Here is a 50,542-nt window from a genome sequence, read left to right as displayed (position 1 = left end):
TTAATAAAACAGCTTTACGATATTCAAAAGAGAAATCAGTTATAGCAGTTTTTAAGGAACAAGTAATTAAAACTCCTAATAATATAGCTTTAGCTTTTGAGGGAGAAACAATGACATATGAAGATTTAGATAAAAAATCTAATAAGGTAGCAAGTTATATGCAAGCTACTAATATTACTGAGGGTTCTCATATAGGAATCTTATTTAATAGAGGATTTGAAATGATTATAAGTATCATTGGAATCTTAAAATCTGGAGCTACTTATGTACCATTAGATCCATCTTTACCTTTAAACAGGCTCTCTTTTATTATCGAAGATGCTGCTATTAATACGATTCTTTATAAAGAAGAAGCATTAAAAGCAATACTATCAATAAACGAAGATCAATTCATTCAAATAGATGAGCTATTAGCATCAAATTTTTCTTATAGACCAGTAACTAGAAATATTACGAGTACTGCATATATAATGTATACATCGGGTACTACAGGAACGCCTAAAGGAATCTTAATTACGGATGAAAATATTTTAACCTTAGTATATGATAAAGATGCCATTCAAATTCAATCTGATGATCGAGTTTTACAATGGTCTAATTATGCCTTTGATGGAGCTACTTATGAAATATTTGGAAGTTTATTATCTGGAGCTAGCCTATTTTTAATTCCTAATTCTTATGCTGCAAACATTGCTGATTTAGCAACTATTGTAAAAGGGGAAAAATTAACAGTAGCCTTTTTAACTACTGCATTATTCAACTCTTTTGTAGATTACGATTTATCTAGTTTAAATACTATTAGAATATTATTATTTGGAGGAGAACAGGTTTCTGTAAATCATGTAGAAAGAGCCTTTGAAGCTTTAGGAGCAGATGTACTAATTCATGTTTATGGACCTACAGAAACTACTACTTATGCAACGTATCATCCTATAAAAAATATACCTAAACAAGCACATACTATTCCTATCGGAAAACCCCTTTCTAATACACAATTATATGTATTAGATACAGAACAGCAACTTGTACCTATTGGTGTTGCTGGAGAACTTTATATTGGAGGATCTGGAGTTGCTAAAGGATATTTAAATAGAGCAGATTTAACAACAGAACATTTTATAAAAAGTCCTTTTAAGGTTGAAGACAGACTTTACAGAACTGGAGATTTAGTTCGTTGGTCAGAAGAAGGAAACATTGAATTTATAGGTAGAACAGACAATCAAGTTAAAATTAACGGATACCGTATTGAATTAGGCGAAATAGAAACTGTACTCTTTGAAGATGCTTCTGTTTTGACTTGTTGCATTTTAGTAAAACAAGATGCTAACGCAAACAAACGATTAGTATGTTATATTGTAGGGGACCTTAATTTTGAAAAAGAAAAAACACAAAATTTTTTACAAGAAAAATTACCAAACTATATGGTGCCTAGCATTTGGGTAGTGCTAGATCAAATGCCTTTAAACAGTAATGGTAAAATAGATAGAAAAGCTTTACCTGAACCAGATATGAGTCTTTTATCAAGTTCTGAATATGTTGAGCCAACCAATGCTGTTGAAGAGAAATTAGTTAGTATATGGCAAGAACTATTAAGTATTGATAAAATAGGAATACATGATAACTTTTTTGAAATTGGAGGACACTCTATTTTAGCTACCCGTGTTATTTCGATGATTAGAAAAGAATTAGCAATAGAAGTACCTGTTAAATTAATGTTTACCCAACCTACTATTGCTAGATTTGCATCTCAACTAAGCAATTTTTCTAAAAACACGTTACTTCCTGAAATAGTTCCACAAGATAAACCAGAGTTTATACCACTTTCATACAGTCAACAAGGATTATGGTTTATTGATAAGCTACAAGGTAGTTCTGAATATCATATATCTGTTGCAATAAAGTTATCAAGTGATATCAACATTGATATACTTGAACGATCTTTATACACTATTGTAGATCGTCATGAAATTTTAAGAACTGTTATTAAGGAAAATAACGGAGTTGGTTACCAAAAATTAATGACTACAAATAACTGGTTTTTATCTCAAGCTACTATTATAGATTCTTCGGAAGAAAAAAAGTTAGTTACAGAGTTTATTAACCAGCCTTTTGATTTATCAAAAGATTATATGCTTAGAGTTTGTTTATTTAAGTTACCAGGTAATAACTATGCCTTAGTATGCGTATTCCATCATATTGCATGTGATGGTTGGTCTTTATCCATTTTTACTGATGAATTTACTAATATATACAATACTTTATATGCTGGTAATGAATTTAGTTCACCAAAACTATCCATTCAATATGCAGATTATGCTATTTGGCAAAGAAAGTATATTTCTAAAGCCTTTTTAGAAGTTCAATTATCATACTGGAAACATAAATTACAGGGAACTATACCTATTCCTTTAGCTACAGACTTTGTAAGACCAGCTATACAAAGTACAGCCGGAGCAACAGTATACCTAGAATTAGACAATGCTTTAAAACAAAAACTAAATCAACTATGCCTACAAGAAGATGCTACCTTATTTATGGTTTTACTAGCAGGATTAAAAATTTTGTTAAGTAAATACAGTGGTCAAAAAGATATTTGTATAGGGACTCCTATGGCTAACAGGACTACTAAAAATATGGAAAATATGATGGGGTGTTTTGTTAATACAATTGCACTAAGAAGCAATATAGATGAATCTTTAAGTTTCCAAACCTTTTTAAAATCTATAAAAGAAACAACATTAGAAGGTTATGCTAATGGACAAGCTCCTTTTGATAATGTAGTAGATCGTGTTATTGGTGAAAGAGATATGAGTATTACCCCTATATTTCAAACGATGTTTAGTGTAGAAAATATTCCAGAATTAAATAACACGAAACCTAATACATTAAAGGTAGACAGCTATGAGTTTGAAGAAAATACTGCTCAGTTTGATTTAAATATTTCTGCTAGCGAACATGAAACGGGTATTTCTTTAGGTATTGAATATTGTACTGATTTGTTTAAAGAAGAAACAGTTCAAAAGATGTTTGACCATTATATTGAGTTGTTGAATAATATTACTGTTGATCAAACACAGGCCTTATCTTCATTATCAATACTTAGTACTACAGAGAAAGAGAAACTATTACATGTTTTTAATGATACAAATGTTAATTATGATTTAAATCTTACAGTCGTAGACTTGTTTCAAACACAAGTAAAGAATACACCTAATAAGATTGCTTTATCATTTGAAGGAGTTACGCAAACCTATGTAGAATTAGACAAACTTTCAAATAAACTAGCACAGTACTTAGTTGAACAAGGGGTTACCACTGATGATTTTGTGGGAATTTGTTTGGAACGTTCTTTTAATATGATTGTAGGGATTTTGGGGATTTTAAAAGCTGGAGGAGCTTATGTTCCAATAAAACCAGATTATCCAACATCAAGAATTCATCATATTTTAGAAGACACAAACTGTTTTATTTTAATTACAGATATTGCTAGCAAAAATGTAATAGAAAAAATATTAATTAATGATCTTGAAATAATAGAATTAGATTCAGAATATGCAACCTATCATAATCAACCAACAACATCATTAACGCATAATATTGATCCTAATTCACTAAGTTATGTGATATACACTTCTGGAAGTACTGGTACTCCTAAAGGAGCTTTAATAGAACATAAAGGATTATTGAATCATTTATTGGTAATGAATGACACCTTGGAGCTTAATGAAAATACAACTATTGCCTTTACGGCTCCATTTACATTTGATATTTCAGTTTGGCAAATCTTAAGTAGTTTATTGGTAGGTGGTAAAACAGCTATTTATAAAGAAAATGATTTATTAGACACCACAAAATTCGTAGAAAACCTAAATAATGATGCGGTTACTATTTTGCAATTAGTGCCTTCGTATACCGCAAGTTTACTTGAAACTACAAAATCAGGTCAACTTAATACATTAAATTACTTTTTAGTTACTGGTGAAGCAGTAACTAAAGATGTTTTAGATAAATGGTTTCAAGCTTACCCAAAAGTTCCTGTCATAAATGCTTACGGTCCAGCTGAAGCTTCAGATGATGTAACCTTACATGTCATGACCAAATCACCTAAAGATGGTTTAGTTTCTATTGGGAAACCAGTAGCTAACATGCAAATTTATATTGTAAACAGTGATGAAAACCTAACTCCTATTGGAGTTATCGGAGAACTTTGGGTAGGCGGTATTGGAGTTGGTCGCGGTTACTTAAACCTGGACCAACTAACAAAGAAAAAATTTATTACGAATCCTTTTACAGGAAAAGGAAGAGTTTATAAAACAGGTGATTTAGGGAAATGGTTGTCAGACGGAACAATAGAATTTGTAGGAAGAATAGATGATCAAGTAAAAATTCGTGGCCACCGTATAGAATTAGGCGAAATAGAAAACACTTTATCAAGTATTCCAGAAGTAATAAGTTGCTGTGTCTTAGCAAAAGAAGATGAAAATGGTATTAAAAATTTAGTAAGTTATATAGTAATTGATGGAGTATTAGATAATAATGATCTTCAAGAGAAATTACAATCAAAATTACCAGATTATATGGTACCTAGACTTTGGGTATCTTTAGATGAAATGCCATTGACTGCAAATGGTAAGGTAAATAAGAAAGCATTAACAAAAATAGATGTAATAGATGTGTCTTCTGATAAATATATAGAACCTCAAACAGATACAGAAATACAGCTAGCTGAAATTTGGCAAGAATTATTAGGGGTAGATAGAATAGGAATTCACGATAATTTCTTTGTTTTTGGTGGTCATTCGCTAATTGGGATAAAGCTTTTAGGTAGAATTGAGCAAAAATTTCATAAAAAATTACTTTTAAAAGAGCTTTTTATGTACCCATCTCTTCAAGAATTAGCCTTAAAATTAGAAGAAAAACAAGAAACAGCATACCAAGGAATTAAAGCTACAGAATTAAGAGAGTTTTATCCAGTTTCACATGCTCAAAAAAGACTTTGGTTATTACACGAATTTTCAAATAATAAAGTAGCATATAACGTACCAAGTATATATTGGTTAAAAGGTAATTTAAATACAAATGCATTATCAAAAGCTTTAATAACAGTTATTGAAAAGCATGAAATTTTACGAACTGTATTTAGAGAAGTAAAAGGAGAACCAAAACAATTTATTATTCCAATAAATAATTTTAAAGCACCTATTACTATTGAAAAATTTGATATTCAAGATAAGAAAATTGAAAACTTTATATCAACGATAGTAAATCAACCCTTTAATTTAGCTGAAGGCCCTTTAATAGATGTAAGGGTTTATGAAAAAAACACAAAAACAAATCTATTAGTTTTAAACCTTCATCATATTATATCTGATGGTTGGTCTTCTACAATTTTTCTAAATGAATTATGTGAATACTACAATACACTAATTCAAGAAATTCCTTTAAAGGTAGCTAAATTACCTATTCAATACAAGGATTATGCCGTATGGGAAAATCAACAACTAACCAATGGCATATTTGAGAAAAGTAAAGCGTACTGGAAGAAAAACTTAGCAGGTGAATTAACAAGGTTTTCATTATCTCAAACTTATAAAGGAACTAAAACAGCAACTAACATTGGAAAAACGTTAAGGCACCTTATTAATTATGATTTGTTACAGAAATTAGAAAAATTAGCATTAAAATTAAATGTTAGTTTATATATGCTCCTTTTAGGTACATTTAAAACATTAGCATACAGATATACAGGTATTAATGATATTATTATTGGTACGATAATAGCTGGTAGAGAAAAAGAAGAATTATCAGAACAAATAGGGTTTTATGTAAATACTATTGCACAAAGAACCTTTATTAATGGAGGTATATCCTTTAAAGAATTATTATTCAAACTTAAAAATACTTTATTAGATATTGAAGAACACCAGTATTATCCTTTTGACAAAGTAGTAAATGACTTAAATTTAGCTAATTCCGAAAATGAATCTCCTTTATTTGACATTTTATTTGTGCATCAAAATAATGATGACCTAGATGAATCTGTAAATATGGGAAATTTACAAATAGAAGACATTGATGGTGATTTAACTGAAAGTAAATTTGATGCTTCGTTTGTTACCAAGAAAATGAAAGATGGACTTGAGGTTTTTATTGAATATAATGCGTCAATTTATAGTGAAGAGTTTTTAAGTCAATACTTACATCATTTTGAAGGACTCTTGCGTACAATTGAACAAAATGTTGATAATTCAATTGATCAATTAAAATATTTAACACCAGAAGATCAATTCACCTTAGCTTCTTTTAATCAAACGGAAACTCTAAAAACAGATGCCACAATGCATCAAATAGTTGAACAAAGGGCTATTGAAAACCCTAATAAGAAAGCTATTATATTTAACGATGTTGTGTTAACATATGAAGCATTAAATACTAAAGCGAATTCATTAGCGTACTTTATTAAAAGTAAATACAATCCACAGAAAGATACTTTTATTGCTTTTTCAATGGAACGCTCAGAATGGCAAATTATAACCATGTTAGCTATTTTAAAAGTTGGAGCAGCTTTTTTACCTATTGATACCAAACAACCTAATCAAAGAAAAAAAATAATACTACAAGATGCAGATCCAGTATTGATAATTGCAGATGATACCTTGGATATAACAGATGTGGATTTAAATTTAGAACGATTAAATAACCTAAAAGAAGTATTATCTAAATACGACACAAAAAACTTAAACGAAGTTGTTAACTCAAACGATATAGCTTATGTGATTTATACTTCTGGATCAACAGGTGTTCCTAAAGGTGTAATGATACCGCACAAAGGAAATATCAATATGGTTTCTGATCAGATCAAACAATTAGCAATTACAGCAAATGATAACTGTTTACAATTTGCTAGCATATCTTTTGATGCTTCTATTTATGAAATTTTCATAGGTTTACATTCAGGTAGCACATTAGTATTAGTTTCAGAAGAAACTATTTCTAGTCCATTACAATTCACCGATTATATTAATAAATACGAAGTATCTTTTGCAACATTACCTCCTGCATATCTTTCTAATTTAGAAAAGGAAAAGCTAAAAACATTAAAAACAATTGTAACAGCTGGGGAATCCCCAAATTATGCAGATGCAATGTATTTCAGTAAAAAGCTTAATTACTTTAATGCTTACGGACCTACAGAATATAGTGTTTGTGCTACATTATATAAAGTAAAAGGTAATGAAAACGTTATTCCAATAGGTAAGCCTATCAGCAATACTAAAATTCACATTTTAGATAAATTTATGAATCCACTACCAATTGGTTGTTGGGGTGAATTATATTTAGCAGGAGATGGTATTGCTAGAGGTTATATTAACAAACCTGAAAAAAATAAAGAAGTATTTATAGAGCATCCTCTTATCCCAGATATTGAACTATATAAAACAGGAGATATAGGAAAATGGTTACCAGATGGAAATATTGAATTTAGTACACGTTCTGGTGATATAATTAAGATTAGAGGTTATAGAGTAGAAAAAGGAGAGATCATTTCTACGATTCTAAAGCACAAAATTATTAAAGAAGCTGTAATCTCTTTTGATGCTACCAATCAAGTTTTAACAGCATTTGTAATTGCTAATAAATCATTAGATATTCAAAATTTAAAAGAATACTTAAAAAGTTTACTTCCAGACTATATGGTTCCTAGTTTTATTGTGGAAATCAATAAAATACCACTTACAAATAATGGAAAAGTAGATTATAAAAAACTAAAAAGTATTTCAGTTGATAGAAAGAAAATAGTTTCAAGTATAGAAATTACGTTACCAGAAAATAACTTAGAAGAAAAAGTATTAACTATTTGGAAAGCTATTATAGGTAATGAAATTAATATTAGTACTACAGATAATTTCTTTGAAATAGGTGGGCAATCCATCACTGCCATGAAATTGATTAACGATTTATGGAATACATTTAAAAAAGAAATAAAGTTAAAAGATCTATTACTTTCACCTACTATTAAAGGCTTAGCAAATTTATTACAAGATGAAGGGAAGAAAGAAGCTTCTTTAATTATATCTCTTAATGAAGTAAATAATCATAAATCTAAATTTTTTATGATACCTCCGGTTATAGGAACTCCATTACTTTACAGACCATTAGCTCAAAAATTAGCAGACAATCAAATAACTTGTTTAGGGGTACAATATAGTGGTTTTGAAGCAGAAGAAATATTAGATACTAGTATAGAAGAAATGGTAGAAAACATGTATTTAAATATGCAAGCACATTTAGATAGAACATGTGAAAACATTGTTTTAGGTTATTCTATGGGAGCTTTATTAGCCGTTGAGATTGTTGCACGTATTGAAGCTAAAGGATACCGAACAAAATTGATTTTAGTTGATAAAGAACGTGAAAATGATACTTCAATTACTGGTAACGATACTTTTAATGAAATTATAAACGAGCAATTAGACGGTTTTGGAATACCAGAATTTAGTAGAGCTAGAGTATATGATTTAATTCATAATAATATATCAATTTTAAAAACTTATAAAGGTTATAAAGAAGTATTGAAATCAGATATACTTGCTATAGAGGCTAAAAATAGTTTTGGTAAAAACAAAATGAAATCTTGGAAAAAAGTTACAAATTCAAACTTTAAACATGCTTCAGTAAAAGGAGATCACTTTAACATTTTAGAACACGAAAACCTAAATGAGGTTTTTAAAATCATAACTAAATTTATTAATAACAATTAATCATTCTAAAAATTAAATTTTACAAAAATGGGATTATTTAAATTACTGCAGAAAAAATCAAAGTTTTTCTACTTAAACCTAGGGGTTTTAGGACTTATAAACGCCTTATGGGCTTCTGCCTTGCTATTGTTTATTAACAATAAAATTACTGGGGAAAAATTACCTTTTGTACCAGAACAATATGATTGGATTGTCTATTGTGGTTTAATTGTATTTTCATTCATAGTAGCCCGTTATTTTCAGGCGTATATGATTAAACTTACTTATGAATTAGGTAATGAATTAAACTTATCTATTTTCAATAAATTAAGATTTACCAGTTATAAAGAATTTCTTGACCTTGGTGAAGAGAAAGTAAGAACAGCTATGGAAGATGTTTCTACATTACAAAGTTTTCCTCAAAACTTTATAGAAACGTTTAATGCAGCTATTATGGTCACCATTGGTATTATTTATTTATTTGTAACACATCCTCTTGGCGCTGCAGTTGTTTTAGCAACATTAGTAACTTTGGCTGTTATTTACCTTTTAAGAAATGATAGTATAGAAAAAGATATTATCAAGTCTAGAAACTTAGCAGAAATATATCAAAATAATGTAAATGATTTCTTAAGAGGCTTTAGAGAAATTAAAATGAGCACCAAAAGAAGTGATACCATTTATATAGATTACATGACTAAGAATAGAAATAACGTTAAAAACCTTACTGTTAAAACCGTAACTAAATTTTTAGTAAACAACTTAATGGGAAGTTATGCAGGTCATTTAATGATTGGTGTTATATTATTTGCCTTACCAGCAATGTTATTAATTACGGCTGATGTTAGAACTAATTTTGTTATCACTATTTTATACATATTAGGTTCTGTTAGTTCGGTAGTTGAAGCTATTGAAGAATTTACAAAAATGAAAGTTGCCGTAACCAGATTAAATGAATTTAATGAAACCCTAGGAATTAAACAAGGTGATGCATTAAACCACGGAGACATGACTAACTTTAATACTGAATTTAAGTCAATTCGTTTTGAAAATGTTGAATATGAATATTACAATGATAAAAAAGAAGTAGCGTTTAAATTAAAACCATTGAACTTAACTATTACCAAAGGTGAAAGTATATTTATTACAGGAGGGAATGGTAGCGGAAAAAGTACATTTATTATGCTATTAGTTGGCTTATACAAGCCTATTTCTGGTAAAATATTTTTAAATGATACGTTAATTACTGCTAATAATTATAGCTATTACAGAGATCAAATCTCCTGTATCTTTACAGATAACTATCTTTTTACAGAAAATTATAACAACTTTGATTACGAAAAGAAAGACAATGAATTAACGAAGTTAGTTAAAGAAATGCAAATAGAAAGGGTATTTGAAATTAACAAAGAAGAAGGTAAGGTAAAGGTAAGTTTATCTAAAGGACAACAAAAAAGAGTTGCTTTGATATATAGTTTATTAGAAGAAAAAGAAGTGCTAGTTTTAGACGAATGGGCAGCAGAACAAGATCCTGAATTTAGAGCATATTTTTACAATGTTATTATTCCTAGATTAAAAGAACAAGGAAAAACAGTTGTTTCTGTAACTCATGACGATGCTTATTTTAAGCAAGCAAAAAGATTGATTAAGTTCAATTTTGGAAACATTGAATCTGATAGCATTAACACAAAAGAAAAGGTGAAAAATATGGAGTTACAATCAATGTAAATGTTAAGTATATTCCTTTAAAGAAAAGAAATAATGAGAAAAAAAATCAACCTACTATTAATTTTATCAATACTAAATATATCCTTATTAATGTCTCAACAGATAAAAGAATCTTTGCAAGTTGTTTTAAATTCAAAAGAGTTTAAAAGTGTTTTAAGAGAAGAATCAAATGGTAAAACATTTATACCTGTAATTTTGAAAGTTGATGATAGTGATTTAACAAAATTACATTTGTCTTCGTTTAATAAAAAAGTTAACATAATTGTTAATGAAGAGCATACAGAATCAATGGTTCCAAAAAAACAGATACCACTTATTCTGGAGTTTTATGCCGTTAATGATTTCTTCGGGAAAGCAAAATACATTTTTTTCTTTAACGAAAAAGAAATGGTTGTAAGATTAAAAAAGAAAAAAGATAGCTGGTATATAAAATCCTTTAAAACGAAAAATAAGTCAACGAATTCCTTGAGGTGGGAATTTTAATACGATATATAGATAATTATTTTGTATTAAAAATATAACAAGTTTTTTTTAAAAAAAAAACTCAAAAAACAAGTTGTGATTGAAACAATTTTTTTATAAGTCAATAAGATTATTAGTTTATTAAATTACTCACGTTATATTTTTTATTTAAAAACTCATTGTGTTAAGGGGGCTAATCTTTATAACGTATATAGTCTTGAGCCTATTCTATTGCTTTCAATTGTCTAATGTGATTTTTACTTAATGATTTATTATCTGTATATCATAATATCTATCTATTAAAATAATACAACAGAAAAAATGAAACTTATCTGTCTTACCTACGCTGGAGGTAATAAATATTCCTACCGGAATATTTCACAGTACATCGATGAAAAAATAGAAACAATTACCTTGGAGTTACCAGGTAGAGGAACCAGAATTATGGAACCATTATTGGAAAGTATGGATGAAGTTGTTGATGATGTTTATAATCAAATTCAACAACATTTACATAATCCTTATATGCTTTTTGGCCACTCTATGGGAGCTTTATTAGGAAATTTAATCTTACATAAATTAAATAAAAATAATAAATCTTTACCTGTTTGTTTTTTAGCAACAGGTTGCTCATCTCCTTTGATAAGAGGAACAAAAAACAGAATTCATGATTTAGATGAAGTGTCATTTAAACGAAAAATCATACAATTGGGAGGTTTACCAAAAGAATTGATTGAAAATCAAGAGCTTTTAGATTTTGTATTTCCTATTTTAAGATCTGATATAAAAGCTATTGAAACAAACATGTATGTAGAGGATACAAAATACAATGTACCTGTGAAAATACTTTGCGGCTTAAATGAAAATATAACGGTTGGAGACATAAAAGATTGGCAAAAGGAAACTTCATCTACTTTTAGTTATGAGTTTTTAAAAGGGAATCACTTTTTCATACTCGATCATATAGAGTTTATTGCTAATACCATAAATAAAATTCTGCTAAAAGAATCAAAACCTGTTTTTTAAAACAAATATTTACATAAACTAAACTCTTTCAAAAGAGAAAACTAAAGAAAATGAAAAATAATAGTATCACTAAAATACTTCTAGCACTCCTTTTTTGTTGTCCTTTACTATTTGTAAACGCGCAATCTTCAGGCTCAATAACTACAAAAATTTTTGATGAATCATCAGAACCATTAGAGTTTTCAACCAATGTATTATATCGTGCGCAAGATTCTTCTATGGTAAAAATAGCGATATCTGAACCTAACGGAAGTATTGTTTTTAACGACATTCCATTTCAAAGATATTATATGCACACCAGTTTTGTTGGTTTTAAAGATGTATACACCAATTTTGTACACAAAACTAACGCTACAGAAATTCCTGCTATTCAGCTAAAAAGCGGAAATATTCTTGAAGAAGTTGAAATCAAAAGCAGACGAAGATTTATCAAAAGAGAAATAGATAGAGTTGTTTTAAACGTAAATGCTACTATGAATGCGGATGGTGGAAGTTTAGCAGAAGTTTTACAAGTTGCTCCAGGCGTAAATTTAGGAGCAAACGGAAATATTTCATTACGTGGAAAATCTGGAGTTATTGTTTTAATTGACGGAAGACGTTCTTATTTGCAAGGTAGTGATTTAGAAAATTTTATAAGCGGAATTCCTGCAAATCAATTTTCAAATATAGAAATAATGACCAATCCTCCTGCCAAATATGAAGCTGAAGGTAATGCAGGGATTATTAATATCATTACTAAAAAGAACTACCAAAAAGGATGGGAATTAAATTTAAACTCATCATATAGACAAGGTAAATATGCGACAATAGCAAATAGTATTGGTTTAAATATAAATTCTAAAAAAATAAGTTTCTTTAGTAATGTAAGTTACACTAACAGAAATGATTTTGAAGATTATTATATCGTTAGAAAGTTTTATGATACGAACGATAATCTCCTTTCTGTATTTGACCAAAATACGTTTATGAAAAGAAGAAATAATCTCTTAACTGCCAGATTAGGGTTGGATTATTTTATAAATGAACAAACGACTATAGGTTTTTCTATTACTCCACAAGTAACTATTGGAGATACAAATATTAGTAACCTTACTTCACTTTTAGATGCTACTAATACAGTAAATACTACATTAATTGGGCCAGCAGTATATGATGCAGATTATAGAAATTTTAAATCCAATATTCATCTATCTCATAAACTAGATGAAAACGGGCAAAATATTTCTGCGGATTTAGATTATTTAAAATTCAAATCAGAAGTAGAACAATCTTTTCAAAATAGTTATTTTGATACTTCAGATAATTTAACAGAAAATGAAAAGTTATTAAATATCTTACCACAAGATATTAGCATATTTACAGCAAAAGTTGATTATACATTGCCATTAAGTGAAGTGTCTAAATTAGAATTAGGTGCAAAAATAGGTTTTGTAAAATCAGATAATGATGCTAAATTTTACGAACAAGTAGGTAATGAGCTGGTTTTGAATACGTCTTTAAGCAATTATTTTAAATACGATGAAAATGTAAATGCCGGATACGTAAACTATACACAATTATTTGGTAATATATCTTTCCAAGCAGGAGTTAGAGTTGAAAAGACAGACATTACAGGAAATCAAGTAAAAGAAAATGTTATTTTCACAAATAACTATATCAATATTTTACCATCGGCCTTTTTTAAATATGATTTAGGTGAAGGAGAACATGTAGGGTTATCTTATGGTAGAAGATTAGAGAGACCTGAGTATAAAGATTTAAACCCTTTTAGATATTTCTATGATGCCTATACTTTTGAAGAAGGAAACCCAGAATTAACGCCTCAATTTAGTGATAATTTTGAGTTAAGCTATTCTCTTTTTGATGGAGCTATTTCTACATCATTATATTATAATAAAACAAAAGATATTATTACGGAAGTTATTTTTCAAGATGATGTAACTAACGAAACATTTATAAGAAAAGAAAACCTAAATAATTTAACAACTTATGGAGCCAATTTGAGTATAGAAATGCCAGTTACAGAAGATTTAGCTATTTCTTTAAACTTAGATTATAGCCAAAATAAACTAAAGGGTATAGTTGGTAATGATAAGTTTTCTATTGAAGCAAATACATTCTCAGCTTCTTTATTAAATCAATATAGTATTAATAACAATTGGAAATTAGAATTAGCAGGTTGGTACACCTCTGAAAGTTTATCAGATACCTTTGTTAGAGAACCTTTTGGAAGAGTTTCATTTGGTATCTCTAGAAAAATTTGTGATGGTAGAGGGAAAATTAGATTAAGTGGAAATGATATTTTTGGTTGGACAAATTTTAATGCTAAAAGTGGTTTCCCTAATACAGACTTAACAGTAAAAAACACATGGCAAACAAAAACATTAATGTTAGCTTTTACGTATAGATTAGGTAGTGGTTATAACAAAAAGACGAAAGATAGAGAAACAGGTAGTGAGCAAGAAAACAATCGTTTAGAACAATATCAAGAATAATATTAATGGTAAACAAACAATTTGATAACAAGTGTTTTGTAATTTTAAAATGTATTTATTCATAATAAAGCACTAGGTTTTAGTAGAAGTCTTGATTCATAATTATTTAGCGAAAAAATTATCAATCCTAATATAGCCTTGACCTGTAAAAGAATATTTTTAAGTCAAATACTCATTAAAAATCACTTTTTAAAAGAATAAGATGTAGTAGCATATTTAAAAAAATATGACACATCTGCGATAACCAAATTCTTTTATCAATATACTTTATTAGTTAAATAAAATAGACATATTCCATCTATACTATGGGAAATGTCCAGGTATAATATTGTTTAAATATTAGGAGTATGCTGAAAATCCTTTAAAGAGTAGGCACTAACTATTAAATTTTATAAAATGAAAAATTTCAATCAAACAAACGAGTTTCAAGTAGAAAAATTAGAAGAACGTTTAGAAATGGCTTCTTGGAATGACTCATGTGTCCCTACTCCTGGTCAGGTTACATGTGATTTCTAAAAACTAGAAATTAAGCCTTAGTAGTAATTTAACTACAAACAAAAAAATGGAGCTTGCCGAAAATCCTTTAAAAGAGTAAGCATTAATTATTAAATTTTATAAAATGAAAAATTTTAATCAAACAAACGAATTTCAAGTAGAAAAATTAGAAGAACGTTTAGAAATGGCTTCTTGGAATGACTCATGTGTCCCTACTCCTGGTCAGGTTACATGTGATTTCTAAAAACTAGAAATTAAGCTTTAGTAGTATTTAACTACGAACAAAAAATTGGAGTATGCTGAAAATCCTTTAAAGAGTAGGCAATGAATTAATAAATTTTATAAAAATGAAAAATTTTAATCAAACAAACGAATTTCAAGTAGAAAAATTAGAAGAACGTTTAGAAATGGCTTCTTGGGATGATACATGTGTCCCTACACCTGGTAATGTTACATGTGATTTCTAAAAATTAGAAATTAAGTTACTGTTGTAGTTAGCTACAACAGTAACTCTTTATATCATCAATACAAAAACTATAATTTTTTTAGGAAAAATGATTCAATTATCTGAAAAACAAATACAAGAGCAAAGCTTTAAAACAACTTTTACAGTTGCTTTAAATAATTACCTGAATACACTAGAGTTGCCTGAAAATATAGTAAAAGCAATTGCTGATAAACAGTTTATAGAGAATAACCCAGTATATTATACATACTATCCATATTTATTTAATACTGTATTTAAAATAGAAAATAAAAAGATTTTAGATGTACTTACTATTGCTGGGTTTTTATATTATAAAGCTATAATTTTAGTAGATGAAATGTTTGATAATCAGTCGCCAAAGGATAGTTTCTTTTCGTACTTGATTTCTGATATTTGTAAAGAAGAATCAATAAAATTACTTTCGAGTTTATTTCCTAATAACCATCAATTTTGGAAATCATGGAATTCTAGAAAATTTCAATACGTAAAAGCCTTTGAAATAGATCAAAAATCACATGCTATTAATTCTTACGAAGGCTTTGAAAAATTAGCAGATTATAAATCAGCTTTTGGTAAAGTAGCAATAGACGCGTTATATCATATCTCTAAACTAAACGATATAGTATTATATACAGATTTACTAAACGCTCATAAATTTTTTTACACCGCTTTTCAAATAACCGACGACGTTTCAGACCTTCAAGAAGATATTGAGAATGGGCAATTTAATATTGCTTACTTTGAACTTACACAAGAAATTGGTGAACAGGAAATTAAAGGAAAAACAATTAAGAATTTAAAAAAAGCTATGTACTTAAATGGTACAGCCGTAAAACTGTATGATAAAGCATTAGGATATTTAGAAAAGGCTAAAAAAACAATAGCACCTTACGACTTACCAGCATGGAAAATTGAAATTCAAAAACTATACAACGAAATAGTTAAAAATCAATTAAACATGTCAGGATTTGTAGCTGTTTTTCATAGCCGACAAAAACTATCAAATCAAAAAATAAATAATTATAAGTCCCCGGAAATAGCATTTGATAACGCTAAAAAATTTATACAAAACTCACAAAATAAAGAAAAAGGAAATTGGATAGATTATTTTAATGATGCAGGAATAAGTGATATTTGGACTACAGGATTTCTTCTATCTCAAGAAGAAAACAATATAAATTATAAAATAGATACTACAAAAGCAGTTGCTTTTTTACAACAACACACTGCTGAAAATAATATTTGGGGGTATAATAGTAAATGGATTTCAGATGCAGATTCTACCACTTTTGTTCTAAGAGCCTTATTAAAAAACAATATAAAAATATCAGAAGAACAATTAAATAATTGGTATTCTTTTCAAAATGAAGATGGTGGTTTTAGTACTTACAAATCTAAAGAAGAAGTAATTGTTTCATTAAACTTCTCAACTGATGCAAATGTAAAAGGATGGTTAAATTCTCATTTTTGTGTGAGTGCTGCAGCTTATTTATTCTTATGTGAAGCAAACATTAAAAATAGGGCATTCTTTAATGTGAAAAAATACTTAGAGTTTATAATTCAACAAGAAGATGCTGTAAAATCATACTGGTGGACCCATGATGTTTATGCTTTTAATCTTATTTTAAAAGGAGCCTTTTTAATAGAGGATATAAATATGATTAAACTAGCATCAAGTTCATTAGAGAACTTTGTAAAGAGTACTTCGTATACAAAATTGAAAGAAGATAAAAATTGCTTTTATTTAGGTTTATTATTAGAGTCACTAATTGTAAACAATCTTTTTTTAGAAAAGTACAAACAAGATATAAATGAAATTGTAAGTATTGTTTTAAATGAACAATTAAAAGATGGGTCATGGTTAGAAAATGCATCAATGCGAATTCCTCAACCATCAATTATAAATGCAAATTCATCAAATGTTACTTGGAAAGTAAGTGATTCTGGAACTAATATTATTGTAAAAGATTTTCATAGATTATTTACAACCTCTGCTTGTATATCGGGGTTGTCTAGTTATATAAATAGTAATTTATAAAAAAATAAAAACTAAGTAACCAATGAATGTTTTACAATTAATTCCAATAAAATCCCTAGACGCAGAAATTCTACCATACGATGGAAATGGAAATTTAGTTGTGCATAATAAATTGAATCATTATGTAAAGATTACAGAACTTGTTACTGTGCTTCTTGAATTGGTAGATGGAAAAAAAACAGTAACAGAACTTTCAGAAAAATTTAGCGAGGCTATAAATAAAGATGTAAGCGCAGAAAAAGTTTATGAAATTTTATATAAAGACCTAGGAAAATATCAGATTATAGAAAATGATCTTTATTCAAATGAAATTGCTTCAAAACCAGACTATTTAAAACTTAGTTTTGATGTTATTCCAGAAAAAATAGTAGCACCTATTGCTAAGTTAATTGCTCCATTATTTTCAAAAACTATATTTTACCCAATACAAGTAAGTTGTTTGATATTTATAGCTTTTATTGGAGTTAATTATTGGGGGGAGGTAACTTTTGAATCTTTTACTAATTTACCCTTTTCAAAAGCTCTTTTTATTGGAGTTGTAATCGTTGTTACGCTGTTTTTACATGAATTTGGTCACGCAGCAGCTTGTAATCATTTTGGGGGAAAACATGGTAATATTGGTTTTGGCTTTTATTTACTATCACCAGTGATGTTTGCAGATGTTTCTGATATTTGGAAGTTAACTAAAAAACAACGAATTGTTGTAAATCTCGCTGGTCTTCATATACAAGTATTAATTGCTACATTATTTGGGGTTTTATTTTTATTTACACATAAAATTGAGTTTCTAGTTCTTGTTTATTTATTAGGTATTTTAAGTGTTTTGGTGAATCTAAATCCTTTTTTTAGAACCGATGGATATTGGGTCTTATCAGATATTACTGGAGTAAATAATCTTAGAGCTAATTCTAATCAAAAAATAAAACAATTTTTTGGTCAATTTATACAAAAGAATGTTTTTATCTATTCTAAAAAGAATATCCTTTTATTCCTATATGCCCTTATAAGTAATTCTTTCATTGTTGTTTTTTTAGGTTGGATTTTAATCACAGATTATAATGCTATTTTTAGTTATCCAATAACTATTTACAATCTTATAGAAGATTTTCTTAAAGGTGGTTTTAAATTCGATTATAACTCACTTAAAAAGCTTACAATTCCGCTATTATTCTATTACATCTTATTTAGGTTTTTAAAAAAAATGTATCAAAGAATGAAAGTTATTAAAACAATAAATACAAAAGAAGTACTATGGATTGGTGTACATATTGTCTTATCTGTAATTTATTTACTTTCAGCAGTTGGTAAAACATTAGATTTTTCACCTTTTAAACAAAAGGTGCTAGAATATGCACCAAATATTGGCTTTTTAGCCTATTTTATTATTGCTCTTGAGTATTTCTTAGCATTAAGCTTTGCTACTTGGATATTTAAAAAAGTAGTTCCAAAAGTATCAATTGCTTTTTTATTGATGTTAAGTTTGGTATACAGCTACGGGTATTTTCAATTAGGGATAAAAGAATGCGATTGTTTTGGCAGCTTTGATGTATTAAACTCAAGTAAAATTGAAGTTGTATTATTAAAAAATACTTTTTTACTTTTATTATCCTTTTTTCTTCTGAAACAACTTAAAACTACTATTTCTAAACGAACAGTTAAAATACTCATTTCTATAGTTATCGTGTTTTTAACTACGTTTCAGGTTTTTAAATTTAACGCTTCAAAGTCATCTGGTTTTGTATTCAAGAATATTGGTAATTCTATTTATGATTCAGGGGTTACAATTTCTAATGAAATGAAAAAGGCTGAATATTGGTTTTTGTTTTCACCAAATTGTATCCACTGTAAAAATGCAATTCCGCATATGAACGATATAGCAAATGGAGGTGAAAAAGTAATTGGAATTAGTATTCTAGAAAAAAAGGAGGATTTTAATACGCTTAAAAACAGTATGAAAGTTGATTTTCCTGTTGAGTTTATTACAAGAAACGCGTTAAGAAAACTTACTAAAAATGTGCCTGTTTTATTAACTATAAAAAACGACACGGTTATAAAAGTAAACAACAAAATAGGAGAAAATCTACCTGATTAATTTGTCTTTAACTCTTTTTCAATGAAAACCATAACAGTTATTTCTGTAAGAAATCATACATTAATGCCGCAAAAATTGTGGGATTGTTGTTTGAATTTAATTCCAAAACATCAACATTCAAAAATAACTAAATTTTATCATTGGAAAGATCGTCAAGCTTCTTTAATTGGTAAATTATTACTAAAAAAAATAGCAGAAAATTTCTTTGGTAAAGATGCTTTTTTAAAAATAAAATATACCAAATATCAAAAACCATACTTGGATGAAGAGTTTTCATTTAACATTTCTCATTCTGGAGAATATGTTGTTTTTGCATATACACTTTCTAAAGAACCTTTAGGTATTGATATAGAAAAAATAGATTCGAAAATAAAAATAAAAGATTTTCATTCCGTTTTAACTGCCGTTGAAAAAAACAAAATTTATAAATCACAAACACCAATATGTACTTTTTATGATTTATGGACAATTAAAGAAGCGGTATCAAAAGCAGACGGAAGAGGTTTACATATTCCTTTAACAGAAATAAAAATTAATACAGATCATATTATCACTAACACAGATAAATGGTTTTATAAAAACATATTGATTACAGAAAATTACAAATGTCATATTAGTACATCTATCAAAAAAAATGTTGTCAATTTAACACATATGACTATAGATAATCTGTATGAAAAACTAGTCAAAACTACTAACCAAAATTAATTTTAAAATGAAAGAAATAAGAAGAGTTGAAAAAATTTCTAAAGAAGAATTTTTGCAAAATAACATTACAGGGAATTTTCCAATAATTATTACAGATGCAATGAGTGATTGGGATTTATCAAGGTTTCAACCTGCATCCTTAAAAAAAGAATTTGGCTCTGAGTTTACCCAAATTTATGATGATTTGTTTGATTTACAGAATGTTGCTTCGTTAGAAAGTTATCTGGATGCTAATTTTAATAAACCAAATATTGATTGTAAGAATTATGTAAGATGGTATACAAAATTAAAAGATGTAGATTTTTTATGGTCAGATGATGTATTTGATAGTTTAAAAGAATCTTGGACTCATCCTTATTTTTTGCCACAAGATTCATTATTAGTTCCATTGGTAAGAGAAGGAGAAAATAAAAGTATTACTGAATTTAGATTTCCATATAAAGGATTATTTATTTCTGGAAAAGGTTCAAGAACAAGATTGCATAAAGATCCGTTTAATAGTAATGCTGTTTTATGTCAGTTATATGGAAAAAAGGACATTACATTATATGCTCCAGATCAAGAAGAATATGTAATGAATGGTGATGAGTTTGTAAACATTATTGATCCAGATTTAAATAAATTTTCGGAATTTACATCAGCAAAAATTCATACTAAAGTAACTTTATCTGCTGGTGAAATAATTCTTTTCCCTGCAGGATGGTTTCATGATGTTACTTGTGCTACCGATAGTATTTCTATTACCTGGAATTTTGTTCATGCTTCTGGTTTAGAAAAATTAATAAATCATTTACGAAAAAATCCAAACGACAGTCAAATAGAAATTTTAAGATTTTTTTTAGGAGATCAAGTTTCTTCAACAACAACGGTAGATGAAATTATAGCCGTATTAGAAAAAAGTATAGTTAAAGAAAGAGTATAAATATTTAATTTTATGGAAGTTTTAAAATTTGGAGGGAGTTCAGTTAGTTCTAAAACTTCTTTAGAAAATATGTTACAAATAATTAAGGAATATAACTCGAATGAAACTCCTTTAATTATTGTAGTTTCTGCACTAAAAGGAATAACTAATAATTTAGTGCGGGTTACCGATTTATTAAAAGTTCAAGATGAAGAATACAGAAAAGTCCTTAAATTAATTTCTGATGAACATATTGAGTTTATAAACTATATATTTCAAGAAGTACCTAAAGGATTATTAAAAATTATTAAAAGACTTGAAAAAGATTTAATACAAATTTCAAGTCTTATTATTAAAAAAGGTAATTTAATAGGGAAGGATTATGATAAAATTGTGAGTTTTGGTGAGTTATTTTCTGCCCATATTATAGCTACATACTTAAAAGGTAATCAAATGAGTTTTTCATTTAAAGATGCCCGAGAATTGATAATTACCAATAATAACTTTACGAATGCTAAAATAGATTGGGATTTAACAAAATCTATAATGCATTCTTTTTTTTATGAAAATAAGAAAAGCTATGTAGTTACGGGGTTTATTGCTCGCTCTATTTATGGAGATACTACAACTTTAGGCAGGGGGGGGTCTGATTATACAGCTACAGTTTTAGGAACTATTTTAAATGCAAAAAAAGTTACTAAATGGACTGACGTAAATGGTATTATGACAGCAGATCCTAATACTGTAATGAAGGCTAGTTCCTTAGATAATATTACTTATGATGAACTTAAAAACTTAACGAAATTTGGGTCGAATGTATTAGTTCATCCAAATTCTATTAATGAACTGTCAAAACATAATATTCCTTTTTTAATACGAAATACTTTTAACTTTAATTTTAAAGGAACCCAGGTTATAAATCACGAAAATACATTACAACGTGTTTTGTCAGTACATCAATCATGTAGTATTGTGGCTTTTGAAAAAAAGACAGACCTAAGTAAAAATTTAATTAAAGAGGTAATTGATAAAGATTATTTATTTTTTAGAATAAAAAAAACTAATAATCAAAACAAATCATTTTATATTGTAGCTAATGACTGTATTAATTTTTTTAGCTTAAACCTTAAAGGTTCTCAAGAAAGTATTATATTATTTTCTGATTTAAAAAATATTGAAATAGTTGATAGAAATATTGATTTGATTACAATTACTAGTAAAAAAATGGATAAAAAATTAGAGCTAGAAAATATTAAAAACTTATTAGTTGAGCATAATATTAATATTCTTGGGTTTCGATTTTTTAATAATTCGATTTCTTTAATTTTTAATAAAACTGATTTTAAAAAAGCATTAGTCTTACTTCATGAAGAACTAACAAGTTCTTTTTTAAAGGTTGAAAATAATTTCATATAGTAATTTTTTTTATTTGGTTAAATCAGTTTTGTAATTTTCCTTTAGACAAAGAAGGTATTTTTTGAAGTTTATAAAATACATTTAAAAATGATATGTAAAATTTGAATATATGAGATATTTAAGTTTTCTTTCAGAAAGAATAAAAGTAGTTGTTAGTAGAAGGTTTCATCAATAAAACTTAAAATAGAGTATAAAACAAAACCCGCAATTTAAAATTGCGGGTTTTTTATAATATAGTAAGTCAGCTTATTTTAAACCACCAGTCATGTCTTCAGGTTTTACCCATTCGTCATATTCAGCTTCGGTAACATAACCTAAACGAACAGCTTCTACTTTTAAGGTAGTTCCGTTTGCATGCGCTGTATTTGCTATTTCAGCAGCTTTATAATATCCTATTTTTGTATTTAATGCAGTAACTAGCATTAATGAGTTGTTTACTAACTCAGTAATTCTACCGTGATTTGGCTCAATACCAGCAGCACAATTAACATCAAAAGATACACAAGCATCTCCAATTAATTGAGCAGATTGTAATACGTTAGCCGCCATCATTGGTTTAAATACGTTTAATTCGTAATGCCCTTGCGTACCACCAACAGTAACAGCAACATCGTTACCCATAACTTGTGCACAAACCATAGTAATTGCTTCTGCCTGCGTAGGGTTTACTTTTCCTGGCATAATAGAAGAACCTGGTTCGTTAGCAGGAATAATTAATTCACCAATACCAGAACGTGGACCTGAAGCCATCATACGAATATCATTTGCTATTTTATTAATAGAAACCGCTAATTGTTTTAAAGAACCATGTGTTTCAACAAAAGCATCGTGTGCAGCTAAGGCTTCAAATTTATTTTCGGCAGTTATAAATGGTAAACCTGTAAATTCTGCAATGTACTTAGCAACTAAAACATCGTAACCAGCAGGTGTGTTTAATCCTGTACCAACAGCAGTACCACCTAAAGCTAATTGCGATAAGTGTTCTAAAGAATTTTTTAATGCTTTTAAACCGAAGTTTAATTGTGCTACATAACCAGAAAATTCTTGACCTAAGGTTAGGGGAGTAGCATCCATTAAATGCGTACGACCTATTTTTACAACATCTTTAAAAGCTTCTGATTTTGCCTGTAAAGTATCGCGTAATTGTTCTACTCCAGGTATTGTTACTTCTACAATTTTCTTGTAAGCAGCAATATGCATACCTGTAGGAAATGTATCGTTAGATGATTGCGATTTGTTTACATCATCATTTGGCTGAATGGTTTTTTCTCCTTCACCGATTACTTTACCAGCAATTTCATGCGCTCTGTTAGCAATAACTTCGTTACAGTTCATGTTAGATTGCGTACCAGAACCTGTTTGCCATATAACTAACGGAAATTGATCGTTGTGTTTACCAGCTAAAATTTCATCACAAACTTGTGCAATTAAATCTCTTTTTTCATTAGCTAATACACCTAATTCGGCATTTGTATAAGCAGCAGCTTTTTTAAGATAAGCAAAACCATAAACTATTTCTAAAGGCATAGAACCTGAAGGACCTATTTTAAAGTTGTTACGAGAGCGTTCTGTTTGGGCTCCCCAATATTTATCAGCAGGAACTTCAACATTCCCCATTGTGTCTTTTTCGATTCTGAACTTTGTCATTATAAAATGATTTAAAAGAATATATATTAACTAAGTTTCAAAATTACAAATTCTTATAGTTTTTGTGGATGATTTTTATCAGATTTTATTGCTTGGAAAGAAAAATAGTTTTAATTTTGCTGCTCAACAAATTTATTAAGCAAAAAACAAAATGTTAGATTTTTCAGAATTTTCAGGATTGGTACTATTCATGTTTATTTTTACAACAGGTTTTTGGTTGTTAATTTTCTTATTAACATTTGTTGTTCCTTATTGGATTGGTGGAACAATCTTAGAAAACATTAAATTAAAAAGAGAAGCTAAAAAGGCAGCTCAAGAATTAGAGTAGTCTTTTTAAAAAATATATACTAAAAGCTCGTTCATTTATTTGAACGAGCTTTTTATTTTAAAAAGAGTTTCTTCTTCTTCTATTCTTGTTACCTTTTCTTGAGGGGCGATTTTTTCGAAACTCTTTTTTGTGTTCTTTCATAATTTTTTTAAGTTCATCTAATTGTTTGCTGTTTATAAACTTATGTAATTCTTTTTGTTGTTTTAAATTTATCTCTTGAATGCGAACCTTTTTTTCCTGATCAGGTATTTCCTGAATTTTGATTTCTTTTTTTTCTTTGCCGTATTTTACAAGAATTTCTTTAACCATTAATAACTGAATATTATCTAACTTTAGTTTTTCTTGAATTTTTTCTAGTTGTTTATCAGTAATTTGCTCGGTGTTTTGTTTTTTTTGAGCGAAAATATTTAAAGATAAAAACAGTAATAAGATATTTGTGAAAATAAATTTATTCATAAATAATGTTTTAGGTAGTATTTATTGCGTTAGGGATTGAATGGTTTGTTTGAGCTCTTTTACTAACTGTGTGTTTTTATACACAGTTAGTAAAAAGCGAGTAATGAAAGCCCGCTCGAACGCCCAAAATATTATCCTTCAAAACCTCCACCACCATCATTTTGACGAGAGGGGCTCTCTCTTTTTTTCTTTTGATTAAAACGATAGGTAAAACTTAAAGATATTTGTCGTTCGCGCCATTGAAACTCTCCATTAGAAATTGTTGATGGATTTTCTCTTCCGCCATAATACGTAGTACTTTCTCGTTTACGAGAATTAAATAGGTCGCTTACATTTAATACCAACGAAGCTTTGTCTTTTAAAATATCTTTACTAAAAGCTAGGTTTGTCATAAACATACCACTTCTATCGCTTTGCGCATTTGTTTGCGGGCCGCGATACATAACGCGTGTTTGCCATGCAATTTTTGCAGGTAGTGTTATACGAGCGTTAAAACGAGCAAACCAGCTACTTTCGTTAACCTCGGCTAAGTTTGTGGTAACTTGCGAATTGTCTTGTGCTGTGTATGTATATGAAAAAGCATCAGTATTAAACTTAAAATAGTTAAAGCTAGCTGATAAACGTACTTTTTTTGTAGGATTGTAATTACTAGTGAACTCAAATCCATAACGCTTTTCATTATTTAAATTTAATGGTTGGCGTACAAAAACATTGGTTCCGTTTCTTTCCTCTATTATTGATATTGCTTGAATTATATCAGTAGAATATTGGTAATATAAAGATGCACCTAAATTAAGTTTTCTGATTTTTGTGTTATAGCCCAAATCAAAAGAGCTTGTAAATGTTGGGTTTAAATCTGGATTTCCTCTAAAGACATTGGTGGCAGAACTTCTACTTTCAAAAGGATTTAAAAACCAATGACGTGGTCTTCTTAAACGTCTGCTATAACCTAAAGTAAGATTTTCGTTTTCATTTAATTCGTAACCAAGATTTACGGTAGGAAACCATTCGGTATAATTTTTATCTGATTTTTGATTAGTAGTTAATACATTTAAATCGATATCAGTTATTTCTGTTCTAAGTCCTAATAGGTAAGAGAATTTATTAATTTTACTACCATATTGCGTATAAAAAGCATAGATATTTTGATCGAAAGTAATAGCATTTGAAGGATCGAAATTATTGTTAGGATCTAAAAAGTTTACTTTAAAATCAGAATCTAACTTTTGTAAAGTTGATTTATGTCCTACTTCAAATTGACTATTTTCTCCAATTGGCAAAACATAATCTATTTGTAGTAATTTTTCTTTTGAGTTTGTTATTTGTGAGTTGTCTTCCGATAGTGTTCCATCAACTAACACTGGAGATTTTTCTGTTTCGTTACTATCTCCGTATTGTAAATCGATTGTTAATTTTTCGCCACTTTCATTTAATTTGTTGGTATAGTTTATAGAGTATTGTTTGTTTGTACCTTTTTCATCTTCGTTTTCTATACGAATCTCAGTTCCTGTTAAAATTTTATTTTCATCAACAAATGTTGATATATTTGTAGCAATATCATTTCCGTTAGATTTTCTGTATACAAAATTACCAGTAATAGAACTGTTGTTATTTATGTAATATTCCATACCAACAGAAGCGTTGAAATTTTTGTTTTCCCTATCAAAAACTCTGTCTTCATTTCTGTAGTCTTTTATCGTTTTATCATTGTTGAAATTAGTAAAGTAAGTTTGAGAATTTCCAGGTCCTTTTCTATAAGAATAGCCAATGTTTGAGAATAAGTTAACTTTTTTTGTACGATAGTTTAAGTTTGGGGCAATTCTAAGCATATCTGGATTTCCAACAGTAAGATTTAGAGAGCCATTAAAACCTGTGATTTTTCCTTTTCTTAGAATAATATTTAAAATACCTGCTGTTCCTTCGGCATCATAACGAGCAGATGGTGAGGTAATCACTTCTACTTTTTCAATAGCATCGGCAGGAAGGTTTCTTAACGCATCAGTACCTGTTAAGCCAACTAAAGCAGATGGTTTTCCATCAATTAAAATACGTACGTTTTCACTACCTCGTAAACTAACAGCACCTGCGGCATCTACATTAACAGAAGGTACATTATCTAAGACGTCAGAAGCTGTTCCTCCTTTTACCGTCATGTCTTTACCTACATTATAAATCTTTTTGTCTAAACGAATTTCTACTGTCGATTTTTCTGCAATTATTTCTACTTCATTTAGTGTTTCTGCATCTTCAGAAAGTGTAATCGTACCTAGGTTGGTGTTTTCGATTAGTTTTTGATTTTTAAGATTTTTAGTTTTAAAACCAATAAATTCTACCTTAGCAGCATACATTCCTTTAGGTACTTCAATGGTAAAGTTTCCTTTTGCATCGGTTATTCCACCAAAAACACGTTTTCTTTTTAAATGTGTTAATACCAATGTAGCGTATTCTAAAGGTTGTTTAGAACTGGCTTCGATAATTTTTCCTGTTAATGTTATTTTAGGGATGTTACTTCGTACTGGTCTTTGGGAAAATGCTGAAATAGATAGTAAAATAACAGTAATAAGTGTGATTTTCTTCATTGAATATTTAATTGATTAGATGTTTAAGACAGTAAAATTATTTAAAGGTTTAATTGGATTTTGTTAATAGAATGTTAAATGAAAAAAGGTCGCATTTAGCGACCTTTTTATATTGAGTAAAAGAAAATTAATTATTTCTTCTTTTTTGATTTTTGTTGAGCAGCTTGTTGTTCTTGTGCTTGTTTCATTGCGTTATCTAAACGCTCACGGAATTTACTTTTAGCTTTTTCAGGCTTCTTTTTATTTTCTTCAATTTTAGCATGAATCTTAGCTTCATCAATTACATAATTTTTAATAACTAACATAATTACAATCGTTAATAAGTTAGATATAAAATAGTATAAACTTAAACCACTTGCATAGTTATTAAAGAAAAATAACATCATAATAGGAGAGAAGTAAATCATATACTTCATCATTTTACCCATATCAGGCATCCCTTCTTGCGTTGGAGCTTGCATATTTGCTTGTTGATTCTGATTCATTTTCATGTAAAAGAAAATAGCAATTGAAGCTAATATTGGAAATAAACTAATATGATCTCCGTAAAAAGGAATACTAAAAGGTAATTGATAAATCATATCGTATGATGATAAATCATTTGCCCATAAGAAGCTTTTTTGTCTAAAGTCAATATTCGTTGGAAAGAATTTAAATAAAGCAAAGAATACAGGCATTTGTAATAATGCAGGAATACAACCAGACATCATACTTACACCAGCTTTTCGTTGCACCGCCATAGTTTCTTGCTGACGTTTCATTGCGTTTTCTTTACCAGGATATTTTTTGTTAATTTCTTCCATTTCTGGACGAATCACTTTCATTTTAGCACTTGATAAATACGATTTATAAAGTACAGGAGACATAATAATACGTACAACAATTGTCATTAAAATAATAATCAATCCGAAGTTACCAATAAATCCTTTTAATAGGTTAAATACAGGGTAAAAAACAGTACGATTTAAGAAACCGAAAATACCCCAACCTAAATCAGAGATTTCATTTAAATTAGTTCCTTCATAGGTTTTTAATAAATTATAATTTGTTGGCCCGTAAAACCATTGCATGTTATAATTTAATTCTCCATTTGTTAACGCTAAAGGAGCCTTTAAACCATAAGTTTTTGTAAAAACAGTGTCTTTTTCTTCACCTGCAAAATCAACAGATTTTAAGTTTGCATTATTAAAAGGAGTGTCTGAAGATAAAATTGTAGAAAAGAAGTGTTGTTTATAAGCAACCCAATTTACATCACTTACAGCTTCATCGTCATTCATTTGTAAATAATCAACATCATCATCAGCTTTATAATAGTAATATGAATACATGTTTTCAGTTTTCATACTTTTCTCATGTCTAAACCCTTTTAAGTTCCAATCTAAATTAATAGCTTGAGAACTGTTTATAACAGTACTTAAGCCTTGAGAGCGAACTGCAAAACCAACACGATAGTCATCTTTTTTAATTTCGTAACGATACTCTAAGAATTTATCTTCAGATACTTTCAATTTCATAGAAAGTACTTGAGTGTCTCCATTTTTAGTTAAAGTAGGAGTAAATAATAAATCTTTAGTATTTAAAATACGGTTATCTGTAGTACCAAAATTAATGTTAAAAGAAGCGTTCTTGTCTTTTATTAAGTATAAAGGAAGTGAATCGTAGGTTTTAAAATTTTTAACTAATGCTTCCGTAATTTGCCCACCTTTATTATCAATAGTTAATTTAAGAAGGTCGTTTTCTATAAAAGTACTTCCTTTTTTACTTGTTGAAGCACCGTAAGCAAAAGCACCTAGTTTGTTTCTTAAAGCAATTTGCTGTAGCGAATCATTTAAAACAGGTGTTTCTGTTAAGTTATTTTGAATGGCTGAAGTTTCAGAAACTTGCTCTGTTTGAGTAGTTGTTTCAGGGGTTACTTCTGGTTTACGACTATTCATCCACCAAAGTAATATTCCTCCTAATAAAAGCATTCCTATAAAGGAATTTAAATCAAATTTTTTTTGTTCCATTGATATGTGTTATAATGTCAACTTGTCATTTTTTGTTTTTCAAATATTTGAAAAACCCGACAAATGTAGTGAAACCCGATAGAATTTATGAGGTTTTACTGTGATTAATTCTGATTATAGTAATAGTTCAAACAGCGTTCCAACTTGTTTAAAAAAAGAAAATCCTGTAATTATAAATTACAGGATTTTAAAATTATTTTTTTGATTGCAATAAAGCAGCTTTTATAAAACTTACAAATAGTGGGTGAGGGTTTAATACCGTACTTTTATATTCAGGGTGGTATTGTACACCAACAAACCAAGGGTGTGTAGGAATTTCAACAATTTCTACTAATCCTGTTTTAGGATTTATACCTGTAGCTTTTAAACCAGCTTCTTCTAATTGCTTTTTATAAGCATTGTTATATTCGTATCTATGGCGATGACGCTCACTAATTAACGTTGTTTTATAAGCTTCAAATACTTTAGAACTTTCAGTGATTTCACAATCCCAAGCACCTAAACGCATTGTTCCTCCTTTTTCGGTAACGTCTTTTTGTTCTTCCATTAAATTAATAACAGGATTTGACGTTTTAGGATTCATTTCAGTTGAAATAGCATCTTTTAAACCTAAAATATTACGAGAATATTCGATAACAGCCATTTGCATACCTAAACAAATTCCTAAAAACGGAATATTGTTTTCACGTACATATTGTACAGCTGCTATTTTACCTTCAATTCCACGATCTCCAAAACCAGGAGCAACTAAAACACCATCTAAACCTTCTAGTTTTGAAGCGGCGTTTTCAGGAGTTAATTCTTCAGAGTGAATCCAACGAACTTTAACCTTTGCTTTATTTGAAGCACCGGCATGAATAAATGCTTCAGTAATTGATTTATATGAGTCGTGTAATTCAACATACTTACCAACTAAACCAATTTCAATAGTGGCAGTAGGATTTTTATGACGCTCTAAAAACTGATTCCAAGCTTTTAATTTAGGTTGTTTACGTGTAGATAAGTTTAATTTATCTAAAACTACGTAATCTAACCCTTCTTTAAACATTAAGTTAGGAACATCGTAAATAGTTTCTGCATCTAACGATTGAATTACATCTTGTTTTTTAACATTACAAAATAAAGCTAACTTACGTTTAATAGTATCGTTAATTTCGTGCTCAGAACGACATACAAGTATATCTGGACTTACACCACTTTGCATTAACATTTTTACAGAGTGTTGCGTAGGTTTGGTTTTTAATTCACCAGCGGCAGCTAAATAAGGGACTAATGTTAAATGTATAACAATAACATTATCATCTCCTAATTCCCATTTTAATTGACGAACAGCTTCTACATATGGTAATGATTCAATATCACCAACAGTTCCACCTATTTCGGTAATAACAATATCATAATCACCAGTATTCCCTAAAATTTGGACACGTTCTTTAATTTCATCAGTAATATGAGGTATTACCTGAACTGTTTTTCCTAAAAATTCACCTTTACGTTCTTTATTTATTACAGATTGATAAATTTTACCTGTAGTAACATTGTTTGCTTGTGAGGTAGGGATGTTTAAGAAACGTTCATAATGACCTAAATCTAAGTCAGTTTCAGCTCCGTCATCAGTTACATAACACTCACCGTGTTCATAAGGGTTTAATGTTCCTGGATCGATATTAATATATGGATCTAATTTTTGTATAGTCACAGAGAAACCTCTTTGCTGTAATAATTTAGCTAAAGAAGCGGCAATAATTCCTTTTCCTAGTGATGAAGTTACGCCTCCTGTTACAAAAACGTATTTAGTGTTGTTCATGGTATTCTTAGGTTTGGGCAAAAGTAAGAAGTCTAGCTTTTCGAACAAATAAAAAAGTGAAAAAAAATATATAAAAATTAACTATTTTTGTTGAATCAAAAAATATATAAAAAAACTAAAACTAGTGTTTGTTAGTCAAAAAAACTGTTGTATATTTGCCCACGCTTTTAGCAGACGGAATTTCATAAAAGCAACATATTAATTAAAGACTATTTTTAAAAATATAAATAATGCCGAAAAGAACTTACCAACCATCGAAGAGAAAAAGAAGAAACAAACATGGTTTCAGAGAGAGAATGGCTTCTGCTAATGGACGTAAAGTTTTAGCTAGAAGAAGAGCTAAAGGAAGAAAGAATATCAGTGTATCTTCAGCTCCAAGACCAAAAAAATAATGATTAACAATTGTTAATATATTAGGTGTTACTATTTTTTAGTAACACTTTTTTTGTATATAAACGTTTTTTACCTTTACAAACAACAACAATAAAACAACAACACCGACTAAAATGCCTAAAAACCAAGACCTTAAATCTATCTTAATAATCGGATCAGGGCCAATTGTTATTGGACAAGCCTGTGAGTTTGATTATTCTGGAACACAAGCTTTACGTTCTTTACGTGAAGATGGAATTGAAACTGTTTTAATCAATTCAAACCCTGCAACTATCATGACAGATCCTTCAATGGCTGATCATGTATACCTTTTACCTTTAAATACAAAATCGATAATTCAGATTTTAAAAGAGCATCCACAAATTGATGCAGTTTTACCAACAATGGGTGGTCAAACAGCATTGAATTTATGTATTGAAGCTGATGAAAAAGGAATTTGGGAAGATTTTGGTGTAAAGATTATTGGTGTTAATATTGACGCTATTAATATTACGGAAGACCGTGAGAAGTTTAGAAACTTGATGATAGATATTGGTGTTCCAATGGCGCCTCAAGCAACGGCTACTTCTTTCTTAAAAGGTAAAGAAATTGCACAAGAATTTGGATTTCCTTTAATTATTAGAGCTTCATTTACTTTAGGTGGTGAAGGAGCTTCTTTTGTTTATAAAGAAGAAGATTTTGATGAATTATTAACTCATGGTTTAGAGGTTTCTCCTATTCATGAGGTAATGATTGATAAAGCCCTTATAGGTTGGAAAGAATATGAATTAGAGTTGCTAAGAGATGCAAATGATAACGTAGTTATTATTTGTTCGATCGAAAATATGGACCCTATTGGAATTCATACAGGAGATTCGATTACTGTAGCACCAGCAATGACACTTTCTGATAAAACATTCCAGAAAATGCGTGATATGGCTATTCATATGATGCGTAATATTGGTGATTTTGCAGGAGGATGTAACGTTCAGTTTGCTATTTCTCCAGATGAAAAAGAAGATATAATTGCTATTGAAATTAACCCACGTGTATCACGTTCATCGGCACTAGCTAGTAAAGCAACAGGATATCCTATTGCGAAAATTGCAGCGAAGTTAGCCTTAGGTTATCATTTAGATGAGTTAGATAATCAAATCACAAAATCTACATCAGCTTTATTTGAGCCTACATTAGATTATGTAATCGTAAAAATACCGAGATGGAATTTTGATAAATTTGAAGGTTCTGATAGAACTTTAGGTTTACAAATGAAATCAGTAGGTGAGGTGATGGGAATTGGAAGATCATTTCAAGAAGCATTACATAAAGCTACACAGTCTCTTGAAATTAAGCGAAATGGTTTAGGAGCAGATGGTAAAGAAAATAAAAATTACGAAGAAATTATAGATAAATTAACACATGCTTCTTGGGATCGTGTTTTTATTATTTATGATGCAATTAAGATGGGAATTCCGTTGAGTAAAATCCACGAAATTACGCAGATTGATATGTGGTTTTTAAAACAATATGAAGAGTTACACGAAATAGAAAAAGAAATTTCTAAATATACTGTAGCAAATCTTGATAGAGATTTATTGCTAGAAGCAAAACAAAAAGGATATGGAGATCGTCAGATAGCTCATATGTTAGGTTGTTTAGAAAGTGAAGTATATAAGAAGAGAGAAGAATTAAATATTAATAGAGTTTATAAGTTAGTAGATACTTGTGCAGCTGAATTTAAAGCGAAAACACCTTATTATTATTCAACTTTTGAAAGTGATATTGTAACAAAAGAAGGAACTACTGTTATAGCGAATGAAAGTGAAGTTACAGCAAAGAAGAAAATTATAGTTTTAGGTTCAGGACCAAACCGTATTGGGCAGGGTATTGAATTTGATTATTGTTGTGTACATGGTATTTTGGCTTCTGCTGAGTGTGGCTATGAAACGATTATGATAAACTGTAATCCTGAAACTGTTTCTACAGATTTTGATACTGCAGATAAATTATATTTCGAACCTGTTTTTTGGGAACATATATATGATATTATAAAGCATGAAAAACCAGAAGGTGTTATTGTTCAGTTAGGTGGGCAAACAGCATTAAAATTAGCTGAAAAGTTAACAAAATATGGTATTAAAATTTTAGGTACTAGTTTTGAAGCGTTAGATTTAGCTGAAGATAGAGGTAGTTTTTCAGATCTTTTAATGAGAAATAAAATTCCTTTTCCAGAATTTGGAATTGCTGAAACAGCTGATGAAGCTTTAGTATTAGCAGATAAGTTAGATTTTCCAATTTTAGTTCGTCCATCTTATGTTTTAGGAGGGCAAGGAATGAAAATTGTGATTAATAAAGAGGAGTTAATAGAGCACGTAGTTGATTTATTAAGAAGAATGCCTGGTAATAAATTATTGTTAGATCATTATTTAGACGGAGCAATTGAAGCGGAAGCTGATGCAATATGTGATGGTGAAAATGTACAGATAATTGGAATTATGGAGCATATTGAGCCTTGTGGTGTACACTCTGGAGATTCAAATGCAACATTACCAGCCTTTAATTTGGGGGATTTAGTAATTCAACAAATAAAAGATCATACCAAAACTATTGCTTTAGAGCTAAAAACTGTAGGTTTAATAAATGTTCAATTTGCTATTAAGAATGATATTGTTTATATAATTGAAGCAAACCCACGAGCATCTCGTACAGTTCCTTTTATAGCAAAAGCTTATAAGCAACCTTACGTAAATTACGCTACTAAAGTAATGTTAGGGGAGAAGAAGGTAACAGATTTTGATTTTAACCCTCAATTAGATGGTTATGCAATAAAGCAACCAGTCTTTTCATTTAATAAATTTCCTAATGTAAACAAACAATTAGGGCCTGAAATGAAATCAACAGGAGAAAGTATTTTATTTATTGATGATTTAAAAGACGATCAATTCTACGATTTATATTCAAGAAGAAAAATGTATTTGACTAAATAGAATTTTTTTATAAAATTAAAATCCTCATAGAGTTTTATATCTATGAGGATTTTTTATTTTAAAGGATACTCTATTTTTTAATGAAAACGATTCTATTATAAAGCAATTAAAAAAAGTAGTACGATTGATCTAGTTTTACGAATAATTTTATTGTTAATTTCTAAGTTTTTTAATCCTCTTGAAATAGCTTCTCTAGAAAAATTTAAGTCTTCAGATATTTCTAGTACTGGAACTTTAATTTCAGGATTTTTATATAGCTTCGATTTTGTTTTAATATAACCAAGTAAATGTTCTTCTAATGTTCTACTGTTAACTTCTTGAGTTTTGTTTATAATATTTATATAATGGTATTGATATGATGTAATCATAAAATCTCGAAGCTCTATGTAGGTACTTGCCCATTCTAAAAATAAATCGTTTGGAGTGTTTAAAACGATAGCGTCTTTTAAAACGGTACCACATACTATATCTGAAGATATGTTTGAAGTGTTGGTGTAATTTATAATTTTGGGCTTTATTCCTTCTACATGATATAAAAGTAATTTTTTATTACCATGTTTTATACACATTTTAATAATTCCAGATAATAAAATGCATACATCTTTGTTGGAACGAGTACAGTTTTCTAATAAAGATCCTTTTTTGTAATGTAATATTTTTCCGTGTTTTTTTAATAGGTCGATTGCCTCTTTAGAGAAGGGTAAATTTTTTAACATAATAGGCTGGTTGGTTATTTAATATAGGGTTTCCTATACTAAATTAGTTTACTAATTAGCATTTTTTGGTATAAATATAGAACTCTTTAGTATATGTATTTTATACTAATAACTGTATTGATCTGGGTTTACTTATAATCTTATGTTGATTTTCTAAACGTCTTAGAGCTCTAGAAATAGAAGCTAAAGGAGTTTTTAAATCAGAAGATATTTCAGCTCTAGAAATTTGAATATCTTTTTGTAGGTAAACGGTAGATTTATTTTTTAGATAATAGAATAAGCGATTCTCTAAAGAATGGGTTAATAAATTTTTAAGTCTATTAAGCATTATATTAATATTATATTCGCTAGAATTAATAATAACTTTTTTGAAAGATAAAGAAAGAGCTTGACATTCAGCTATTTTATTATTTGGAACCCATAATATAGTACTGTTTTCTATAGCAGTGATTGAGATTGGAGCAGCATATGATTCTGTCATGTTCATTAGAGCTATAACAGGATTTGTTTTGGGTGAAATATGATATAGCAACAGAGAGTTATCATCTTGGTCTAAATGAGCTTTTAAGACACCACTGATTATAATGGCTGTAGTGTTTATCGGAACATGTTTTAGTAAAATTGGATCACCAACTAGGTATTTTTTTTGAACAGCATAAGGTTGAATTAATTTAGCTGTTGATTCATTAACGAGGGACTTTAAAATCATTATAAATTATTTATTTTTATTATATAAACTACTATTAAGTAGTAATTTATAGAGTTTACTTACAATATTTGAATAGTTGCACAACCATTTTATTTTTTGATTCAGAACCCTGAACAAAACACAAAATCACTAGTATTGGTAATCAGTGTGTTATGTTTTAAATAGAATGAAGATTATAAGATTCTTTAAAAAAAATATTTTGAGTTGTGCAACCATCATCTTTGTTACTCCTTTTTATTTTTCTTTTAGTATTTCTAAGAAAATACTAGCTAGGTTTTCAGGTTGTGAGAAATTTGGAGTATGACTTGATTTTAAGGTATATACTTTTTCAACTTTCCCTTTATACATTGCTCTTTGTATTTCAATAGGTATGGCTCTATCTTCTGTACATTCGACATAGTATTTAGGAATTTTACCAAAATTTTCATCTGTTATTTGTAACTCATAGCTTAAAGGTGCTGCAGGTTCAGGTACAATATATGGTTTTGCAGCGTTAAAAGCTTCTTTTGATATATCGTGAGCAAAAGCATTTTGTACTTCATCTTCTTTTACAAAAGCATATGTTTTATCTTCTGATAAATGAAAATTATCTACCGCTGTAGATCCTTTTACAGCTTGTACTGCTCCTAAGAATGAACCTTTGTTTGGTAGTAAAAAAGCAGTTAAAAACACCAGTTTTTTAACTTTATTAGGCCTTAATTCAGCAACTCTACTAACAGTAATACCATTAAAACTATGGCCAACTAAAATTACTGGACTATCTTGTTTGTCAAGAATATCTACAAGTGTTTTTACATAATCATCCATAGTAATATCGGCAGGAGAAGTCTTGTCGCTTCCGTGCCCTGGTAAGTCTGGGGTTAAAACTGCGTGTCCATTTTCTTTTAGATTTTTAGCTACATTTTTCCATTGCCATCCTCCTAACCAAGCGGAGTGCACTAATACATAAGTTTCTTTTTTGTCCATTTTTTGTGTGTTTGAGCATCCAATACTAACAATCGAAAGTAGAATGATTGCTAAAAGGGTAAATTTTTTTTGTGTCATTTTTTCTGTTTTAAATTTGTTATTAATTACAATGCAAAAGTAAAACGAGAAATGAAGTAGCACCTGTACCTTTTGATACAGGTGATAAAATATAATTTAAAAAGTAATTTTTTAGAGGAGTTCTATTTGCTTAAACTTCAATTTTACGATACCTGAAACTTCAAACTGTTTCAATATTTTTGAAACAACTTCCCTTGTAGTACCTATTTCTTTTGCTAATTGACTATGTGAAAGGTTTATTATGTGAGATTGTTTTTTTGTACTTTCTAACTTTAGGTAATCTATTATTCGCTTGTCTATTTTATTAAACGCTAAATTCTTATAAGAATGTAGTAAATCGTCATAACTAAATATAAATGAATTTGTAGTGAAATTATTCCAAGATTTATATTTAAAATTCCATTCAGAAACAAATCTCACTGGTATTTTGATGATTATTGTATCTTCTTCTGTTTTTGCATTTACAAGACTTTTGTAGTCTCGGAATGTAGCTGAAAGAGATAATACACATGTCTGAATAGGATTAACATAATAAAGCAAAATTTGCCTATCGTCGTTTTCTTGCCATACCCTTACTTTACCCGAAATAACAAGGGCTAACCATTTGATATATTTACCTTGTTCAACAATAAATGTATTTTTAGGTACAGTTTGTATGATTCCTACTTTTAAAATTTCCTCTTTCAGATTTACTTCAGCAATATTTAAAGCTTTAAATAGTTGGTTAAATTCAGTCATTCTTTCTAATTATAAATAGTAGTTTTATGCAACCACCAGTTATTGGTAAATATTTTAAATTATAGTTATGTAATAAGCTATTAAAGTAAGTGTTTTCAGTTGTAAAATTAGGATTGATTTAGTATGAAGCCTTTTTAGTTTTTGTATTCAGTAGCTAATATTTTCAAATTATCTACAGAAGAAAAATGTATTTCGTTTTTAGACTCTTGTTGATTTTCTTTTTCAAGAAAAGGAATATCTCTCTTCAGTAATTTATTTTTTAGGATTAATAAATCTCCTTCAAATTTAACCAATTGACATCCTTGATGATTGTGATTTAATATAAAATTATCGTCATATTCACTACCCCAATAGTGCTGTATCTCAATAAATAAATGGTTTTGTTGGTACATCCATTCTCTATTTTCTAGAGCATCAATATCTAATGAGGGAGGTGTTAGTTCTGGACTTCCTAAAAAATACAAAGTAAATCCGTTACTTCGTTTTACATACATCCTTGCATGTAGTTTCATTCCGCAGATATCTTCATAAAACTGAATGCTTTTTATTGGATCTTTCGTTCTAATAGTTAACAAGCCTAATACTGGGTTTTCTAGCAACGGATAGTCTTTTTTTGGTGTAGACGGAACAGTGTTTTGTTTAAATGTTTTTTGAATGAATTCTATTTGATGATCTTCGATATCTTTGGTATGAGATAAGTAACCAATATCTCCAAATTGATATGGGTCACCAATAGGTATATTATATTCTTTTATTTTGGTGTTAACTCTTTGAATATCGTCTATGAATAAGCTATGCTTCCAATAGTTGTCATCAGATTTTTGGGAGTATTTAATAAGATTGTTTTGTTTTTCTTGAAACAATTCTAAGTAATAATCTTGATTTTCAAAATTTAAAATAGACAAAGTACCTTTGATATGCTCAAAGGTATTTTTTAATTTCATTCCTAGTATTTTAGTATAGAAGTTTATGGTTTTTGGACTGTTTATTCCTAGTCTAAAGCTTTTTAATTTCATCACTTTGGTTTGTTTATTGTTTTTGTGATTTTTTAGTATTGTGTTAGTACTTTGAATTCATCATAGCTTAACTTCCATTTTCCATCTTTCTTTTCCCATTTTTCATTATAAATTTTTCCTTCTCCAATATTCATTGACCAATCAGAAGATAAAATACCACTGTTAGTAGTTACCATTTCAAATTTTGGCGTTGAATAAATTAAATTAGTGGCACCATCTGCTATAAGTTTAATCCAAAAATTTTCAATTCCTTTTTTTCCTGTAATTGATGGAAAAGGACTAGGATTCATTGTTGCATTTTCAAAATACCCTTCACCACAAATATTACCTTTACCATCATTAAAATTACTTGTCCATGCTATTGATGTATGAATTAGTTCTTCCATAGCAATATGACTAGCTATTGGATTTTTACTATTTTTACGAGGTATTTCATATTTCTCTTGTACTTCAAAGTTATCATAGGTTAGCATCCATTTTCCATTTAACTTTTCCCATTTTTCATTATAAATTACACCATGACCTACATTCATACTCCAATTTGCAGATAAAAAGGCTGTTTTTTCATTGGCTACTTGAATGCTTAATTTTGTATAAACTAAATCTGTTGCTCCACTTTCTACAAATGGAACCCAAAATCCTTTTATTTTTTCCATTCCTTTGTAAACACCAAAAGGCATTGCACTCATTACGGCTGTTTTTGCATAGCCTCTTACAATGTTCTCTTTGGCTCCTTTATTAAAATTTGTAATCCATTGTTTACTAGCTGCAATTACTTCAAGTGCTATTTCGTGATGAGCAGTAGGTTTTTGTTTACTATAACTTTGTATTACTTTTTTTTCTTCGTTAACGGTTTGTTGTTGTGCACACGATGTTAATACTATTGTTAACAATATAATTCTTAAGAATAAATTATTACTAAACATTTTTTTATTTGTTAAATTCATGATTTTTTTTCAAGTTTAAAGCCTTAAGCTGTGGTTACTACTTCGTAAATTTGAATACTAGGATCTTCTTTTAACATACTACCAAGAGTGTTAAAATCTCCTATTTCTTTTCTCCAGTTTAAATACTTTTGAAAATGGTCATTAGATTTCCAATATTCAATTAGAATAATTTTGTTGGGGTCTTGTGCTAATCTAGATACTTGAGCAGTATTGCAACCATTAAAACTTCTCGTATCTTGAAGTATTTTTTCAAAAAAATGTTTAATTTTTTCGGACTGTTGTTCTTGAGCTAAAAGCTCAAATTTTACCATTATTTCCATAATTATTTAATTTAATTGTTAATTATGGTGCAAATAAACTATGATTTAAGATGTAAAACCTGTGACATTTGGCACAACAGTTTAAATTTATTTTAAAATCTGAATTTCTTTTTGTCCAAGACGTAGTTTACCGTTTGATTCTAATTTCTTAAGTAATCTAGAAATAACCTCTCTTGTTGTTCCTAATTCTTTGGCTAAATCTTGATGTGATTTATAAATAATGTCATCATTAGCTTTAGAAATAAGATAATCAAGCAAGCGATCTTTCAATGGTTGAAACGCTAAATTTGAATATTGATTAATTAAGTGATTGTAACTTTCCCTAAATGTATTAATAATAAAATTATTCCATGATTTATAACTAAAATTCCAATCTCTTACATATCTAATAGGTAGGTTTAGTATGATGCATTTTTCTTCAGCAATAGCATTAACAGTACTCTTGCAATCTTCAAAACAAGCAGAAAGTGATAGTGTACAGGTTTCCATTGTATTTAGATAATAAATAAGAATTTCACGGTCTTCACTTTCTTGATAAACTCTTACTTTTCCTTCTAGCACAATTTTTAACACCTTTATGTAATGATTGCTTTTAATAATAAAATCGCCTTTTTTGTGCTCTGTTATAGTAGCTTTTTTACGAATCTCATCTTGAAGCCCTTTTTCTGAAATTCCAAGTTGTTTTAAGAAATTATCTAGCATTAAATTTTGTGTATTAAATTGTATACAATGTGATTGTATAAGGTTTGTTGTGTGATTTAAGTAAAAGAGTTAACAAAGATAGTGCAAGTAGTAAATAGATTATACACTGAATATTAGATAAAATTATAATTTTTTTTGATAATAATGAACTCGGTATAGAATTAAAGTCATCCTTTTTTAATTTAGTTGAACTTATTGTATGAACAAGCTATAATTATTTTTTTAACATAAGATTAACTAGTTGTATATGCAACTAAATTAATCTTTTGAATTAATTTTGTGTCTAATATTAAATATGGATATGGATATTGAAAATACATTAGCTCCTTGGTTAGGTAAAACAATGAAAATGATTGATAATCATATTCAAGATATTTTTTTTGAAAAAAATATTAGTCTAACAAAAAATCAATTCATTGTTTTAAAAAGACTGAAAGGTAAAAATGGGCTTCCACAACAAGAGCTAGCTTTTTTAACAGGTAGAGATAAGACATCTTTAACTCGCTTAATTAATACAATGGAAAAGAAAAATTTAGTAGCTAGAATTTTATCAAAATCAGATAGACGAATTAATAATATTCATTTAACTAAAAAAGGAGAGCTATTACTAGAAGAAACTTTACCAATTATGAAAAATTTTGCCATTTCATTACAGGAAAATATTTCAGATGAAGAAATTGCTAAAACAATTAACACAATTAAAAAGGTACAAGAGAATTTAAAAAAATCAACTAAAAGTTGTAGTAACAACTAAATAATAAAACATGAGAAAATTAATTATAGTAGGAGCAGGAATTTTAGTGCTTTTAGTAGCATCTTTAATATCTAGTTATTTTAAAAATAGCAAGAAGAAGCCTGAGCGTAAAGTAACAAAAGTTGAAAAAACAGTTTTTGTTAAAGAGGTGAAAAATGGAGATATGCCAATTGTAATTTCAGCAAACGGAAATTTAGTAGCTAAAAATAAAGTTGATATTTATTCAGAAGTACAAGGAGTTTTAAGGCCTACAGGAAAAGATTTTAGAGCAGGAGTGGCATATAATAAAGGGCAAACATTGTTAAGAATTAATAGTCAGGAATTTTACGCATCTATTCAATCTCAAAGAAGCTCTTTACAAAATTTAATTGCTTCAATTATGCCAGATATCAGATTAGATTATCCAGATTCTTTTGAAAAATGGAATTCTTATTTAAAGAACTACGATATTAATAAGTCGGTACAACCACTACCTAATACTAGCTCAGATAAAGAAAAATACTTTATAACAGGAAAGAATATATATGCTACATTTTATAATTTAAAAAATTTAGAAGCTAAACTGGCAAAGTATAATCTTAGAGCTCCTTTTAAAGGTGTTTTAACAGAAACATTGGTTACAAACGGAACCTTAGTAAGGGTAGGGCAGAAAATGGGAGAATTTATTGATTTATCAGTATTTGAATTACCATTATCTGTTAATGCTGGCTTTGCAGATGTTTTACAAATAGGTAAAACTGTTGCTCTTCAAAATTTAGAAAAAACAAAAACTTGGTCAGGGAAAGTTTCTAGGATTAATGGAAAAATAGATCAAGCTTCTCAAACTGTTCAGTTGTTTATTGAAGTAAAAGGAGAAAATTTAAGAGAAGGAATGTATTTAGAGGCCAACGTACCTGTAAAAACAGCAATAGATGCTATAGAGATAAACAGAAAACTGTTAATAGAAAACAAATTTGTTTATGTTGTAAAAGATAGTGTATTAGATTTAGTAAAAATTAATGCAGTACATTTTAATGAAAATACTGTTGTTGTAAAAGGTTTAAAAAATGATATGAAATTAGTATCTAAACCAATAACAGGTGCCTATGTAGGAATGCCTGTAAAAATATTTTCTGAACAGAATAATACAAAAGCGGAATAGATAATGAAAAAAGTTATAGCATATTTTATAAAATACCCTGTTGCGGTAAATATTATTATCATTGCTTTTGTATTGTTGGGAAGTTTAGGGTATTCGAATTTAAAATCTTCTTTTTTTCCACAGACAGACGCAAAGTTTATTAATATAAAAGTTGCATATCCTGGGGCATCACCTCAAGAAATGGAAGAGGGAGTTGTCTTGAAGATAGAAGACAACTTAAAAGGTTTAATAGGTGTTGATAGAGTTACATCTACTTCATCAGAAAACACTGCATCAATATCTGTTGAAACTTTAAAAGGTTACGACATTAATAATATTTTAGCAGAAGTAAAAAACGCAGTAGATAAAGTTCCTAATTTTCCTTCTGGAATGGAACCTGCCGTAGTAGCTAAAATTGAAAGTGTAGCAGAAACAGTAAGTTTTGTGGTTACAGGAAAAAACATTTCTTTAAAAACACTTAAACAGATTACTAGAGATGTTGAAAATGACTTACGTAGAATAGATGGGATTTCTCAAATTTCTATTACAGGGTATCCTAGTGAGGAAATTGAAATAGCTGTTCGAGAGAATGATTTATTAGCTTATAATTTAACTTTTCAGCAAGTTGCAACAGCAGTTTCATCAGAAAACATTATTACAACTGGAGGATCTGTAAAAACAGTTGCAGAGGAATATTTAATTAGAGCGAATAACCGATTATATTATGGAGATGAAATAGATAATTTAGTGGTAAGAGCTGATGCATCTGGAAGAATTATTCGATTAAAAGATGTAGCTACGGTTACTGATAAGTGGAATGAAAACCCAAATAAAAGTTATTATAACGGAAATTTATCCGTGCGTGTTCAAGTAAGTAATACGAATAATGAAGATTTATTATCATCTGCAGAAAAAATAAATGAATATATTGATACATTTAATGAACAACATGAAAATGTAGAAATTGCAATTACTAGAGATTCTTCAATTACCTTAAACCAGCGTACAGAATTGTTGTTTAAAAATGCATGGCAAGGTATGTTGTTGGTAATGTTGTTTTTATCATTGTTTTTGCGACCAAGATTAGCATTTTGGGTTGCTGCGGGTTTACCAGTTGCGTTTTTTGGAATGTTTATGCTGGCAGGTTACTTTGATGTAACAATTAATGTATTATCATTATTCGGAATGATTATCGTAATTGGTATTTTGGTAGATGATGGTATCGTAATCTCAGAAAACATTTATCATCATTATGAAAAAGGAAAATCACCAATTCGTGCCGCTATTGACGGAACTATGGAGGTGATTCCACCTATTGTTTCAGCAATTATAACAACTATTTTAGCCTTTTCAGTATTCTTTTTCTTAGACGGAAGAATAGGTGAGTTTTTTAGTGAAGTTGCTACAGTTGTAACACTTACATTAATTGTTTCTTTAGTTGAAGCTTTAATTATTTTACCAGCACACGTGGCACATTCTAAAGCACTACATAGAAATCAAAAGTTATATGCTTTTAATAAATATGCAGAACTGTTAATGGATTTTATGCGTGATAAATTATATGCACCCGCATTAAAATTTGTATTAAATAACAAGTTTTTTGGTTTGGTAATTCCTGTTGCTTTGTTTATGATTACAATAGGAGCTTTTCAAGGAGGAATAATTAAAGGAACCTTTTTTCCATCGATAGCAAGTGATAGAGTTGCTATTAATTTGACCATGCCGCAAGGAACCAATGAGGTGATAACTGATAGTATTATTTCAGATATTGAAAATAAGGTTTGGGTTGTAGAGAAAGAATTTACAAAAAAATATGGAGTAGATAATGAGTCTGTTGTTGATAATATTACCAAGAGAGTAGGACCAGGAAGATCTAGCGCATCACTTCGTATTAATCTTTTACCAGGAGAACAACGTAGTTTTAGTTCTAGAGAAATAACAAATGCTATTCGTGAAAAGGTAGGTAAAATATACGGAATAGAAGCGTTAACTTTTGGTTCTGGAGGGAATTTTGGAGGAAGTCCTGTTTCAGTTTCTTTATTGAGTAATAATATTACTGAATTAAAAGCAGCTAAAAATGAGTTGAAATCAGAATTAAATAAGAACCAAGATTTAAAGGATGTTACTGATAATGACCCGCAAGGAATAAAGGAAATTAAAATTAAACTGAAAGACAATGCATATTTATTAGGTTTAACATTACGAGATGTAATGCGTCAAGTACGAAGTGGTTTTTTCGGATTACAAGTACAACGTTTTCAGAGAGGTCAAGACGAAATAAGAGTTTGGGTTCGATACGATAGAGAAGAACGTTCGTCTATTAAAAATTTAGATGACATGCGAATTAGTACGATATCTGGTACTAAAGTACCATTTTCTGAAATTGCAAGTTATCAAATTGAGAGAGGGGAGATATCGATTAATCACTTAGAAGGACAACGAGAAATAAAAATTGATGCTGATTTAAAAGGAGCTGAAGCTAGTGCTACTGATATTTTAGATGATATAAAGCAGCGTATAATGCCACAAATAAAAGCAAAGTATCCATCAATAACAGCCTTATATGAAGGTCAAAATAGGGAAGCTTCTAAAGTTTCAAGCTCAGCAGCTTTAGTAGGACCAATAATTTTATTACTTATTTATATTGTTATTGTGTTTACATTTCGATCGTACGGGCAGCCACTTATGCTATTACTTATGGTGCCTTTTAGTTTAATTGGTGTTGCTTGGGGACATTGGTTTCATGGTTTTGCAGTAAATATATTATCGCTTTTAGGAATCATTGCTTTAATAGGAATTATGGTTAATGATGGCTTGGTACTTATTAGTAAGTTTAACAGTTATTTAAAGGAAGGAATGGAGTATGAAGAGGCTTTATTTGCAGCTGGTAAATCAAGGTTTAGAGCAATATTTTTAACAACAATAACGACCGTAGCAGGTTTAGCTCCGTTAATTTTTGAAACCAGTAGACAAGCTCAATTTTTAATACCGATGGCAATATCAATAGCTTACGGAATTGTAATAGCTACTTTTTTAACCTTGTTAACATTACCTGTTTTATTATCAATTTCAAACTATTCTAAAGTATATGTAAAATGGCTTTGGAATGGTAAAAAACCAAATAGAGAAGAAGTAGAAAGAGCAATTATTGAGTTAGAAGCAGAACACGAAGATTTATAAAAGTTAATATAGCATGAATCAAATAAATAAATATATAGTTACTGGGTTTGTAGGCTTACTTGTTAGTTTTTCTATAAATGGACAAGAAATTTTAACCAAAGAAAAAGCAGTTGAAATTACTCTTAAGAATAATTATGATATAAGAGTAACCAAAAACAATTTAGAAACAGCGAAAAATAATAAGAGTATATATAATAGTGGTTATTTACCAACGGTAACAGGAAATGCAGGAGCTAGTTATAGCAGTAGAGATACAGATAGTGAGTTTCAAGATGGCTCTGTAAATTCAGTTACTGGAGCAGAATCTAAAGCGTATAATGCTTCCGTAGGTTTAAACTATACTATATTTAATGGGTTTAATAGACAGAATACCTTTAAACGGTTAAAAGAAGCGTATAATTTAACTGAATTACAAGCCCGCCAAGTAATAGAAAGTACATTGATAACCTTGTTTTTAGCTTATTATGAAGTAGGAAGGTTAAGTGAAAATCAAGAAGCACAGAAAGTAACATTAACTATTTCTAAAAAGCGTTTGCAAAGAGCTGTGTATAGTTTTGATTACGGTCAGAATACAAAACTTGATGTGTTAAATGCGGAAGTAGATGTTAATAATGACAGTATCACTTACATAAACGGGAAAAGGTTATTAGCAAACGCAAAGAGAGATTTAAATGTGGTATTGGGTAGAAATGTTAATGCAGCTGTAAAAGTTGATAAAAACGTTGTTTATGCTATTGATTTGAATTTAATTGATGTATTACAAAATGCAAAAATTAATAATGCTAGTTTATTGCAAACAAAAAAGAATATTGAGTTAAAACAATTAGATATTAAAATTAATAAATCTGGTTGGATGCCAAATGTTGGTTTAACAAGTTCATATGCATGGAATAAAAGTAATAATGATGCAACAAATCCATTTAGTCCAATTTCTAATACGCAAACAGGTTTAAATGCAGGAGTAAATTTATCATGGAATATTTTTGATGGAGGGAAAACAAAAACAAATGTTACCAATGCAAAAATAGCTTTAGAAACTATAGGTATTCAAAAATTACAACAAGAAGAGCGATTAGAAAGAGATGTTAATAATGCTTGGGAAACATATCAAAATGCATTATTCTCATTACAAGTTCAAGAAAAGAATGTAATAACGAACAAGCTTAATTTTGAACGTACTAACGAACGCTATAAATTGGGGCAAATTACTTCGATAGATTTTCGTCAAGCTCAAGTTAACTTAATAAATGCGGAATTAAGTGTAAGTAGCGCAAAATACACCGCTAAAAATGCTGAATTACAACTATTACAATTAGCAGGAACTTTATTAGATTACAATAATTTTTAGTAGATAACTAAAAAACCGAAGTTTAAAACTTCGGTTTTTTTATTCGAAAATAGCAACAGCTCTAACAGGAGAGCCGGTACCACCTCTTATTTTTAAAGGAAGTCCGATAAAACGAAATCGATTCCTACCGATTAATTTATGTAAGTTTATCATGTTCTCATAATGTGTGAATTTTAATTCTCCACAAATATGATGAACTTCTTTGTTTGAAACCTTAGGAACTCCTGGTGACATAGTTTCAACTCCAAAAGCAGCAATTTTTTGCTCACCCAACCAACGAGCACATTCAGCTGTAATCCCAGGACCTTTACCCCAATTGTTAGTATTAAAGTGTTTGCGGTAGTGATCGGTATATAACAGCACAGTATCACCTTTTTTTATTGTTAAATCACATTTAGATAAAGCTGTTTGAATTTCTTTAGAAGTGATTAGTTCTTGTAATTTTTTATGAGAAAAATCTAAACAAATACCTTCTGTATAAAACATCGAAAGCGGCATGGTATCTATAGATAAGTCTTTGTATTCAGCAGCCATGTGATTTAAAGCATCAACATGAGTACCGGTATGTTCTCCCATTTCTAACTTATAAACAGCAGGGGTTTTTGTTGTTGGGTTTTCAATATTATCCCATTCTTCATGTGTATTATGAACGGACATTTTTACTTGAGGAAGGCTTTTGTATACAGGCATCCCTTCAAAAATTTCTTGACTTAAATCTATTATTTCAGGCATAAATTTACAATTCAATCCTTACGTTATAATCTTGTAAATCTTTAATATAATCAAGTGCTGTAAAATTTCCATGATCAAATTCATCTTGACGCTTTTTTTTCATTTCAATACGCTTTACAGCTTTTAAAAAACGACGAACCTCAATATCTACATTAACAATTAAACCCGGTACTTCAACACTTTTTCCTTCTTCATTTTTTGCTACCATAGTAAAATATGATGAATTACAATGTTTCATTTCACCTGTTCTAATATTTTCAGCTTCAACACGAATACCTACTACCATAGAAGTCCTTCCAACATAATTAACAGAAGCTTTCATGGTAACTAATTCACCAACTTCAACAGGATTTAAAAAATCAACAGTATCAACTGAAGCAGTAACACAATATGCGCCAGAATGTTTAGAGGCACATGCAAAAGCAATCTGGTCGAGTAAAGACAAAATGTAACCTCCGTGGATTTTACCACTAAAATTAGCATGCGAAGGAAGCATCAACTCAGATATTGTAATACGAGTTTCCTCTACGTGTTTATATTTTTTTTTATTCATCCTTAAGACCTCTAAAATGTGGTGATTGTTCTTTTTGAACTTCAGTAATAAAATATTTAGTATCTCCTAACCAAAAGAAGGTTCCATAGCGTTCTTTATAGGTAACTTTTACATAACGACCTTGGTATTTTTGTAAATCAGCAATTACTTGTTCTTTTTGATCTTCAATAGAAAAAGAAAAAATTTGTGCGCCAGAAATACCTTGGCTAATTTCTCCTTCCCATGTTTTTACTAACATTCCTTTGTAGCTTATTTTTATTAATTCTCCAGAACGAACACCTTCACTATAAGGTATATAGTACATAAATGCATAATATAAGCTGGCAATTAACAAAATACTCCCAATAATTAAAGCTAATATTTTTTTCATAATGTAAAAGTAATATTAATACTTGTATAAGAATTGTAAATAATTAATTATTAGGCATTGTAAATATTATATTCCTTTTTTATTGTATAAAAAGTGTTGTTGTTTGTGTGAGTTTTGTTGTTGTTTGTAAGGTTTTTATAGTTATTGGTATGTATTGTGTGTAAAATATTAGCAGCTTGTTGTGATTAAAATTAACTGTCAATATTTTATATTTGTAAAAAAATCATAATAATAAGATGAATTACATTTTGTTTGATGGAGATGTTCGTAATGCATTATTACCATTTACATATACTAAACCTGTTGCTGATATTAGAATAGGTATTTTAACTATTAGAGAAAAATGGGAAATGTTTTTAGGTTTAACAACTACAACCATAACTGAAGAATACCTAGAAGAAAAATATCCTATGGTTGAAATGGAAGAAAATGTATTGTTGAATGCTTCTTTTTTACCTACCAAATCACTAATAGAAAAGGTGAAGAGTTTAAAAGTAAATCAAGCTATTTTCAAAGGAGAAGATGTTATTGCTTTTTATACGATTGATACACAAGAAGAGGTTGATTTTTCCTCTTATGAACAAATTGAATTTGAAGAAGAGGTAATTCAAATAAAAAATACTTGGGATATCTTTTCATTAAATGATAAAGCTATTAGAAACGACTTTGATTTAATTACTGAGGGAAGAACATCAGAACCTATACCAGAAACAGTTAATTACATAAATAAAGAAGATATTTTTATAGAGGAAGGAGCAAAGTTAACGTTTGCTACTTTAAATGCGTCAAATGGACCAATATACATTGGTAAAGATGCTGAAGTTATGGAAGGTGTTCTTGTTAGAGGAGCATTAGCGATGTGTGAAAATTCAGTATTAAAAATGGGTGCAAAAGTTTACGGAGCGACTACCTTGGGACCATATTGTAAAGCAGGAGGAGAGATTAATAATTCTGTTTTAATGGGGTATTCTAGTAAAGGACATGAAGGATATTTAGGAAACTCAGTAATAGGAGAGTGGTGTAATATAGGTGCTGATACGAATAATTCAAACTTAAAAAATAACTATGCTGAAGTAAAATTATGGAGTTATGAAACTGAGCGTTTTGCTAAAACAGGATTACAGTTTTGTGGGTTAATTATGGGAGATCACTCTAAATGTGGAATTAATACAATGTTTAATACAGGTACCGTAATAGGTGTGTCAGTAAATATTTTTGGAAGTGGTTTTCCTAGGAATTTTGTTCCTTCATATAGTTGGGGAGGAGCTTCTGGCTTTACAGAGTACAAAACTAATAAGGTTTTTGAGGTTGCTGAAGTTGTTATGAAAAGACGTAGCATTCAGTTTGATGAAAAAGAAAAGAGAATTATGGAATATGTTTTTGAAGAAACAAAAAAATATAGAAATTATTAAAAAAAACCTTACCAATTATAGAGTGCACCCAAAAGTTTAGACAAATTTATAATTAATTTTGATAATGATGAGTTCGATATTTTATCGGACTCATTTTGTTTAAATTAGAT

Annotated in this window: 34 protein-coding genes; 18 read left to right on the top strand and 16 right to left on the bottom strand. The window is 29.0% G+C overall.

What is annotated here, in order from left to right:
- The first annotated feature begins 41 nt into the window (after window positions 1-41).
- The 10 genes from H518_RS0109375 (at window position 42) to H518_RS0109315 (ending at window position 22,589) form a co-directional block, all read left to right on the top strand.
- Entirely contained in the window at window positions 42-8,762 is an 8,721-nt protein-coding gene (locus tag H518_RS0109375; protein WP_262509214.1) for a non-ribosomal peptide synthetase, read from the top strand.
- A 27-nt stretch (window positions 8,763-8,789) separates the two neighbouring features.
- Window positions 8,790-10,469, top strand: coding sequence for an ATP-binding cassette domain-containing protein (locus tag H518_RS0109370; RefSeq protein WP_028888812.1), 1,680 nt, complete (start codon window positions 8,790-8,792; stop codon window positions 10,467-10,469).
- Window positions 10,470-10,502: 33 nt separating this feature from the next.
- On the top strand, window positions 10,503-10,952 hold the full coding sequence (locus H518_RS0109365) for a hypothetical protein (protein WP_155995194.1): 450 nt from the start codon (window positions 10,503-10,505) through the stop codon (window positions 10,950-10,952).
- 300 nt (window positions 10,953-11,252) lie between these two features.
- Window positions 11,253-11,957, top strand: a complete 705-nt coding sequence (locus tag H518_RS0109360) for a thioesterase II family protein (RefSeq protein WP_081411175.1) — start codon at window positions 11,253-11,255, stop codon at window positions 11,955-11,957.
- Window positions 11,958-12,007: 50 nt separating this feature from the next.
- Window positions 12,008-14,452, top strand: coding sequence for an outer membrane beta-barrel family protein (locus H518_RS0109355; RefSeq protein ID WP_028888809.1), 2,445 nt, complete (start codon window positions 12,008-12,010; stop codon window positions 14,450-14,452).
- Between the two features lie 1,049 nt (window positions 14,453-15,501).
- Window positions 15,502-17,472, top strand: a complete 1,971-nt coding sequence (locus H518_RS0109335) for a prenyltransferase/squalene oxidase repeat-containing protein (RefSeq protein WP_028888808.1) — start codon at window positions 15,502-15,504, stop codon at window positions 17,470-17,472.
- Window positions 17,473-17,494: 22 nt separating this feature from the next.
- On the top strand, window positions 17,495-19,564 hold the full coding sequence (locus tag H518_RS0109330) for a MauE/DoxX family redox-associated membrane protein (RefSeq protein WP_028888807.1): 2,070 nt from the start codon (window positions 17,495-17,497) through the stop codon (window positions 19,562-19,564).
- Window positions 19,565-19,585: 21 nt separating this feature from the next.
- Complete coding sequence (locus H518_RS19595; protein WP_051263725.1) at window positions 19,586-20,272, top strand: 4'-phosphopantetheinyl transferase family protein; 687 nt, start codon at window positions 19,586-19,588, stop codon at window positions 20,270-20,272.
- A gap of 7 nt (window positions 20,273-20,279) precedes the next feature.
- Window positions 20,280-21,194, top strand: a complete 915-nt coding sequence (locus H518_RS0109320; RefSeq protein ID WP_028888806.1) for a cupin-like domain-containing protein — start codon at window positions 20,280-20,282, stop codon at window positions 21,192-21,194.
- Window positions 21,195-21,206: 12 nt separating this feature from the next.
- Window positions 21,207-22,589, top strand: coding sequence for an aspartate kinase (locus H518_RS0109315; protein ID WP_028888805.1), 1,383 nt, complete (start codon window positions 21,207-21,209; stop codon window positions 22,587-22,589).
- A gap of 246 nt (window positions 22,590-22,835) precedes the next feature.
- Here H518_RS0109315 and fumC read toward each other — a convergent pair whose 3' ends face one another.
- Window positions 22,836-24,236 carry a class II fumarate hydratase gene (fumC, locus tag H518_RS0109310; protein ID WP_028888804.1) on the bottom strand — a complete coding sequence of 467 codons (1,401 nt, stop codon included), beginning with the start codon at window positions 24,234-24,236 and terminating at the stop codon, window positions 22,836-22,838.
- Between the two features lie 151 nt (window positions 24,237-24,387).
- On the opposite strand from fumC, the gene H518_RS21285 reads away from it, so the two are divergent.
- Complete coding sequence (locus H518_RS21285) at window positions 24,388-24,564, top strand: hypothetical protein (protein ID WP_028888803.1); 177 nt, start codon at window positions 24,388-24,390, stop codon at window positions 24,562-24,564.
- A 57-nt stretch (window positions 24,565-24,621) separates the two neighbouring features.
- Here H518_RS21285 and H518_RS0109300 read toward each other — a convergent pair whose 3' ends face one another.
- The 4 genes from H518_RS0109300 to H518_RS0109285 all read right to left on the bottom strand — a co-directional run bounded on the left by H518_RS0109300 (window position 24,622) and on the right by H518_RS0109285 (window position 31,412).
- The gene (locus H518_RS0109300) at window positions 24,622-25,020 is read right to left on the bottom strand and encodes a hypothetical protein (protein ID WP_028888802.1); all 399 of its coding nucleotides are present in this window, start codon (window positions 25,018-25,020) and stop codon (window positions 24,622-24,624) included.
- 131 nt (window positions 25,021-25,151) lie between these two features.
- On the bottom strand, window positions 25,152-27,599 hold the full coding sequence (locus tag H518_RS0109295) for an outer membrane beta-barrel family protein (RefSeq protein WP_028888801.1): 2,448 nt from the start codon (window positions 27,597-27,599) through the stop codon (window positions 25,152-25,154).
- Window positions 27,600-27,730: 131 nt separating this feature from the next.
- The gene (gene yidC, locus H518_RS0109290) at window positions 27,731-29,605 is read right to left on the bottom strand and encodes a membrane protein insertase YidC (protein ID WP_028888800.1); all 1,875 of its coding nucleotides are present in this window, start codon (window positions 29,603-29,605) and stop codon (window positions 27,731-27,733) included.
- 193 nt (window positions 29,606-29,798) lie between these two features.
- Window positions 29,799-31,412: a CTP synthase gene (locus H518_RS0109285; RefSeq protein ID WP_028888799.1), complete on the bottom strand. Its 1,614-nt coding sequence runs from the start codon at window positions 31,410-31,412 to the stop codon at window positions 29,799-29,801.
- Between the two features lie 230 nt (window positions 31,413-31,642).
- Between H518_RS0109285 and rpmH the strand changes: the two genes are divergently transcribed.
- Entirely contained in the window at window positions 31,643-31,804 is a 162-nt protein-coding gene (gene rpmH / locus H518_RS0109280) for a 50S ribosomal protein L34 (RefSeq protein WP_028888798.1), read from the top strand.
- 114 nt (window positions 31,805-31,918) lie between these two features.
- Window positions 31,919-34,771, top strand: coding sequence for a carbamoyl-phosphate synthase large subunit (carB, locus tag H518_RS0109275; RefSeq protein WP_028888797.1), 2,853 nt, complete (start codon window positions 31,919-31,921; stop codon window positions 34,769-34,771).
- A gap of 95 nt (window positions 34,772-34,866) precedes the next feature.
- Here carB and H518_RS0109270 read toward each other — a convergent pair whose 3' ends face one another.
- From H518_RS0109270 to H518_RS0109235, 8 genes are all read right to left on the bottom strand, one after another.
- Complete coding sequence (locus H518_RS0109270) at window positions 34,867-35,487, bottom strand: Crp/Fnr family transcriptional regulator (protein ID WP_028888796.1); 621 nt, start codon at window positions 35,485-35,487, stop codon at window positions 34,867-34,869.
- Between the two features lie 100 nt (window positions 35,488-35,587).
- Complete coding sequence (locus H518_RS0109265; protein WP_028888795.1) at window positions 35,588-36,196, bottom strand: Crp/Fnr family transcriptional regulator; 609 nt, start codon at window positions 36,194-36,196, stop codon at window positions 35,588-35,590.
- Between the two features lie 234 nt (window positions 36,197-36,430).
- A complete protein-coding gene (locus tag H518_RS0109260; RefSeq protein WP_205618009.1) occupies window positions 36,431-37,240 on the bottom strand; it encodes an alpha/beta fold hydrolase in 810 nt (269 codons plus the stop codon).
- Between the two features lie 111 nt (window positions 37,241-37,351).
- Window positions 37,352-37,978, bottom strand: a complete 627-nt coding sequence (locus H518_RS0109255) for a Crp/Fnr family transcriptional regulator (protein WP_028888793.1) — start codon at window positions 37,976-37,978, stop codon at window positions 37,352-37,354.
- Between the two features lie 134 nt (window positions 37,979-38,112).
- Complete coding sequence (locus H518_RS0109250; protein ID WP_028888792.1) at window positions 38,113-38,994, bottom strand: VOC family protein; 882 nt, start codon at window positions 38,992-38,994, stop codon at window positions 38,113-38,115.
- Between the two features lie 32 nt (window positions 38,995-39,026).
- On the bottom strand, window positions 39,027-39,941 hold the full coding sequence (locus H518_RS20495) for a hypothetical protein (protein WP_051263724.1): 915 nt from the start codon (window positions 39,939-39,941) through the stop codon (window positions 39,027-39,029).
- Between the two features lie 23 nt (window positions 39,942-39,964).
- Entirely contained in the window at window positions 39,965-40,261 is a 297-nt protein-coding gene (locus H518_RS0109240; protein WP_043706788.1) for a putative quinol monooxygenase, read from the bottom strand.
- An 87-nt stretch (window positions 40,262-40,348) separates the two neighbouring features.
- Window positions 40,349-40,963 carry a Crp/Fnr family transcriptional regulator gene (locus H518_RS0109235; RefSeq protein WP_028888790.1) on the bottom strand — a complete coding sequence of 205 codons (615 nt, stop codon included), beginning with the start codon at window positions 40,961-40,963 and terminating at the stop codon, window positions 40,349-40,351.
- Between the two features lie 295 nt (window positions 40,964-41,258).
- On the opposite strand from H518_RS0109235, the gene H518_RS0109230 reads away from it, so the two are divergent.
- From H518_RS0109230 to H518_RS0109215, 4 genes are read left to right on the top strand one after another with little or no spacing between them, the layout of a single operon-like run.
- Window positions 41,259-41,717, top strand: coding sequence for a MarR family winged helix-turn-helix transcriptional regulator (locus H518_RS0109230; RefSeq protein WP_043706787.1), 459 nt, complete (start codon window positions 41,259-41,261; stop codon window positions 41,715-41,717).
- 10 nt (window positions 41,718-41,727) lie between these two features.
- Entirely contained in the window at window positions 41,728-42,858 is a 1,131-nt protein-coding gene (locus tag H518_RS0109225; RefSeq protein ID WP_028888788.1) for an efflux RND transporter periplasmic adaptor subunit, read from the top strand.
- Between the two features lie 3 nt (window positions 42,859-42,861).
- Window positions 42,862-46,017: an efflux RND transporter permease subunit gene (locus H518_RS0109220; RefSeq protein ID WP_028888787.1), complete on the top strand. Its 3,156-nt coding sequence runs from the start codon at window positions 42,862-42,864 to the stop codon at window positions 46,015-46,017.
- Window positions 46,018-46,030: 13 nt separating this feature from the next.
- Window positions 46,031-47,365, top strand: a complete 1,335-nt coding sequence (locus tag H518_RS0109215; protein ID WP_028888786.1) for a TolC family protein — start codon at window positions 46,031-46,033, stop codon at window positions 47,363-47,365.
- 39 nt (window positions 47,366-47,404) lie between these two features.
- Here the strand turns inward: H518_RS0109215 and H518_RS0109210 are convergent, their stop codons facing one another.
- The 3 genes from H518_RS0109210 to H518_RS0109200 are packed head-to-tail and all read right to left on the bottom strand — an operon-like array spanning window position 47,405 to window position 49,020.
- The gene (locus H518_RS0109210) at window positions 47,405-48,097 is read right to left on the bottom strand and encodes a cyclase family protein (protein WP_028888785.1); all 693 of its coding nucleotides are present in this window, start codon (window positions 48,095-48,097) and stop codon (window positions 47,405-47,407) included.
- 4 nt (window positions 48,098-48,101) lie between these two features.
- A complete protein-coding gene (locus H518_RS0109205; RefSeq protein WP_028888784.1) occupies window positions 48,102-48,650 on the bottom strand; it encodes an acyl-CoA thioesterase in 549 nt (182 codons plus the stop codon).
- Window positions 48,643-49,020, bottom strand: a complete 378-nt coding sequence (locus tag H518_RS0109200; protein ID WP_028888783.1) for a 6-phosphogluconate dehydrogenase — start codon at window positions 49,018-49,020, stop codon at window positions 48,643-48,645. The genes H518_RS0109205 and H518_RS0109200 overlap by 8 nt, the downstream gene beginning before the upstream one ends.
- A 236-nt stretch (window positions 49,021-49,256) precedes the next feature.
- Between H518_RS0109200 and H518_RS0109195 the strand changes: the two genes are divergently transcribed.
- A complete protein-coding gene (locus H518_RS0109195; protein WP_028888782.1) occupies window positions 49,257-50,432 on the top strand; it encodes a GlmU family protein in 1,176 nt (391 codons plus the stop codon).
- Window positions 50,433-50,542: the final 110 nt, after the last annotated feature.

This window comes from Tenacibaculum ovolyticum DSM 18103, from assembly GCF_000430545.1.
Lineage (GTDB): Bacteria > Bacteroidota > Bacteroidia > Flavobacteriales > Flavobacteriaceae > Polaribacter > Polaribacter ovolyticus.
Note: the sequence above shows the minus strand (reverse complement) of the source record. Positions and strands in the feature narration are given on the sequence as shown.

Bases quoted from the DNA above. Each gene is read 5' to 3' on its own strand.
- H518_RS0109370 (WP_028888812.1), top strand. From the start codon at position 8,790: ATGGGATTATTTAAATTACTGCAGAAAAAATCAAAGTTTTTCTACTTA.
- H518_RS0109215 (WP_028888786.1), top strand. From the start codon at position 46,031: ATGAATCAAATAAATAAATATATAGTTACTGGGTTTGTAGGCTTACTT.
- H518_RS0109320 (WP_028888806.1), top strand. From the start codon at position 20,280: ATGAAAGAAATAAGAAGAGTTGAAAAAATTTCTAAAGAAGAATTTTTG.
- yidC (WP_028888800.1), bottom strand. From the start codon at position 29,605: ATGGAACAAAAAAAATTTGATTTAAATTCCTTTATAGGAATGCTTTTA.
- H518_RS0109285 (WP_028888799.1), bottom strand. From the start codon at position 31,412: ATGAACAACACTAAATACGTTTTTGTAACAGGAGGCGTAACTTCATCA.
- H518_RS0109355 (WP_028888809.1), top strand. From the start codon at position 12,008: ATGAAAAATAATAGTATCACTAAAATACTTCTAGCACTCCTTTTTTGT.
- H518_RS0109270 (WP_028888796.1), bottom strand. From the start codon at position 35,487: ATGTTAAAAAATTTACCCTTCTCTAAAGAGGCAATCGACCTATTAAAA.
- H518_RS0109335 (WP_028888808.1), top strand. From the start codon at position 15,502: ATGATTCAATTATCTGAAAAACAAATACAAGAGCAAAGCTTTAAAACA.
- H518_RS0109255 (WP_028888793.1), bottom strand. From the start codon at position 37,978: ATGACTGAATTTAACCAACTATTTAAAGCTTTAAATATTGCTGAAGTA.
- H518_RS0109230 (WP_043706787.1), top strand. From the start codon at position 41,259: ATGGATATGGATATTGAAAATACATTAGCTCCTTGGTTAGGTAAAACA.
- H518_RS0109260 (WP_205618009.1), bottom strand. From the start codon at position 37,240: ATGACACAAAAAAAATTTACCCTTTTAGCAATCATTCTACTTTCGATT.
- H518_RS20495 (WP_051263724.1), bottom strand. From the start codon at position 39,941: ATGAATTTAACAAATAAAAAAATGTTTAGTAATAATTTATTCTTAAGA.
- H518_RS0109195 (WP_028888782.1), top strand. From the start codon at position 49,257: ATGAATTACATTTTGTTTGATGGAGATGTTCGTAATGCATTATTACCA.
- H518_RS0109365 (WP_155995194.1), top strand. From the start codon at position 10,503: ATGAGAAAAAAAATCAACCTACTATTAATTTTATCAATACTAAATATA.
- H518_RS0109250 (WP_028888792.1), bottom strand. From the start codon at position 38,994: ATGAAATTAAAAAGCTTTAGACTAGGAATAAACAGTCCAAAAACCATA.
- H518_RS0109315 (WP_028888805.1), top strand. From the start codon at position 21,207: ATGGAAGTTTTAAAATTTGGAGGGAGTTCAGTTAGTTCTAAAACTTCT.
- H518_RS21285 (WP_028888803.1), top strand. From the start codon at position 24,388: ATGTTAGATTTTTCAGAATTTTCAGGATTGGTACTATTCATGTTTATT.
- H518_RS0109330 (WP_028888807.1), top strand. From the start codon at position 17,495: ATGAATGTTTTACAATTAATTCCAATAAAATCCCTAGACGCAGAAATT.
- H518_RS0109205 (WP_028888784.1), bottom strand. From the start codon at position 48,650: ATGAATAAAAAAAAATATAAACACGTAGAGGAAACTCGTATTACAATA.
- fumC (WP_028888804.1), bottom strand. From the start codon at position 24,236: ATGACAAAGTTCAGAATCGAAAAAGACACAATGGGGAATGTTGAAGTT.
- H518_RS0109300 (WP_028888802.1), bottom strand. From the start codon at position 25,020: ATGAATAAATTTATTTTCACAAATATCTTATTACTGTTTTTATCTTTA.
- H518_RS0109295 (WP_028888801.1), bottom strand. From the start codon at position 27,599: ATGAAGAAAATCACACTTATTACTGTTATTTTACTATCTATTTCAGCA.
- H518_RS0109265 (WP_028888795.1), bottom strand. From the start codon at position 36,196: ATGATTTTAAAGTCCCTCGTTAATGAATCAACAGCTAAATTAATTCAA.
- H518_RS0109225 (WP_028888788.1), top strand. From the start codon at position 41,728: ATGAGAAAATTAATTATAGTAGGAGCAGGAATTTTAGTGCTTTTAGTA.
- H518_RS0109360 (WP_081411175.1), top strand. From the start codon at position 11,253: ATGAAACTTATCTGTCTTACCTACGCTGGAGGTAATAAATATTCCTAC.
- H518_RS19595 (WP_051263725.1), top strand. From the start codon at position 19,586: ATGAAAACCATAACAGTTATTTCTGTAAGAAATCATACATTAATGCCG.
- H518_RS0109235 (WP_028888790.1), bottom strand. From the start codon at position 40,963: ATGCTAGATAATTTCTTAAAACAACTTGGAATTTCAGAAAAAGGGCTT.
- rpmH (WP_028888798.1), top strand. From the start codon at position 31,643: ATGCCGAAAAGAACTTACCAACCATCGAAGAGAAAAAGAAGAAACAAA.
- carB (WP_028888797.1), top strand. From the start codon at position 31,919: ATGCCTAAAAACCAAGACCTTAAATCTATCTTAATAATCGGATCAGGG.
- H518_RS0109220 (WP_028888787.1), top strand. From the start codon at position 42,862: ATGAAAAAAGTTATAGCATATTTTATAAAATACCCTGTTGCGGTAAAT.
- H518_RS0109240 (WP_043706788.1), bottom strand. From the start codon at position 40,261: ATGGAAATAATGGTAAAATTTGAGCTTTTAGCTCAAGAACAACAGTCC.
- H518_RS0109200 (WP_028888783.1), bottom strand. From the start codon at position 49,020: ATGAAAAAAATATTAGCTTTAATTATTGGGAGTATTTTGTTAATTGCC.
- H518_RS0109210 (WP_028888785.1), bottom strand. From the start codon at position 48,097: ATGCCTGAAATAATAGATTTAAGTCAAGAAATTTTTGAAGGGATGCCT.